Annotated in this window: 57 protein-coding genes (2 of these 57 only partly in view); 24 read left to right on the plus strand and 33 right to left on the minus strand. The window is 58.4% G+C overall.

The window, feature by feature from the left end; all coding sequences use genetic code 11:
• The 5 genes from ACR0FC_RS07010 to ACR0FC_RS07030 all read left to right on the plus strand — a co-directional run.
• Positions 1 to 930 carry the 3' portion of a Gfo/Idh/MocA family protein gene (locus ACR0FC_RS07010; RefSeq protein WP_170339237.1) on the plus strand. Its footprint begins 123 nt before the window's first position, so the window shows 930 of its 1053 coding nt (coding positions 124–1053); the start codon falls outside the window, past its left edge; it ends in the stop codon at positions 928 to 930.
• On the plus strand, positions 927 to 2108 hold the full coding sequence (gene uxuA, locus ACR0FC_RS07015) for a mannonate dehydratase (RefSeq protein ID WP_170339239.1): 1182 nt from the start codon (positions 927 to 929) through the stop codon (positions 2106 to 2108). The genes ACR0FC_RS07010 and uxuA overlap by 4 nt, the downstream gene beginning before the upstream one ends.
• A 224-nt stretch (positions 2109 to 2332) precedes the next feature.
• Positions 2333 to 3223 carry an NAD(P)-dependent oxidoreductase gene (locus ACR0FC_RS07020; RefSeq protein WP_170339241.1) on the plus strand — a complete coding sequence of 297 codons (891 nt, stop codon included), beginning with the start codon at positions 2333 to 2335 and terminating at the stop codon, positions 3221 to 3223.
• Positions 3224 to 3234: 11 nt separating this feature from the next.
• Positions 3235 to 4098, plus strand: a complete 864-nt coding sequence (locus tag ACR0FC_RS07025; RefSeq protein ID WP_170339243.1) for a sugar phosphate isomerase/epimerase family protein — start codon at positions 3235 to 3237, stop codon at positions 4096 to 4098.
• Positions 4099 to 4210: 112 nt separating this feature from the next.
• On the plus strand, positions 4211 to 4630 hold the full coding sequence (locus tag ACR0FC_RS07030; protein WP_058277404.1) for a secondary thiamine-phosphate synthase enzyme YjbQ: 420 nt from the start codon (positions 4211 to 4213) through the stop codon (positions 4628 to 4630).
• Positions 4631 to 4660: 30 nt separating this feature from the next.
• On the opposite strand, the gene ACR0FC_RS07035 is transcribed toward ACR0FC_RS07030, so the two are convergent.
• The 8 genes from ACR0FC_RS07035 to ACR0FC_RS07070 all read right to left on the minus strand — a co-directional run bounded on the left by ACR0FC_RS07035 (position 4661) and on the right by ACR0FC_RS07070 (position 13625).
• A complete protein-coding gene (locus ACR0FC_RS07035) occupies positions 4661 to 5431 on the minus strand; it encodes an SDR family oxidoreductase (RefSeq protein ID WP_170339245.1) in 771 nt (256 codons plus the stop codon).
• A complete protein-coding gene (locus ACR0FC_RS07040) occupies positions 5428 to 6468 on the minus strand; it encodes a zinc-dependent alcohol dehydrogenase (protein ID WP_170339247.1) in 1041 nt (346 codons plus the stop codon). The genes ACR0FC_RS07035 and ACR0FC_RS07040 overlap by 4 nt, the downstream gene beginning before the upstream one ends.
• Positions 6465 to 7565 carry a mandelate racemase/muconate lactonizing enzyme family protein gene (locus ACR0FC_RS07045; protein ID WP_170339249.1) on the minus strand — a complete coding sequence of 367 codons (1101 nt, stop codon included), beginning with the start codon at positions 7563 to 7565 and terminating at the stop codon, positions 6465 to 6467. Before ACR0FC_RS07045 ends, ACR0FC_RS07040 begins: the two co-directional genes overlap by 4 nt.
• Positions 7562 to 8560, minus strand: coding sequence for an ABC transporter permease (locus tag ACR0FC_RS07050; RefSeq protein WP_142634806.1), 999 nt, complete (start codon positions 8558 to 8560; stop codon positions 7562 to 7564). The genes ACR0FC_RS07045 and ACR0FC_RS07050 overlap by 4 nt, the downstream gene beginning before the upstream one ends.
• 3 nt (positions 8561 to 8563) lie before the next feature.
• Positions 8564 to 9541: an ABC transporter permease gene (locus tag ACR0FC_RS07055; protein ID WP_170339251.1), complete on the minus strand. Its 978-nt coding sequence runs from the start codon at positions 9539 to 9541 to the stop codon at positions 8564 to 8566.
• A complete protein-coding gene (locus ACR0FC_RS07060; RefSeq protein ID WP_254437761.1) occupies positions 9526 to 11061 on the minus strand; it encodes a sugar ABC transporter ATP-binding protein in 1536 nt (511 codons plus the stop codon). The genes ACR0FC_RS07055 and ACR0FC_RS07060 overlap by 16 nt, the downstream gene beginning before the upstream one ends.
• A gap of 67 nt (positions 11062 to 11128) precedes the next feature.
• Entirely contained in the window at positions 11129 to 12103 is a 975-nt protein-coding gene (locus tag ACR0FC_RS07065; RefSeq protein WP_093961695.1) for an ABC transporter substrate-binding protein, read from the minus strand.
• Between the two features lie 55 nt (positions 12104 to 12158).
• Positions 12159 to 13625 carry an aldehyde dehydrogenase family protein gene (locus tag ACR0FC_RS07070; RefSeq protein WP_217358571.1) on the minus strand — a complete coding sequence of 489 codons (1467 nt, stop codon included), beginning with the start codon at positions 13623 to 13625 and terminating at the stop codon, positions 12159 to 12161.
• Positions 13626 to 13792: 167 nt separating this feature from the next.
• Between ACR0FC_RS07070 and ACR0FC_RS07075 the strand changes: the two genes are divergently transcribed.
• Positions 13793 to 14893: a LacI family DNA-binding transcriptional regulator gene (locus tag ACR0FC_RS07075; RefSeq protein WP_254437762.1), complete on the plus strand. Its 1101-nt coding sequence runs from the start codon at positions 13793 to 13795 to the stop codon at positions 14891 to 14893.
• A 10-nt stretch (positions 14894 to 14903) separates the two neighbouring features.
• Positions 14904 to 16541, plus strand: coding sequence for a GMC family oxidoreductase (locus ACR0FC_RS07080; protein WP_170339252.1), 1638 nt, complete (start codon positions 14904 to 14906; stop codon positions 16539 to 16541).
• Between the two features lie 148 nt (positions 16542 to 16689).
• Here the strand turns inward: ACR0FC_RS07080 and ACR0FC_RS07085 are convergent, their stop codons facing one another.
• Entirely contained in the window at positions 16690 to 17001 is a 312-nt protein-coding gene (locus ACR0FC_RS07085) for a cupin domain-containing protein (protein WP_170339254.1), read from the minus strand.
• Between the two features lie 35 nt (positions 17002 to 17036).
• Positions 17037 to 17717 (minus strand): GntR family transcriptional regulator, encoded by a 681-nt coding sequence (locus ACR0FC_RS07090; protein WP_170339257.1) that lies wholly within the window; start codon positions 17715 to 17717, stop codon positions 17037 to 17039.
• A 259-nt stretch (positions 17718 to 17976) separates the two neighbouring features.
• Between ACR0FC_RS07090 and ACR0FC_RS07095 the strand changes: the two genes are divergently transcribed.
• The 4 genes from ACR0FC_RS07095 to ACR0FC_RS07110 all read left to right on the plus strand — a co-directional run bounded on the left by ACR0FC_RS07095 (position 17977) and on the right by ACR0FC_RS07110 (position 21693).
• On the plus strand, positions 17977 to 18765 hold the full coding sequence (locus tag ACR0FC_RS07095) for an SDR family NAD(P)-dependent oxidoreductase (RefSeq protein ID WP_170339258.1): 789 nt from the start codon (positions 17977 to 17979) through the stop codon (positions 18763 to 18765).
• A gap of 51 nt (positions 18766 to 18816) precedes the next feature.
• Positions 18817 to 19800, plus strand: a complete 984-nt coding sequence (locus ACR0FC_RS07100) for a TRAP transporter substrate-binding protein (RefSeq protein ID WP_170339260.1) — start codon at positions 18817 to 18819, stop codon at positions 19798 to 19800.
• A gap of 75 nt (positions 19801 to 19875) precedes the next feature.
• Entirely contained in the window at positions 19876 to 20403 is a 528-nt protein-coding gene (locus tag ACR0FC_RS07105; RefSeq protein ID WP_170339262.1) for a TRAP transporter small permease, read from the plus strand.
• 9 nt (positions 20404 to 20412) lie between these two features.
• Positions 20413 to 21693 (plus strand): TRAP transporter large permease, encoded by a 1281-nt coding sequence (locus tag ACR0FC_RS07110; RefSeq protein WP_170339264.1) that lies wholly within the window; start codon positions 20413 to 20415, stop codon positions 21691 to 21693.
• A 181-nt stretch (positions 21694 to 21874) separates the two neighbouring features.
• On the opposite strand, the gene ACR0FC_RS07115 is transcribed toward ACR0FC_RS07110, so the two are convergent.
• On the minus strand, positions 21875 to 23131 hold the full coding sequence (locus ACR0FC_RS07115; protein WP_170339265.1) for an NADH:flavin oxidoreductase/NADH oxidase family protein: 1257 nt from the start codon (positions 23129 to 23131) through the stop codon (positions 21875 to 21877).
• A gap of 66 nt (positions 23132 to 23197) precedes the next feature.
• On the opposite strand from ACR0FC_RS07115, the gene ACR0FC_RS07120 reads away from it, so the two are divergent.
• Positions 23198 to 23560 (plus strand): MerR family transcriptional regulator, encoded by a 363-nt coding sequence (locus ACR0FC_RS07120; protein WP_170339267.1) that lies wholly within the window; start codon positions 23198 to 23200, stop codon positions 23558 to 23560.
• Positions 23561 to 23611: 51 nt separating this feature from the next.
• Here ACR0FC_RS07120 and ACR0FC_RS07125 read toward each other — a convergent pair whose 3' ends face one another.
• The 5 genes from ACR0FC_RS07125 to ACR0FC_RS07145 all read right to left on the minus strand — a co-directional run bounded on the left by ACR0FC_RS07125 (position 23612) and on the right by ACR0FC_RS07145 (position 28629).
• A complete protein-coding gene (locus ACR0FC_RS07125) occupies positions 23612 to 24343 on the minus strand; it encodes a proteasome-type protease (RefSeq protein ID WP_170339269.1) in 732 nt (243 codons plus the stop codon).
• A gap of 11 nt (positions 24344 to 24354) precedes the next feature.
• The gene (locus ACR0FC_RS07130; protein WP_170339271.1) at positions 24355 to 25152 is read right to left on the minus strand and encodes a transglutaminase family protein; all 798 of its coding nucleotides are present in this window, start codon (positions 25150 to 25152) and stop codon (positions 24355 to 24357) included.
• Positions 25153 to 25155: 3 nt separating this feature from the next.
• Positions 25156 to 26097, minus strand: a complete 942-nt coding sequence (locus ACR0FC_RS07135; RefSeq protein ID WP_170339272.1) for an alpha-E domain-containing protein — start codon at positions 26095 to 26097, stop codon at positions 25156 to 25158.
• Between the two features lie 2 nt (positions 26098 to 26099).
• The gene (locus ACR0FC_RS07140) at positions 26100 to 27518 is read right to left on the minus strand and encodes a circularly permuted type 2 ATP-grasp protein (protein ID WP_170339274.1); all 1419 of its coding nucleotides are present in this window, start codon (positions 27516 to 27518) and stop codon (positions 26100 to 26102) included.
• A gap of 238 nt (positions 27519 to 27756) precedes the next feature.
• On the minus strand, positions 27757 to 28629 hold the full coding sequence (locus ACR0FC_RS07145; RefSeq protein ID WP_170339276.1) for a LysR family transcriptional regulator: 873 nt from the start codon (positions 28627 to 28629) through the stop codon (positions 27757 to 27759).
• 120 nt (positions 28630 to 28749) lie between these two features.
• On the opposite strand from ACR0FC_RS07145, the gene ACR0FC_RS07150 reads away from it, so the two are divergent.
• Both ACR0FC_RS07150 and ACR0FC_RS07155 read left to right on the plus strand, forming a co-directional pair.
• Positions 28750 to 29622: a TauD/TfdA dioxygenase family protein gene (locus ACR0FC_RS07150; RefSeq protein ID WP_217358572.1), complete on the plus strand. Its 873-nt coding sequence runs from the start codon at positions 28750 to 28752 to the stop codon at positions 29620 to 29622.
• Between the two features lie 51 nt (positions 29623 to 29673).
• Positions 29674 to 30708: a zinc-binding dehydrogenase gene (locus ACR0FC_RS07155; protein ID WP_170339278.1), complete on the plus strand. Its 1035-nt coding sequence runs from the start codon at positions 29674 to 29676 to the stop codon at positions 30706 to 30708.
• Between the two features lie 201 nt (positions 30709 to 30909).
• Here the strand turns inward: ACR0FC_RS07155 and ACR0FC_RS07160 are convergent, their stop codons facing one another.
• A complete protein-coding gene (locus tag ACR0FC_RS07160; protein ID WP_170339280.1) occupies positions 30910 to 32469 on the minus strand; it encodes a fasciclin domain-containing protein in 1560 nt (519 codons plus the stop codon).
• Positions 32470 to 32682: 213 nt separating this feature from the next.
• Between ACR0FC_RS07160 and ACR0FC_RS07165 the strand changes: the two genes are divergently transcribed.
• Together ACR0FC_RS07165 and ACR0FC_RS07170 are read left to right on the plus strand one after the other, a co-directional pair.
• On the plus strand, positions 32683 to 34422 hold the full coding sequence (locus ACR0FC_RS07165; RefSeq protein WP_170339282.1) for a type I secretion system permease/ATPase: 1740 nt from the start codon (positions 32683 to 32685) through the stop codon (positions 34420 to 34422).
• Positions 34419 to 35744, plus strand: coding sequence for an HlyD family type I secretion periplasmic adaptor subunit (locus ACR0FC_RS07170; protein ID WP_170339489.1), 1326 nt, complete (start codon positions 34419 to 34421; stop codon positions 35742 to 35744). The genes ACR0FC_RS07165 and ACR0FC_RS07170 overlap by 4 nt, the downstream gene beginning before the upstream one ends.
• Positions 35745 to 35937: 193 nt before the next feature.
• On the opposite strand, the gene ACR0FC_RS07175 is transcribed toward ACR0FC_RS07170, so the two are convergent.
• From ACR0FC_RS07175 to ACR0FC_RS07205, 7 genes are all read right to left on the minus strand, one after another.
• On the minus strand, positions 35938 to 36054 hold the full coding sequence (locus tag ACR0FC_RS07175) for an alpha/beta fold hydrolase (protein WP_367646642.1): 117 nt from the start codon (positions 36052 to 36054) through the stop codon (positions 35938 to 35940).
• Between the two features lie 640 nt (positions 36055 to 36694).
• Positions 36695 to 37771 carry a PLP-dependent cysteine synthase family protein gene (locus ACR0FC_RS07180; RefSeq protein WP_170339284.1) on the minus strand — a complete coding sequence of 359 codons (1077 nt, stop codon included), beginning with the start codon at positions 37769 to 37771 and terminating at the stop codon, positions 36695 to 36697.
• 393 nt (positions 37772 to 38164) lie between these two features.
• Complete coding sequence (locus ACR0FC_RS07185) at positions 38165 to 39697, minus strand: phospholipase D family protein (RefSeq protein WP_170339286.1); 1533 nt, start codon at positions 39695 to 39697, stop codon at positions 38165 to 38167.
• Positions 39698 to 40248: 551 nt separating this feature from the next.
• Positions 40249 to 40623 (minus strand): YidH family protein, encoded by a 375-nt coding sequence (locus tag ACR0FC_RS07190; RefSeq protein WP_170339287.1) that lies wholly within the window; start codon positions 40621 to 40623, stop codon positions 40249 to 40251.
• Between the two features lie 124 nt (positions 40624 to 40747).
• Positions 40748 to 41248 carry a Dps family protein gene (locus tag ACR0FC_RS07195; RefSeq protein WP_170339289.1) on the minus strand — a complete coding sequence of 167 codons (501 nt, stop codon included), beginning with the start codon at positions 41246 to 41248 and terminating at the stop codon, positions 40748 to 40750.
• A gap of 70 nt (positions 41249 to 41318) precedes the next feature.
• Positions 41319 to 42944: an acetolactate synthase large subunit gene (locus tag ACR0FC_RS07200; protein ID WP_170339291.1), complete on the minus strand. Its 1626-nt coding sequence runs from the start codon at positions 42942 to 42944 to the stop codon at positions 41319 to 41321.
• Between the two features lie 51 nt (positions 42945 to 42995).
• Positions 42996 to 43157: a DUF1328 domain-containing protein gene (locus tag ACR0FC_RS07205; protein WP_170339293.1), complete on the minus strand. Its 162-nt coding sequence runs from the start codon at positions 43155 to 43157 to the stop codon at positions 42996 to 42998.
• A gap of 123 nt (positions 43158 to 43280) precedes the next feature.
• Between ACR0FC_RS07205 and ACR0FC_RS07210 the strand changes: the two genes are divergently transcribed.
• Complete coding sequence (locus ACR0FC_RS07210; RefSeq protein WP_170339295.1) at positions 43281 to 43565, plus strand: DUF883 family protein; 285 nt, start codon at positions 43281 to 43283, stop codon at positions 43563 to 43565.
• Positions 43566 to 43731: 166 nt separating this feature from the next.
• On the opposite strand, the gene ACR0FC_RS07215 is transcribed toward ACR0FC_RS07210, so the two are convergent.
• Positions 43732 to 44586 carry a formate/nitrite transporter family protein gene (locus tag ACR0FC_RS07215; protein WP_170339297.1) on the minus strand — a complete coding sequence of 285 codons (855 nt, stop codon included), beginning with the start codon at positions 44584 to 44586 and terminating at the stop codon, positions 43732 to 43734.
• Between the two features lie 187 nt (positions 44587 to 44773).
• Here ACR0FC_RS07215 and ACR0FC_RS07220 point away from each other — a divergent pair, with 187 nt between their 5' ends.
• On the plus strand, positions 44774 to 44965 hold the full coding sequence (locus tag ACR0FC_RS07220) for a PLD nuclease N-terminal domain-containing protein (RefSeq protein ID WP_093961670.1): 192 nt from the start codon (positions 44774 to 44776) through the stop codon (positions 44963 to 44965).
• 94 nt (positions 44966 to 45059) lie between these two features.
• Here the strand turns inward: ACR0FC_RS07220 and ACR0FC_RS07225 are convergent, their stop codons facing one another.
• Positions 45060 to 45458: a hypothetical protein gene (locus ACR0FC_RS07225; RefSeq protein ID WP_170339299.1), complete on the minus strand. Its 399-nt coding sequence runs from the start codon at positions 45456 to 45458 to the stop codon at positions 45060 to 45062.
• 120 nt (positions 45459 to 45578) lie between these two features.
• Between ACR0FC_RS07225 and ACR0FC_RS07230 the strand changes: the two genes are divergently transcribed.
• Positions 45579 to 46271, plus strand: coding sequence for a Crp/Fnr family transcriptional regulator (locus ACR0FC_RS07230; protein WP_480656803.1), 693 nt, complete (start codon positions 45579 to 45581; stop codon positions 46269 to 46271).
• A gap of 87 nt (positions 46272 to 46358) precedes the next feature.
• Here ACR0FC_RS07230 and ACR0FC_RS07235 read toward each other — a convergent pair whose 3' ends face one another.
• From ACR0FC_RS07235 to ACR0FC_RS07245, 3 genes are all read right to left on the minus strand, one after another.
• Positions 46359 to 46928 carry a PRC-barrel domain-containing protein gene (locus ACR0FC_RS07235; protein ID WP_170339302.1) on the minus strand — a complete coding sequence of 190 codons (570 nt, stop codon included), beginning with the start codon at positions 46926 to 46928 and terminating at the stop codon, positions 46359 to 46361.
• Positions 46929 to 47082: 154 nt separating this feature from the next.
• The gene (locus ACR0FC_RS07240) at positions 47083 to 47703 is read right to left on the minus strand and encodes a PRC-barrel domain-containing protein (RefSeq protein ID WP_170339304.1); all 621 of its coding nucleotides are present in this window, start codon (positions 47701 to 47703) and stop codon (positions 47083 to 47085) included.
• Positions 47704 to 47798: 95 nt separating this feature from the next.
• Entirely contained in the window at positions 47799 to 47996 is a 198-nt protein-coding gene (locus ACR0FC_RS07245) for a CsbD family protein (protein WP_093961665.1), read from the minus strand.
• A gap of 33 nt (positions 47997 to 48029) precedes the next feature.
• On the opposite strand from ACR0FC_RS07245, the gene ACR0FC_RS07250 reads away from it, so the two are divergent.
• Genes ACR0FC_RS07250 through ACR0FC_RS07265 form a run of 4 tightly spaced genes read left to right on the plus strand, consistent with a single transcriptional unit; the run spans position 48030 to position 50875 of the window.
• The gene (locus ACR0FC_RS07250) at positions 48030 to 48719 is read left to right on the plus strand and encodes a hypothetical protein (RefSeq protein WP_170339306.1); all 690 of its coding nucleotides are present in this window, start codon (positions 48030 to 48032) and stop codon (positions 48717 to 48719) included.
• Positions 48712 to 49110 carry a phage holin family protein gene (locus ACR0FC_RS07255; protein WP_170339308.1) on the plus strand — a complete coding sequence of 133 codons (399 nt, stop codon included), beginning with the start codon at positions 48712 to 48714 and terminating at the stop codon, positions 49108 to 49110. The genes ACR0FC_RS07250 and ACR0FC_RS07255 overlap by 8 nt, the downstream gene beginning before the upstream one ends.
• Positions 49103 to 49864 (plus strand): DUF883 family protein, encoded by a 762-nt coding sequence (locus ACR0FC_RS07260; RefSeq protein WP_170339310.1) that lies wholly within the window; start codon positions 49103 to 49105, stop codon positions 49862 to 49864. The genes ACR0FC_RS07255 and ACR0FC_RS07260 overlap by 8 nt, the downstream gene beginning before the upstream one ends.
• Positions 49865 to 49873: 9 nt before the next feature.
• Positions 49874 to 50875, plus strand: coding sequence for an AI-2E family transporter (locus tag ACR0FC_RS07265; protein WP_170339312.1), 1002 nt, complete (start codon positions 49874 to 49876; stop codon positions 50873 to 50875).
• On the opposite strand, the gene ACR0FC_RS07270 is transcribed toward ACR0FC_RS07265, so the two are convergent.
• From ACR0FC_RS07270 to ACR0FC_RS07285, 4 genes are all read right to left on the minus strand, one after another.
• On the minus strand, positions 50872 to 52368 hold the full coding sequence (locus ACR0FC_RS07270) for a phospholipase D family protein (protein WP_170339314.1): 1497 nt from the start codon (positions 52366 to 52368) through the stop codon (positions 50872 to 50874). The two genes, ACR0FC_RS07265 and ACR0FC_RS07270, sit on opposite strands and share 4 nt — an antisense overlap.
• Positions 52346 to 53749, minus strand: a complete 1404-nt coding sequence (locus ACR0FC_RS07275) for a sensor histidine kinase (RefSeq protein ID WP_170339315.1) — start codon at positions 53747 to 53749, stop codon at positions 52346 to 52348. The genes ACR0FC_RS07270 and ACR0FC_RS07275 overlap by 23 nt, the downstream gene beginning before the upstream one ends.
• Before the next feature lie 363 nt (positions 53750 to 54112).
• Positions 54113 to 54658, minus strand: coding sequence for an RNA polymerase sigma factor (locus ACR0FC_RS07280; RefSeq protein ID WP_005982020.1), 546 nt, complete (start codon positions 54656 to 54658; stop codon positions 54113 to 54115).
• Positions 54651 to 54875 (minus strand): NepR family anti-sigma factor, encoded by a 225-nt coding sequence (locus ACR0FC_RS07285; RefSeq protein ID WP_367646643.1) that lies wholly within the window; start codon positions 54873 to 54875, stop codon positions 54651 to 54653. The genes ACR0FC_RS07280 and ACR0FC_RS07285 overlap by 8 nt, the downstream gene beginning before the upstream one ends.
• Positions 54876 to 54932: 57 nt before the next feature.
• Between ACR0FC_RS07285 and ACR0FC_RS07290 the strand changes: the two genes are divergently transcribed.
• Positions 54933 to 55544, plus strand: partial view of a response regulator gene (locus ACR0FC_RS07290; protein ID WP_093961657.1) — the 5' portion only. It continues 204 nt past the right edge of the window; only the first 612 of its 816 coding nucleotides appear in the window; its start codon is at positions 54933 to 54935; its stop codon lies beyond the right edge, outside the window.

Raw genomic sequence — 55544 nt, forward strand, 5'->3', positions numbered from 1 at the left:
ATACGGCAGAACTCGGGTTTTCGAGCATTGACCAACATTCAGGATGCTCTGGATGATTCGGCGATTGATGTCATCGACATCTGCCTGCCGCCGCATCTGCATGTACCAACCACGCTTGCGGCACTGGCCGCAGGAAAACACGTTGTCTGCGAAAAGCCTCTTGCGACCTCGATGCGGGATGTGGATCGGATCACGGCAGTCGAACGCAACGCGGGCAAGCATGTGTTTCCGGTTTTTCAATACCGGTGGGGCCCATCACTGGCCCAACTGCGCCACCTGCAGCGCGCAGGCCTGACCGGAGCGGTCCAAACTGCAGCGCTTGAAACCCATTGGTCCCGAGGGGCGGACTATTACGCGGTGCCGTGGCGGGGAACTTGGGCCGGCGAACGCGGCGGCGCAGTGCTGGGCCATGCCATCCACAACCATGATCTGCTGACACATATCGCGGGCGATATCGCCTGGGTGTCTGCAATGACCACAACGCGGGTCAACCCGATCGAGACCGAAGACTGTGCCGCAATCTGCTTTGGCATGGCTTCCGGAGCCTTGTGCACAAGCAACATCACCTTGGGCGCTGCCACGGATGAAACCCGCCTGCGGTTCGTCTTTGAAAAATTGACCGCCACCTCTGGCACCGAACCCTATGCCCCGGGTCAAACGCCCTGGTCATTCGTCGCGCGGGACCCGGCGGATCAAGCCGCTATCGACGCGGCTCTCGCCGCTGCCGCTGCCGAGCCAACGGGGTTCGAAGGGTTTTTTGCCGAAGTCGGCAAAGCGCTGCGGTCCGAGGCAAATTCGGCCGTTACGCTGAAAGATGGCGCTGCGTCCATCGGCCTTGTGACGGCGATTTATCACGCGGCGCGCACCGGGCAGCGCGTTGCCCTTCCCATCATGCCCGATCACCCGCTGTATGAAGGATGGCTGCCATGAAACAATGCTGGCGTTGGTTCGGACCCGAGGATCCGATCGCCCTGGCCGATCTCCATCAAGTCGGGGTTCAGGGCATCGTCACCGCGCTGCATCACATCCCGCCGGGACAGCCTTGGGATGAACAGAGCATCGCCGACCGGCAGGCCGTTATGGCCGCGGCCGGGTACAGTTGGGACGTTGTCGAAAGCCTGCCAGTCTCCGAGGCGATCAAGACGCAGTCGGCAGACATGGCCGAGCATCTGCAGGCGTACAAGTCCAGCCTCAGGGCCCTCTCCGTCCGTGGCGTCAAAGTTGTTTGCTACAACTTCATGCCGATCCTGGATTGGACGCGCACCGCCCTTCGTGCCCCACAGCCGCATGGCGGAACGGCCATGCTGTTCGATCTGACCGATTTTGCAGTTTTCGACATACATATTCTCGAACGTCCGGGCGCGTCCGAAGACTATTCCGGCGACGTCCGCCAAGCGGCCAAGGATCGCTTCATGCGCATGTCGGATGTCTCCAAGGCCCAGTTGCAGCACAATGTCACCGCGGGGCTGCCCGGCGCCAACGATCAGTGGAGCGTAGAGGACGTGCGCGGCTTGCTGCAGACATATGCTGAGATAGACCGTGACCGGCTGCGCGCAAACCTCATCGACTTCCTGTCTGAGGTCGCCCCGATAGCCCAAGAATTGGGGGTGCGCTTGTGCTGTCATCCCGATGATCCGCCCTTCTCGTTGCTCGGTCTGCCGCGGATCATGTCCAGTTCCGAGGACTACGGCACCGTACTGGATGCGGTTGATATGCCCGCGAACGGTGCAACCTTGTGTACCGGATCGCTGGGTGTTTCCTCCGAATTCGATGGGCCGGAGTTCGTGCGCCGGCATGGCGACCGGATTCACTTTGTTCACTTGCGAAACACCCGACGCATCGCGGGGTCGGACAGACAGAAGCCGGATTTCTATGAGGCTCCGCATCTGGAGGGCGACACCGACATGGTCGGCACCATTCGCGAGCTGATGAACGAACAACGCCGCCGCAAATCTCAAGGACGTAGAGACTGGCAAATTCCGATGCGACCCGATCACGGACAAGAGCTGCTGAGCGATCTGGGCGGACACAGCACTCCCGGCTATCCGCTGATCGGACGCATGCGCGGGTTGGCGGAACTGCGCGGCATCATGGCGGCGTTTTCCTGACACGTCAGATCAGGCAGTTTCTTTCCGCCAGTAACACTTCTTTGCTTGCCTGTGTGCCGCAATCTTCGTTTACTTACGGTACGTAAACGGGCAGCGGGGTGTCTTCCGGACTCGCCCGACGTCTGTTCAAGACGCGTGAAACTCCCGCGAAAACCGATGCCTTGAGGCATCATTTTTCGAAACGTCTGCCAGACGGCAAAGACGGAAGAACGGGAGGAGTCCAAATGAAAACAGCAGGTGTAATCGGTCTTGGCGACATGGGCAGCGGCCTTGCCAAGAACCTGATCAAGAATGGCTTTGAAACATCCGGTTTCGACCTGAGCGAGACACGCATGACCGCATTTTCCGACATGGGCGGCCTGGTCAAGGACAGCGTGGGACAGGTCGGCCGTCACGCCGCCAGCGTGTTTGTCATGGTGATGAACGGAGATCAGGCCCGCGATGTCATTCTGGGTGAAGACGGACTGGTTGCGAACATGGCCAAAGGCGGAACGGTCATCCTGTCGGCGACCATTACTCCGGCTGAAGCGAGCGCTATCGGACAAGACATGGAGGGTTCGGGCATCCACCTGATCGACACCCCGGTCTCGGGTGGGTTTCCCGGCGCGCAGAACGGCACTTTGACAATGATGGCTGCCGGTGCTGCGGATGTGCTGAACCAAAACGCCGAAGTCATGCAGGCAGTGTCGGCAACCATTCACCGGGTCGGAGAAAACGCCGGTGACGGGCAAACCGTGAAAGCCTGCCTGCAATCCCTGATCGGATCGATCTTTTCCGCCACATTCGAGGCTGCGGCCCTGGCGGCCAAAGCCGGTGTCAGCGGTCAAGCATTGCTTGACGTGTTCTCATCGTCTAGCGCGGGATGTGGTGTTGTGAATACCGCCCTTGAAAACATCATTGATCGCAAGTTCGAGGCTACTGGCAGCCATATCGCAACGATGCACAAGGACCTGACGATCTCTCTGGCACTGGCCGGTGCGTTGGGCGTTCCCATGCACACAGCATCATCCGCTATGCAGATCTTTCACGCCGGAAAAACCAAGTACCCGAATGGCGACAACTGGGTGTGTACTCGCGTCATCGAAGAGATCGTTGGCGCAGAATTGCATCGCTGAGGGGACCGGACATGAAATTAGGTGTAATTTGCGACGGCATTTCCCGCGATCTGCGGCATGCCGTGGACGTAATGGACGAATTCGGTCTGGACTATGCAGAGCTTCAATTCGTTGGCGATTCAGAGGTCGGAGACCATTCCCCGCAGGAAATTGCCGAGATCGACGCGCTTTTGCGCGACCGGGGCAAGCCTGTGTCGTGTCTGTCGCGCCATATCTTTGCGGGGATGACAGCTGCCAACAGGCCCGGCGACGACCTGCACACTCGGCATATGGACGCCTTGAAACGCGTGATCGACATGGCGCATGTCGTGGGGTCTCCGCTGGTTCGGATCATGACCCAACGAAAAGAGCAGATACTCTGGGGAAAAAACGGCGCCGAGAAGTGGAACGTGGCGCATGGGGTATGGGACTCGATGCCGCCGCTGATCGCGCCGGCGGTTGAACTGGCCAGGGCTGAGGGCGTGACGCTTGTCGTGGAAACCGGAAACGGCACGCTGGTCAATTCCAACTATACCGCCCGCAAGCTGATTGACGAGTTGGATGCAAAGGATGCGTTGAAGGTACTTTGGGACCCCGGAAACAACTGCTGGTGCCATGAACTGGCATACCCGGACGGTTACGAAGAACTGCGCGGCGGCTATCTGGGGCACATTCACATCAAGGACGTAAAGGTCGACACGCCGAGGGCAACGCTGGAAGTGCGCCGCATGGGGGAAGGTCAGCTTGCGCCTTTGTTCCAACCCATCGCGGACGCGCTCAGATCCGACGGCTATGATGGCGTCATTTCTTTCGAAAGCGTTTATCAACCCGGCAACGGGAACTTCGAAGATGGTTTTCGTCTGTGTGTGGACCAGTTTAAAAGCCTGTTTGCATGAAAATGCAGTCAATATGCGTTCAAAATCAAAAGTTTGACCCCCATTGCTGAATGCCAAGTGAGATGTAGAAAGCTGGGCGCGTTCGCGTGAAATCAAGGAAAGGGCCTGCTGGATGAAACAACAGTTTTTTGACCTGTCCATTGAAACGCCGGGCAAATCCCTCATCGACATCAGCGGGATCGTTCAGCGTGCGGTGTTCGAACACGAATTTGTCTCGGGCTTGCTGACCCTTTGGTGCGCCCACACCGGTGCCGCGCTGTTGGTGCAGGCCAATGCCGATCCCGAAGTGCTCAAGGATATCGAGACGTTCTTCGAGAAACTCGTACCCAAGTCACCAGGCAAGTATCACCACCGCCCGACCGAGGACGACAACGCTCCATCGCATCTGCGGGCGCTGTTGACGCAAACTCAGGTATCGATCCCGGTCGAACAGGGGCAGCTTCCGCTGGGTCGCGTACAAAGCCTGTACCTGTTCGAACATCGGGAAGCACCCAATGCACGCCGATTGAAGGTGCACTACATCGGGACGTGATGCCTTGGATGACATGGAGCGTTGGCAGTGCTAACGCCCCATCCAGCCCCCGTCGACTACAAGGATTTCACCGTTGACGAAGTCCGACGCTGCAGAAGCCAGAAAGACTACAGGTCCAGCAAAATCACCTGGCGTACCCCAACGGCCCTGGGGTGTTCGTTCCAGGATCGACTTCGACCGAACCGGATCGTCCTGCAGGGCTTGGGTGTTGTCGGTTGCGATGTAGCCGGGGGCGATTGCATTCACGTTCACACCCTGCCCGGCCCACTCATTGGAAAGGGCCTTGGTCAGCTGTCCGATACCACCTTTCGAGGCCGCATATCCGGGAACGGTGATGCCGCCCTGAAACGTCAGCAGCGATGCGGTGAAGATGATCTTGCCCGAGCCGCGCGCCAGCATGTCCTTGCCGATCTCACGGGACAGAACGAACTGCGAGGACAGGTTGACCTCAATCACTTCGTCCCACCAGTCGTCCGGGTGTTCGGCGGCTGGCTTGCGTTTGATCGTACCGGCATTGTTGACAAGGATATCAGGAGTTTGTCCGTCGGCTCTCAACTGATCAATGAACCCGTGCAGCGCGGAGCGGTCCGAGAAGTCGCATTGGTAAGCCCGGAAACTGCGCCCCATCGCCGTGACGGCTTTTTCGACCTCTGACCCGGACAGTTCAAGCGAGGCCGACACTCCGATGATATCAGCTCCGGCCGATGCCAATGCCTCGGCCATGCCGCGCCCGATCCCGCGTTTGCACCCGGTCACAAGGGCCGTTTTTCCCGTCAGGTCGAAACTTTGCAAAACACTCATGAACGCGGTCCTACTTCGATCAGGCTTTTCATTGCGGTTGGGCTGCGATCCAGTGCTTCGAACGCGGCCTGAATGTCTGCCAGAGGGTTGACATCAGTGATCACGACATCCGCGTCCACTCCGCCCGAGGCGACAACTGCGATCGCCTTCTCGTAGTCCTCCGGCTCATAGACCCGAGCACCGATCAGTTGCAGCTCTCGCCAGAAGAATTGGAACAGGTCGATCTGGGGCTTTTGAGCATGAATCGCGACCATCACGATCCGGGCCCGCGTCGCGGCAACGGCGGTCATCGCATCAACACCGGGCTGCGTTCCCGATACCTCGAAAACCACATCCGCCCCTTTGTCGCCCGTGCGCGCGTTGATTGTGGACACCAGATCAGTCTCGGTTGGGTTGATCGTATCAAAGCCAAGTTTTTCTGCGATCGCCAGACGGTTCGGATTCACTTCGGAAATCACGACGTTTCCGCCCGCGTCCCGCGCAACCATGGCAACCAGGATGCCGATCGGGCCACCGCCGATGACGACGACGTCCTCGCCAGGCTGCAGTCCAGACAGCCGCACATCGTGGCAAGCAACGGCGACCGGCTCGATCAGCGCCGCGTGATCCATGCGCAAGTCATCCGGCAGAACGTGCAAGGTGTGGGCCGGAACGGTCCAGATCTCTTGCATGGCACCATCGGTATCGAGGCCGAGAAACTTAAGGTTCTGGCAGATATGCTGATGCCCCCGTTTGCAGGCCGGGCATTCGCCGCAGTGATCAAGCGGTCGGACGACGACCTTCTGGCCGGGTTTTACCGTATCGACGCCCGCGCCCACCGCTTCGACGACACCGGACATCTCGTGCCCGATTACCCGGTTCAGGCCGACACGGGCATCCATGTTGCCGTGGTAGACATGCATATCCGTCCCGCATATCCCGCAATACGCAACGCGAATGGCGGCCTCGCCAGCGCCCGGAGCCGTCGCCTGGGCCTGTTCCACAGCAAAGCTCTTGTTGCCCCGGTAGTACGCCGCAGAGATCGTCTGGGTCGTCATGTATGCATCTCCCTGTGTTCCGCATTCAGTTTGTCCCAGTCGAATTCCACTCCGGTCCCCGGCGTATCCGGGGCCACGGCCAGGTAGTCTTCCACGACAAGCGGACGGGTCGTGTACTGGTCTATCGGGAATGAGTGTACTTCCAGCCAACCCGAATTGGGTTGCGCCGAAACAAGGCTGACGTGCAGCTCCTGCATACCATGGCTACAAACCGGAATGCCGTGCTGGGCGCTTAGCGCGGCCACGCGCAACCAGCCGGTAATGCCGCCACAGTTTGAGGCATCGGGCTGGATGAAACTCAGCTTGGCGTCATCGAAGGCATACTCGAATTCGTGAATCGTGTGCAGGTTTTCACCCATGGCAAGGGGAACGCCCGTGGCTTCGGCAATTCGGCCATAGCCTTTGTAATCGTCTGGAATTGTCGGCTCCTCGAACCACAGGATATCGCAGTCGGCGAACCCTCGGGCTGCTACGATGGCCTGCTCGACGCTCATGGAGTAGTTCGCGTCGACCATGAAGAACCGGTCCGGTCCCAGCATCTCGCGCACTGCCCGGGCACGTGCAAGATCGTCGGCAAGATCCGGTTGCCCAACCTTGATCTTGACCGCGTTGAACCCACGCGCAAGGTAGCCTTCGGTCTGGCGCAGCAGTTTCTCCAACGAGAAATTCAGGTCGATCCCGCCGGCGTAGGCCTTGCACCGTCTGGACGCTCCGCCCGCCATTTGCCACAGCGGTGCATTCTGCGCTCTGCCACGAATGTCCCAAAGGGCAATATCCACGGCGGAGATGGCGAACGAGGCTATCCCACCCCGTGCGACGTAGTGGACATGCCACTGCATGGCATCGTACAGGCTTTCGATCTGTTCGGCGTCTTGTCCAACCAGGAAAGGCGCTAGATCATGCTGGATCATCGCCAAGATGGCATGACCGCCCTTGCCGCCCGTATAGGTATACCCAACCCCCTCAACCCCATCCGACGTTTGGATGGTGACAGTGATCAATTGAAAGAACGTGTGATCCCCATGTTTGGCATCGACCAGGACTTCGGCGAGCGGGACGTTGAACAGCCGCGCTGAAACACTTTCTATGCGATTCACGAACCCAAGACCTTCTGCTGCCTGGCAATAACCCGAGACTGTAAAAGGATGACCACAAAAAGAAAGCCTCCACGTATGACCATCTGCCAATAGGCGCTGAAACTGATGGTCCCCTGACCGTTTTCAAAGTTCAGAACGTTGAAGACCAGCCCCAGCAGCAGCGCGCCGGCCACCGTCGCGGGGATCGACCCCATTCCACCCGTCAACAGAGTGCCGCCCACAACGACGGATGCGATGGCCGACAATTCCCATCCGATGCCCTCAAGGGGTTGTCCGGCTCCAAAGCCCGAGGCCAGAAAGACGCCAGCCAGCCCTGCGCAGCCGCCCGAAAGCAGGTAGACGAAAGCCTTGGCGCGATTCACCTTCAGACCCATGAGGTTCGAGGCATCCTCGCTGCCACCGATCGCCAAGACGGTCCGCCCGATGGTTGTTCTTTCCAGCACCAGCCACAGGACCAGCGTCAGTCCGGCCACTATGACGATTGCCCATGGAAACAGACCAAACGCCTGCCCCATGCCAAGCTTGGTAAAGTTCGACCCCCAATCAACCGAAATTGTCTGGGCGCCCGAAATCACCAATGCGCCGCCTTTTGCGGCAAGCATGGTCGCCAGTGTGGCGATGAAGGGCGGAATCCGAAGGATGATGATGCAAAAGGCGTTGATCGCTCCGAAGCCCACCCCGGCAAGCACGGCCCCCGGCAGCGCAACCTGAATCCCGTATGGGCTGAGATAGGCCGCAACAACCGACGTAAAGGCCGCAACGGATCCAACCGACAGATCAATCCCGCCGGTCATGATCACGAAACACATGCCCAGCGCGATCGCGATGAACATCGCGTTGTAATTCAGGAAAGACGAGAAATTGTAGGCGCTGCCAAAGTTGTCATAGCGCATCAACCCAAACAGGATCAAAGCCAGCAGTGCGATCCACACCGTCACCGAGGCCGAATTGCGCCGCAGGTACTTTCGCAGGTCAAAAGCCGTTTCATCCAACATCGATCAAGCCCTCCGGAACTGCTGGACCCAGACGGCCAGGATAATAATGACCGCTTTGGCGATCAGTGCAACTTCGTCCTCTACCCCGTTGGCCAGCAATGTATATTTGACCAGCTGGATGATCACGGCTCCCAGTATGGCACCAAAGATCGGCGCCCGTCCGCCTTGTAAAAGAGCCCCGCCAACGACAGCGGCCGCGATGGCGTCAAGCTCCATCAGATTGCCGTTGCGCGCGGCGTCCGAGGCCGAGTTGATCGCAACCACGATCAGACCTGCCAAGCCCGCAAGCACCGCGCAGATGACATAGGCCCCGATCTTGACCCGCCGAACGGGACCACCCGCCAGATAGGCCGCGCGTTCATTGCCGCCGATCGCCAGCAGGTAGCGGCCCCAAGTGGTTCTGGTGATAACCCAGAACAGCACACAGGCAATGGCCAGCGCCAGCCAACCCTGGAACGGCAAGCCAAGCACCTTGCCGGTTCCAAGATAACTGAATGAAGGGTTTGAAAATGTCTGCAGGTTGCCATTCGTCAAAACCTGGGCAATACCGCGACCCGAGATAAATAGAATGAGCGTCGCAATAATGGGCTGCACGTTCAACACGGCAACCATCACGCCGTTGAATACCCCGCATAAACCCGCGACGAACAGTGGCAGGACAATGGCCAAAATGACGCCAAGCACCGGATTGGCGGCGCCCAGATCCGACAGAAAGATCAGCGGGGCCAACGCCCCCGCCAGAGCCATGACAGCGCCAACCGACAGATCAATTCCACCCGTGGCGATGACCAGCGTCATACCCATGGCCACGATGGCGATCGTGGCAACCTGGCTGATATTCACGAACAGGGTCTGCAGCTGCAGGAAATTGGGGGTGAAAAACGCGTTGAACACCAGCAGGGCGACCAACGCGGCGATGCCGCCATGAAAGCGGAAGGGCATCGATGCGACCCGTTGCGGCAACTTCATTGCGCGGTCCATGAACCAGTTCCTTCTTCATGATGCGCAAGCGCGCGCACCAGTATGTTCTCGGTAATCCCGGGGTTGGTCAGTTCCTTGACAGAGCGCCCTTCGTGCATGACCACGATGCGGTCGGCGCCTTCCACCAGTTCTTCGAATTCCGAACTGATGAGGACGACGCCAAATCCTTTCTCGACATAAGACCGAATGAACGATTGGATCTCTCGCTTGGCGCCGACATCTACGCCTCGGGTCGGTTCGTCCAGTATCAGGATGTCTGGCTGCGTCGCCAGCCAACGGGCGAGCAGTACCTTTTGCTGGTTGCCGCCGGACAACTCGCGAATGGGTTGGTCCATATGCGCCGCCTTGATGCCCAGATCGTCAATGAAGGCCTGAACGATCTCGCGCTCGCGGGCAAAGTCGATCTGACCACGGCTGGCCAGTTTCGGCAGCAGGGCCAGCGTCATATTCTCGCGCACGGACATGTCAGGAATGATCCCTTCAGCCTTGCGATCTTCGGTCAGAAAGCCAACCCCGTTTGCGATCGCGTCGCCCGGTCCGGACGGTTGCCCGACCGCACCGTGCAGCTCGATTACGCCGCCGCGTGCACTATCCACTCCGAACAACGCGCGCGCAGCCTCTGTCCGGCCAGAGCCCAGAAGCCCGCCCAGCCCAACGATCTCCCCGCGGTGGAGCGTGAGGTCGAAATGCGTCAGTCGCGGGCCTGTCGAAACAGAGTCGGCCCGCAAAACGATATCGCCTTTCTTGGCCTTGGCGCCGGCGAAGTCCGTGAGCCCGTCTGCCGCGATCTCGTCCTTGTTGCGGCCCAGCATGTCCGCGATCATTTCCAGTTTGGTCGTGTCCTGCACGTTGCGCGTGCTGACGGTACGCCCGTCTCGCATCGTTGTGACCCGGTCGCAGATCTGGAACAACTCATCGAGAAAATGCGACACATAGAGAACGGAAACGCCCTGTTTCTTTAACTCGCGCACCACACCGAACAGAACCTCGACCTCGCTGGCATCCAATGACGAGGTGGGTTCGTCCATGATGACCAGCTTTGCGTCCAATGAAACAGCCCGCGCAATCGCAACCAACTGCTGGATCGCGGTCGAGAAATTTCCCAGCGGCTCGGTCACGTCGATATCTATGCCAAAGCGCGCAAGAACCTCGCGTGCGCGCCTGTTGCCTTCGCGCCAGTCGACGAGAAAGCCAAGACGTTTGGGCTCGTACCCCATGATGATGTTCTCGGTCACTGACCGCAGCGGCACCAGGTTGAGCTCTTGATAGATCGTGGCAATTCCGGATTCCTGCGCTTCGCGCGGAGTGGAGATGCGGCTCGGCACACCCGCCAGATGGACGTCTCCGGCATCCCGGTCGTAAACTCCGGTCAGGACCTTGATCATCGTCGATTTGCCGGCACCGTTCTGACCGATCAGCGCATGAACCTCGCCCGGTGCGATCTCCAGGCTGGCCTGGCTGAGTGCCGGTACGCCGGCAAAGGACTTTTCAATTCCCGACATCGAGACGAGCGCATTCATGAGATGTCTTCCTCCGATTGCTTGCAGGCGGCGCCGACCACAGGCCAGCACCACCCACCAGGGAGAATCAATAGGCTTCGTCGATGTGATCGGCCGCGTTGTCCTTGGTAAAGATGCGATCTTCGACTTTCACCCATTCCGGGATCGTCTCGCCAGCCGCGTATTTCTTCATGACTTCACAGGCCAGTGGGCCGAAGAAGGGCGAGCTTTCGACCGTGACGCCCATCTTGCCGTCGATGATGGCCTGAAGCGCATCGCGTGTCCCGTCGATCGACACGATGGTCACGTCCTCGCCGGGCTTGCGGCCGGCCAGTTCCAGAGCCTGGATCGCGCCAATCGCCATCTCGTCATTGTGGGCGTAGACCACGTTCACGTCAGGATGCGCCTGCAGCAGGGTTTCCATCACCTGACGACCCAGGTCGCGTGCAAAGTCCCCGGTCTGAGAGGCCACGATCTCAAAGCGGTCATCCGCTGCGATCGCGTCGTCGAAGCCCTTTTTGCGGTCATTTGCAGGCGAGGACCCTGTCGTGCCTTCCAACTGGACGATGATGCCTTTGTCGCCCTCGAAATTCTCCATCAGCCATTGCGCGGCCCGGTTGCCCTGATCAATGAAGTCCGATCCCAGGAAGGCCACGAAATGTTCGCCCGGCTTGGCGACGGCTGGATCAACCGAGCGGTCCACCAGAAAGGTCGGAATGCCGGCGGCACGGGCCTTCATAACGGCCGGGATCAGCGGCTTTTCTTCCCGCGGTGGCAGGAACAGGACGTCGATGCCTTGGGCGATCATGCTGTCCACATCCGCAACCTGCTTGGCCGCAGATCCCGCCGCATCCGTCGCGATAAGATCCCAGCCGCAGGCCTCGGCCGTGTCATGGAACGATTTCGTCTCGGCAATACGCCAGGGATTGTTCGACTCCATCTGTGCAAAGCCGACCTTGTAGCGATCTTTCTGCTCAAGCGGCGGCAGATCCTGCGCCATCGCCGTGGTGCCCAACAGCGCACCTGCGACAACCGTCGAGATCAAAAGGGTTCTGCGTTTCATGGTTATTCCTCCTCCATTGGTGCGGTCGCCTCCGTTTTGACCGCGAGTTTTCAGGTCATGCCCAATTCATGTAAGTCGTCTGTTTCCTCAGATAGCCATCGAAGCCATAGGCGCCGTCTTCGCCCCCAACCCCGGACAGCCCCCAACCAGTGTGAAACCCCTGCACGGCCTCGCCATTCGAACGGTTCAAGTACAGTTCGCCGAACTTCAAACGGCTCGGGGCCTCCATCAATCTGCGGTGCGATGCCGTAAAGAGATAGGCGGACAGCCCGAATGACGTGTCATTCGCAAAGGCTATCGCCTGATCAAAATCATCGACTCGCATGGCTGTTGCTACGGGGCCAAAGACCTCCTCTTGCATCGCGGCATTGCCGTTGTCGTAGACCTCGAGAACGGTCGGGGACATCCAGTGCCCTTTGCCATGCGCGCCGTCCGTCAAAGGCCCACCTTCGAGATGCACCGTGGCACCCTCTGCGATGCTGCGTTGGATGATTTCGGCGACCTTGGTCACTTCGACCTTGCTGACTTTGGGCCCCAAGTCGCAGTCCTCCATCGGATCCCCGATCGACAAAGCGCGGGCTGCTGACACGAATTTTTCCAAGAATTGGTCTGCAATGCCGCGATGCAGATACATACGCTCGTTGCAGGTGCAGATCTGGCCGCAATTGGCAAACCGGGCGGCAATGGCGGCCGAAACGGCGGCGTCAACATCCGCATCCTCCATCACGATGAACGGAGCCTTGCCCCCAAGCTCGAGCCGGACAACCTTGATTCGGTCGGCCGCTGAGCGAAAAATCTCTTTCCCGGCGCGCGTACTGCCGGTCATCGTGATCAGCGACGTATCGGGGTGTTCGACCAGCCGCTGCCCAACCACCGGCCCTTTCCCCGTAAGAACATTCAGAACACCGGGCGGAAAGCCGACCTTGTCCGCAAGCTCGGCAACCGCAAGACCCGACAGCGGCGTGATTTCATGCCCCAACAAAACAATGGTGTTGCCCGCGACCAGCGCTGGCCCGATTTTCCTGGCGGCCAATGCCAAGGGATAGTTCCAGGCCGTCAGCGCAACGACAACACCATAGGGATGGCGTCGTATCTGGATTTCTTCGGACCTGTTGTCCGAGGCCACTATGTCACCCGAAATCCGCCGGGCCTCTTCAGCTGCATGGCAAAGAAAGGTGACGGCGGCATCCACTTCACCTCGGGCTTGCGAGATCGGCTTGCCCTGCTCGGCTGTGATCAAAGCAGCCAGACGCGCGGCGTCGACCCGAATGGCCTCGGCGAGCTTTCGGACCATTTGCGCCCGCTCGATCGCCGGGCGCGCAGACCACGCGCCAAAAGCCCGGCGGGCCGCCTCGACCGCTGCATCGGCATGCATGGCACCACCATCTGGAACCTGCGCTACGATCTCTTCATTTGCAGGGTTTTCGACATCGACCGCGTCCGCGTCAAAGTCGGCAAAGCGGCCATCGATGAACATCGAATGACGAACGACTTGACCCAACTCCCCCACTACAGACCGCAATTTCGCCTCCCGCACTTGCTCGGCCAGACCACACTGGCGACCGCACCGCCGATCAAAACACTAATAATATTATTTCGTCAACACTAATATTAATTATTACCTACTAATATTAGTTGCGCGCCCTCCGCATAGGCGATAAAAAGGATGCGAACAAAAAAGGTTGAGCGATGAACGATCAAGCGAACGAAGCCGGGCAGCACAAGGGTGTAGGACGAGTCGCGGGCCGGCAGCGCGTAACAATGCACGACATTGCGCGGGTCGCCGGGTGTTCGCAGACGACAGTCTCGCTGGTTCTCAACAAGAATGATTCCGTCAAGATCTCCGAGGATACCAAGCAACGGGTCCTGGATGCCGCCAACACGCTTGGATACGCCATGCCCTCTCAACTCAGGAAACCCCAGGACAGCGCGCGCCGGCCCGCGGCGCTGGACGGAACCATCGCTTTCGTCGTGGATGATCTGGCATCGAGCCCCGAAATGGTGAACGCGTTCAACGGCGTGAAACAGGCCGTTCGGGACACCGGAAATCTTGTGTTGCTGGCCGAGACTCAAAACGACCCCGAGGTCGAGCCCAGAACGCTGAGGTATTTCCTGGACCAACAGGTTGCAGGCATCATCTACGCGACCGTTTTCACGCGGCGGGTGGTCGTGCCGGAGATCCTCAGGCAGACGGCCACCCCGGTTCTGCTGTTGAACTGCTTCTGCGACGACCTCTCTTTTCCTGCGGTGATCCCCGGCGAAGTCGCTGCCGGACATACGGCGACCAACGCCCTGATCAAGGCCGGGCACAAACGAATTGCCACCATCACCGGCGAGCCGTTCATGGAATGCGCCGCAGGGCGTACGACCGGGTACAGAAACGCCCTGGCTTCCGCCGACATCCCATTTGACGAGGATTTGGTCATCGAGGGCAACTGGCTGCCCAGCGCAGGCTATGCTGCCACACGGGAATTGATGGACCTGCCCTCTCCGCCAACCGCCATTTTCTGCCAGAATGATCGCATGGCCATCGGCTGCTATGAGGCGCTCAAGGAACTTGGCCTGTCCATCCCCGAGGACATTTCAGTCATCGGATTTGACGATGACGAAACCGCGCGACACCTGTCGCCGCCCCTGACGTCGATGATCCTTCCCACCCGGGCGATGGGACGCTGGGTCGTCGAACAGCTGTTCCACGGACCGACGGACGGTCAGCGGCATCCACTCGTGAAGCTTGAATGTGAACTGGTCGAGCGTGACTCGATCAGCGAGCCTAAACGCCGGACCTGAAGGCGAAATCATGACGGAAACCTTCGATCACATCGTCATCGGCGGCGGCTCGGCCGGCGCCGCGGCAGCAGCGCGGCTGGTCAACAAAGGCAAGTGCAGGGTTCTGGTGCTGGAGGCGGGGCATTCGCATCGCCATCCGCTGCTGGACATGCCGCCGGGTATCTTCAAGATGATCAACGGGTCCAAGTTCATGACCTACCACCAGACCGAACCGCAGGACCACCTGGACGGTCGGGTGCATGACATTCCGCAGGCCAACGTGCTGGGCGGCGGGTCGTCCGTGAATGCGCAGGTCTATATGCGTGGCCGGCCTTCCGACTATGATTCGTGGGACGACCTGCTGCGACAGACCAACGACGGGGTCGGCTGGGGATGGGACGATGTGCTGCCTTATTTCCGCAGGATGGAAGGCAACAACAGGCTTCACAACGACCTGCATGGCAGCGACGGTCCGGTGCAGGTCTCGGATCCGGGGCATATCGACGACATGTCCCGTTGGTTCGTTCAGTCGGTGCAGGCCCTTGGCGAACCATTCAACACGGACTTCAACGGCGCAACGCAACGCGGTGTCGGGTTCTACCAGTTCACCAATCGCGCCGGTAAACGCAGTTCGTCAGCCTATGCGTTTCTCGCTCCACTTGAGGCGAACCCGAATTTGACCATCCGGCTTGGCGCAAAGGTCAGCAAAGTCATCATCGAAAGCGACCGGGCCGTCGGCGTGCAGTATCGCGACAAACGCGGGTCCCACACCGTCCGGTGTGATGGTGAGGTTGTGCTTGCGGCTGGCGCCCTGGTCACGCCGAAAATTCTAATGCTGTCGGGTATCGGACCGGATGCACATCTTGCCGAACACGATATTCCCGTCGTCTGCTCATTGCCCGGGGTTGGCCAGAACCTGATCGACCACCCCGAGGTTCCGATCACCGCCTTTGCCAACGGCCCTTACGGATATTTCAAACAAGGTGAGGGCTGGCGGATGCTGCGCAACGGCATTCAGTTCAAGCTGTTCGGCAGCGGCCCGGTGACTTCGGCCGGGGTAGAAGCCGGCGCGTTCGTCAATCCGTCGAACCCTGATGGAGAACCAACCATTCAGGCCTTTTGCGTTCCCATCGTCTATCTGGATCGCGATGCGCTGGACGAGGTGCAGGATGACTTTGGCCTGACCGTCACGACCGTCGTGGTCAAACCGAAATCACGCGGTGAGGTTCGGCTTCGCTCGGCAGACCCCGACGCCATGCCGGTGGTTTCGCCGAACCTTCTTAAGCATGAAGACGACATGCAGGAGATGATCCGGGGGCAGCGTTTCTTTCGCCGGGCATTCACTTCGGGCCCGCTTGCGCAAAGGATCCGCGAAATCGTGATTCCTACAGCGGACGACGACCAGACGCTGCGAGCACACTGCAAACGGTTCGTGAAAACCAACTATCACCCGGCGGGCACCGCCAAAATGGGCCAGGACGGCGACGGTATGGCCGTGCTGGACGCCAGAATGCGCGTGCGTGGGATCGAGAGCTTGCGGGTGTGCGACATGTCCGCCGTGCCGGATATCAACGCCGGCAACACAAACGCACCCGCCATGATGCTGGGCGAACGATGTGCTGACCTGATCCTTGGCATTGGATCAGCACGCGAGGACCGCAATTCCTAGCCCAAGCTGCGGGGCCGCTGTCGGTTGATCCGATTTCCGGCGCAATGATATGCCCCCTGCCCCGCCCGTCTCGCCAAAAAACAGATTAACCAGCCGCAAGGCTTCAAGAAAATCGCAGCCCGAAGCAAGGGCGCTCGCGGAAAGCGCCTTACAGAAAGTCGTCCCGCCTGGGCGTGAAACAATCGATCAACTCTCCGGCCGCCAGGCAAACACAACCATGGCTTACGCCGGACGGAATGATCAGGCTGTCACCGGGCCCCAGCTCTCGCTCCTGATCTCCGATGACGAAATTGAACCGCCCGGACCGCACAAATGTCGACTGCACATGCGGGTGGTCGTGCAGTGCGCCTTCGGCACCTTTCTCAAAGCGGAAGGACACCATCATGAGGTCTTCGTGATCTGCCAAAACCTGGCGCGAGACGCCCGGCGCGGGCGACACAATCGGATAGCTTTTTGTCATGATGCAGTGTCCTCGGTCAGGTGGCGGCGTTCATTTCACTCGAAATACTCGGCATGTTTCGCGTAAACCTCCTCGATGGTCTTGTCGATACGGCCCAGATGACGGCGAATGGTTTCGCTTGCCAGCGCCTCGTCGCGGTCTGCAAGCGCCTTGGCCAGCGCCACATGATCCCGAACCAGAGTCTCGGCCTCGCTCTCGCGCCCTAGGCTCAGAACACACAGGCGGTCGATCTTTCTTTTGCATTCCTGGATCGTGTCGAAGGCCAGCGGGTTGCCGCTCAGCTCGCAAATCAACCGGTGAAAGTCGTAGTCGAGTTGATGGAACTCTTCGGCGTCGCTCCTTGAAACCACGTCTTTCTGCCGCCTGAGATTGTCTTCCAGCAGCTTCGAGTATTCGGGCTTCCAGACCAGGCATGCAGCGCGCACCACCTCCAACTCGACGGCCAGGCGAACAAAGCGTGCATGACCGATCCGTTCCATCGAAAAGCTACGGACCCGGGTGGCTTTCTGAGGCCGGATCAGCAGCAAATCCTGCGCCTCGAGCCTGTTGAAAGCATCGCGGACGGGCTGTCTGGACACCTCAAATTTTTTTGCGATGTCGGCTTCGGACAGTTTCGTCCCCGGCAGGATTTCAAGCGAAACGATCGCCTCGTACAGGCTCTCATAAACGATGTCGGTGGTTGTGCGCCGCTCGATCTTGTCCGTAATACTTTGCATTTCCTGCCTTTTTCTGCGCGTGACCAACTCGGGTGATCTTCTGAGGCTCGAGGCCCCTCTCTCGATACTCCTCAATGTATCTCCAGCCAATTGATTTGGCACGGGCCGGGCGATGCCTTTTGCGATCCCCAAACAAAGTTGTTGACAATACTAGTATCCTAGTCGACTAAAATATGCAACACTGCTTCATGCCTGTTGGGACTCAAAGTTCGGAACGGGCGCGCCAACAGGCTGACCGGGGATCCAAAGGGACAAGAGAATGACCGAATTGAACGCTGAACAGATTGGCCTGAACCGGAACCTTGCAGGAAAGGTTGCGATCGTGACCGGCGGCGGACGGGACATTGGCCGTGCCTGCGTTCTGAAACTGGCCGAGGCCGGAGCGTCGGTCGCAATCAACTATCACAGCTCATCCACGGGTGCAGAGTCGGCGGTCCAGGAGATAACGGCTGCCGGCGGTCAGGCGATCGCCGTACAGGGCGACATGACCTCTGGCGCAGATGTGGACAGGCTGGTCTCAGAAACGATTGCCGCCTTCGGGCCCCGGATCGACATTCTTGTCCACGTGACCGGAGGGTTGGTGGCCCGAAAGACCCTGTCCGAGATGGACATGGACCATTGGCGTTACGTTATGGACCTGAACACCACTTCTTTTGCCCGTGCCGTTCAGTCGGTGTTGCCGCACATGAAAAAAGGTGGTGCGATCGTCGGGTTTGCCAGTCAGGCGGGTCGTGACGGGGGTGGTCCCGGCGCGGTTGCCTATGCGGCCTCGAAGGGGGCGGTCATGACGATGACGCGTGGGCTGGCCAAGGAACTGGGCCCCGACATCCGGGTCAATTCGGTTTGCCCGGGCATGATCGACACAGATTTCCACAATGTCTTCACCAAAACCGAAGTCCGAACCAACGTGGCCAGCGCCACACCGCTGAAACGCGAAGGAACGTCAGAGGATGTGGCAAACCTCGTCGCGTTTCTGGCCTCGGACGCCGCCGCCGCATTCATTTCGGGCGCGAACATCGACATCAACGGAGGCCTGCTCTTTTCATAGCCGGCTTCGACCGATCACCAAAAACATCTGTCTGCTTCTAGGGAGGAAAGCATGAACACCAAACTTACAAAAACACTGATTGGCGCCGCAGCCATGATCGTCATGACCGGCAGCGCATCTTTGGCCGAGGATTGGCGCGGGTGGAACATCCACGCGGACGGCTACCCGAATACTGTCGCGATGGACAAATTCGCCGAACTGGTCACCGAAAAGACCGGCGGTGAAATCAACCTGCAAATGTTCCACGGCGGCACATTGGGCAGCCAGCCCGATGCGGTCGAACAGGTCCGCGCTGGCGCTCTGGAGGTCGGAAATTTCAACCTGGGTCCGATCGGACCGATTGTGGCCGAGGCAAATGTCGTTTCATTGCCCTTCATCTTCAAGGACGTCCCTCACATGTTCCGCGTTCTGGACAGCGAGGGCGGTGCCGCGATCGCGGCCGGTATGGCAGCCAAGGGTTTGACCCCGCTTGCCTGGTATGACGCCGGCGCCCGATCCTTCTACAACGGGACCAAGCCGATCAATACCCCGGCCGATGTCCAGGGCATGAAAGTGCGGGTCATGAACAACGATCTGTTCACCGGCATGATTGCCGAACTTGGCGGCAACCCGTCGCCCATGGCTTTCGCCGAGGTCTATCAGGCCCTGAAGACCGGGGTCGTCGATGGCGCCGAGAACAACTGGCCGTCCTACGAGTCGACCGGCCATTTCGAGGTTGCCGGCTATTACTCGCTGTCCCAGCACCTGATCATCCCTGAATGCGTGTGCGTCAACACCGACAAATTCAACGCCTTGTCGCCTGAACTGCAGGCCGCAGTCAGAGAGGCGGCGCAAGAGTCCGCCGAGTTGCAGCGGCAATTGTGGGCTGAGCGTGAAGCGGCCAGCCGCGCGGCGGTCGAGGCTGCGGGTGTGGTAGTGAACGAAGTGGCCGACAAAGCGCCGTTCCAGGCCGCGATGGCCCCGGTCTACGAGGCCTATTTCGCAACCAACCCTGACCTCCGCCCGTTGGTTGAAACCATCCAGGCGACCGAGTGATCGGACCGTATCGGATCTGATACCGTCCGGCCCTGCCAATGCGGGGCCGGACATCTGATCAAGAGTTTCAGGCTAATGAGCAATACATCTACGCCCCCGTCCTCAGTGCGCACTATGGTCAGGATCCTCGACCGCATCGCCGATGCATGCCGGATCGTGACCGGTGTCGCGCTGGTCGTGGTCACCATCATATTCGGCTGGCTCGTCTTCGGCCGCTACGTCCTGAACGCAACGCCAACGTGGGTCGAGCAGGTCGCCCTGTTGCTGGTCATGACGATCGCGTTCATCGGCGCGGCGGTTGGTGTGCACGACAACACGCATTTGTCCGTGTCCCTCGTGCGCTCGGCCGTTCCGCGGCGAGTCAGGACGGCTCTGGTCGTTTGCACGGATGTGATCATGGCCGGATTCGGTGCTCTGATGCTGGTGTTCGGGGCGCGGCTTACGATGTTCAAATGGGGGTCGCTCATTCCCTTGATCCAGGTTCCCGAAGGCTTGCGGTCATTGCCCCTGACCATTGGCGGGGGCCTTATCCTTGTGTTTTCCGTTGGTCACCTGATCCGCCTCTGCGTCGGTTTTGACGAGCGAAAAGACAGCATCGAATAGAGGCGGATCATGGGAATTCTTCTTTTGCTTGGCGTCTTCGCCCTGTGTGTACTGATCGGAACACCCGTGGCCTTCGCCTTGGGCATTGCCGCCATCTCGGCCTTCTGGTTCGAAGGTTTGCCGCTGATGATCGGGTTCCAGCGGATCATCTCGGGCATCAACGTTTTCTCGTTGATGGCAATCCCGTTTTTCATCTTCGCCGGTGAACTGATGTTCCACGGCGGGATCGCCATGCGTCTGGTGCGGTTCGCGTCAGCCGCGGTCGGCGCCGTTCGTGGGGGCTTGGGCATCGTGAATGTGTTTTCGTCGATGTTGTTTGGTGGGATTTCCGGATCGGCCATTGCTGATATCTCTGCACTGGGTTCCATCCTGGTTCCCGTGATGAAAGAAAAAGGCTACGACGCGGACTATGCGGTCAATGTGACGGTCACGTCGTCGATCGCAGGGATCATCATCCCTCCCAGCCACAACATGATCATCTTCGCCATTGCAGCGGGGGGCGGCATTTCGATCTCGAAACTTTTCCTCGCGGGTGTAGTTCCCGGCGTGCTGATGTGCCTCTGCCTAGCCGTCGCCGCGTATCTTGTTGCGGTGCGCCGAGGGTATCAGGCCGAAACCTTTCCGGGCTGGAAGGCCCTGGTCATCAGCTTTCTCAGCGCGATCCCCGGGCTGCTGACTGCCGTGATCATCGTCGGAGGTGTCCTGTCAGGCATCTTCACGGTCACCGAATCCGGGGCGTTCGGCGCAATCTATGCCTTTGTCGTCACGCTCGTGGTCTACCGGAGTATCACTTGGGACAAGTTCTGCATCGCGGTTGCGTCGGCCGTACGCACGACGGCCATGGTCATGATCCTGATCGCCTGCGCGGGTGCCTTTGCCTATATGCTGACCTTCTACAGAGTGCCGGACAAAACGGTGGATCTGCTGACAGGCCTGACGGAAAACCCGATCCTTATCCTGCTGATGATCAATGCGGTCTTGTTGCTTCTGGGCATGATCATGGACATGGCTGCCCTGATCCTGATCTGCACGCCGATCTTCCTGCCGGTTGCTAACAGCCTTGGCATTGATCCCCTGCAGTTCGGAATGATCTTGCTGGTGAATCTGGGCTTGGGACTGTGCACCCCTCCGGTTGGCTCCTGCCTGTTTGTCGGCTGCGCCGTTGGCAAACTGCCGATGGAAAAGGCGGTTCGGACGATATGGCCCTTTTACCTGGCAATTCTGGTCGCTCTGATGCTGATCACCTTTGTGCCCGCAATCTCGCTGACCCTGCCAGGGTTGCTTGGATAGAAAGGGCGAGCACGCAAAAATTCGGGCGCAACCTGTGTAAGGTTGCGCCCATTTCCAACTCTGGCGGCAACGGCAGAAACACCTGCGGTCGGTGCCGGAAGCCGAGCGTCAAAGGTGCCGCCACATGGTGATTACCCGCACAAACGCCGTTGGATCCCTGCTTTAGGCATCCCTGACCACATTATGCTCGGGCATCGCGCCAGGAACGGTAACGTTTCGTCCATCGCTTCGCCCGCATCTGATTTCGCATCAGCGCGAGAAACGCCGAGTGCGGTACTTTCGGTGGCTTGCCATTTGCCAGTCGTTCAAGCTGGAAATACGCCAGCACCATCGAGGCGAACCCCGCCAGCCTTTTGTTTTTCCAAGACACTTCCGGGATATTGACCGACTCTGATTTGCCATTCCGCCAGTTTTCGACAAGATCAGGTTCAAACGCCATCGCGCGGGCCACCCCAAGAACCGAGACGCCAATCCCGCCCCGGTTGTTGGCCAATGCATCCTCGGCAACAGCCCGAGAGCGAATGCCGCCGGTCACCATGATCGGCATTTTCGCGTCAGCAGCGATCTCCCGCGCGAAGTCTACAAAATAGGCTTCGCGCCGGGCCGTGCTGGAGCCATCCTCCTGCCTGCCCTGCATGGCCGGACTCTCATAGGAACCGCCGGACAATTCGACCAGATCAATAGCCATATCGCCAAGTTGGTTGACCACCCATTTGGCATCATCCTGCCCAAATCCACCTTTCTGAAAATCAGCCGAGTTCAGCTTCACCGAAACGGTAAAACTCCTGGACACGCTGGCCCGGATCGCGCGAACGACCTCAAAAAGGAAGCGCGCCCTATTCTCCAAAGAGCCGCCCCAATGGTCGGTACGGCGATTGGTCAAGGGCGATAGAAACTGGCTGATAAGATAGCCGTGGGCGGCATGTATCTGAACGCCGTCAAATCCTGCTTCTTCGGCCAACGCGGCTGTTCGAGCAAAACGGGGAACCAGGTCTTGAATTTCGGCCTCGGTCAGGGCCCGCGGCGGGTTGAAGTTTTTGGACATGCCGGGGATCTCGACCGGCACGTCGGACGCTGACACCGTTTCTTCGCCCAGGCTCGCCAGGACCTGACGACCGGGATGATTGATCTGCATCCAGATTGCTCCGCCGCGCATCTGCCCTGCCTCGGCCCATTCCCGGAAAGGCGCAAGATCAGTTCCGTCTTCCAGAACCACGCTGGCGGGGCCGGACAGCGCATCAGCCGAGACCATTACATTTCCAGTAATCAACAAGCCCGCGCCGCCCGCGGCCCAGCGGCGATAAAGCCGGTGAATTTTCTCGTCTGGCACCTGCCCGAAAGCCGCCAGGCTTTCTTCCATTGCAGCTTTTGCCAGACGGTTTCTGAGAACCGCCCCATTTGGCAATGTGAGCGGTTCAAACAGCGGTGAAACAGTCATCTTGGGATCCTTTTCTTCTCGATCCCAGGTGATATAAACCTTCGACAATGGTTGAAGGTCAAGGGCATGAAGATCGGAAAATTGGCAGAAGCCACGGGCGTGTCAGCGTCAAGCATTCGGTTCTACGAAAAACACGGCCTGATCCCACCGCCCGAGCGTCTGGAGAACGGTTATCGCGACTATCCCGATGCAATGATTTCCCGCATCAAGACCATCGCAATGAGCAAGTCGCTTGGCTTTTCTCTGTCGGAAATCAAGCGCTTCCTACCGGAAGACCCGGAAATCACTATCCCGCGGCCCGAGGTGATCGCGAACCTAAAAAGCAAGTTGGCCGATGTGGATCAAAAGATCAAAGACCTGCACGGGATTCGCCGCGACTTGGACCAGATGATCGCCTATCTGAGTGACCCTGAGTCAAATGGCTGCTGAGGGTTTGGCAGCCTGAAACCTGCGCCCTGCGGGAGCACAAGATTTCGCTCCTCAGGCTTCGTATGCCGGAAGCTTTGACAGGGCGACCTTCAGCGCATCGCCCCACCCTTCGGATATGGTCCGAAAGTACTGATCGTCAGGCTCGAACCTTGAACGCGTGCCGGCCGTAAGGCTGTCTTCCTCATAAAGCAGCAGATCAAGCGGTGCACCGACGGACAAATTGGCCTTGATCGTTGAATCGAAACTGACCAGCAACAGCTTTACCGTTTCGGAAAAGCTCATGTCCGGATCAAACGCACGTACCAGTATGGGGCGGCCGTACTTCGTCTCACCGATCTGAAAGAACGGGGTATCCTCACCGGCCTCGATGAAATTGCCCTCGGGATAGATCAGAAACAGGCGCGACGGGCCGCCTTTGATCTGCCCCCCCAGGATCAGGGTCGCGTGAAAGGCGCTGTCTGCCTGTTGGCCCGCTCGGGAATGCCCCTCGATGACGTCGTTCAGCGTCGCCGCAACCAATTGGGCGACCTGAAACATCGTCGGCGCTTCAAGGATCGACGGCGACCGGTCTTCCGGTGCTTTTGTACGTTCTTCCAGCAGGCTTATGGTGGCTTGGGTGGTCGCCAAGTTGCCAGCCGTCAACAAGGTGATTGAACGGTCGCCTTCGACGGTCCAATTGAACATCTTGTTGAAGGTGGACACGTTGTCGACACCTGCATTCGTGCGCGTGTCCGACATGAAAACCAGTCCGCGGTTCAGCCGCATGCCCACAGCATAGGTCATCAGGTTCTCCGTTACTGCTGTGCGACCTGCAATTGAACCGTCAACTGCTCGCCCGCTGCCCCAATTCTGTTTCCTATTACCGGGGCCGCCTGGGCATAGTCCAGACCGGTTGCGACACGCACGTATCGATCATCGGGTGAAATCCGGTTGGACACGTCAAATCCAACCCAGCCAAGCCCGTCCAGATGAACTTCGGCCCACGCGTGGGTGGCATCCTGCAATTCGGTTTCGTTCATCATCAGATAACCCGAGACATAGCGGGCCGGCACGCCGATCTTCCGCGCGCAGGTGATGAAAACATGCGCGTGGTCCTGGCAGACGCCGCGCCCGGCCTTGAGGGCGTCTTCTGCGCTCCAGTCCGGGTGCGAGCCTCCCACTTCGTAGGAGACCTGAGCCCGAACTCTTTCGGACAGCGCATGCATCCGCTCAAGCGGCTCACCATCCGGCAACTCGGCGATTACGTCTGCAACACCCTTGCCCGGCGTTGTCAAAGGCGTGCTCCGCTGAAAAAGCCACAACGGCGTCGAGCCCTCGTGACGTCCCAACACACCATGCGTGTCTTCAACCTCGACAACACCTTCAGAGATCAATGAGATGCTTTGGGTATTCGCTTCGAAACTGATCAGCTCCACCGTGTTGCGGTGGTAGTCCTCAAAGCTCAGTTCCTTGCGCCCCCCGGTCACTTCGGTGCTCCAAGAGAGGATATTCTGATTGCGGAAAGATTTGGGCGTCTTTCTCAGCTGCTGCAGGCCAAAGGGAACCGGCGCGTCGAAATCGTATCGTGTCTCATGGCGAATATGCAGTTTCATTGGTCACTCATAGAACCGGTAGTCAACTTCAATCTGGCGGCTCAAGTTCCCAAGATCCTTCAAAAAGTCCTGAATGTACTCGTGCAGCCCAAGGTCAAAGATATCAGAAATCTGCCGGTCGAGGTATTTTTCGGACAGCGCATCGGCTGCCGTAACCGACGGCCCCGCAAAGCCATAGTCTTTGCTGAGATACGAAAGGTTCTCTTGGATTTTCCTGCAGCAGAAATGCAGGCTGCGAGGCATCCGCTGATCGAGGATCAGAAACTGAGCGATTTCCGACGGCCGGGTATTCTGGCCGTGGGTCATGCGATAGCCACCACCTGCACCCACGGACCGCAGAATGCTTTCCCATTGGATGTTGTCCAGTGACGAGCCGACCGAAAAGGCCGTCGGCAGAAGAACATAGTACTTCACGTCCAGGATGCGCCCGGTATTGTCGGCCCGCTCGACAAAGGTGCCGATCCGGGTGAAATCAAAAATATCGTTGCGCAGCATGGTCCCTAGCGTTGCGCCACGAACCAGAGCCGCCTGTTGACGAATAAGCTCCAGCGTCCCCGGCAGGTCTCTCTCGTTCACGCGGCGCTTCATGGCTTGATCAATCTGCATCCACGTGGCGTTCACCGCGCTCCACACATCATGGGTCAATGCGGTTCGAACAAGACGCGCGTTGTCTCGCGCCTGCTTGATGACAGACTTGATCGAGGATGGGTTGTCGGCATCTCGCAACATCCAATCCACGGCATTGTCTTTTGAAATCTCATCATATTTGGCGCTGTAACCACCGAAAACGCCGGCGGTTTTCAGAACCGAGCCCCATTCCGCATCGGAGTTCTTGGTCCGGGTCAGCGCCATCCTCTGGCCTGTTTCAAGCAATCTGGCCGTGTTTTCCGCCCTCTCAAGATACCGGGACATCCAGAATAACCCGCCAGCAGTTTTTCCCAGCATGGTCAGTCCTCCAGAACCCAGGTGTCTTTGGTCCCGCCGCCTTGGCTTGAATTCACGACCAGGGACCCTTTTTTCAGCGCAACGCGCGTCAGGCCGCCGGGGGTGATCTCGATCCCATCCGGGGACACCAGAACAAACGGCCGCAGATCGACATGCCTGGGGGCAAGTCCCGAACGGGCGAAGATCGGTACTGTCGAGAGAGACAATGTGGGCTGAGCGATATAGTTCGACGGCCGCGACTTGAGCTTGTCACGGAAGGCCGCAATCTCTTTCTTGCTGGCGGTCGGACCGATCAGCATCCCATAGCCGCCCGAGCCGTGCACCTCTTTGACGACAAGGTCGGACAGGTTGTCCAATACGTAGGACAGCGACTCGGGGTCGCTGCAGCGCCACGTCGGAACGTTTTTGAGCAGGGGTTTCTCGCCCGTGTAGAACTCAACGATTTCAGGCATGTAGGAATAGATCGCCTTGTCATCGGCAATGCCCGTGCCCGGCGCGTTGGCGATCGTGATGCCCCCGGCCCGATAGACGTCCAGAATGCCAGGAACGCCCAGCGCGCTGTCCGGGTTGAAATTCAGCGGGTCCAGGAAATCGTCGTCAACCCGGCGGTAAAGAACGTCGATTGGTTTGTAACCACGCGTGGTGCGCATGCAGACGCGCCCATCGACAACCCGCAGGTCGTGGCCCTCGACCAGTTCCACGGCCATCTGATCGGCCAGAAACGCATGTTCAAAATAGGCTGAATTGTAGATCCCCGGAGTCAATACCGCGACGGTCGGCTCGCCGTCCGCGCAGGCCGGCGCACTGGCCGCAAGCGAGCGTCTCAGATTGCGGGGGTAATCGGATACATTGCGCACATTCGTGGCGCTGAAAAGCTCGGGGAACATCTTCAGCATCGTTTCCCGGTTTTCGAGCATGTAGCTGACCCCGGACGGCGTGCGGGCGTTGTCTTCCAACACGAAGAACTCATCCGGCCCGGTACGCACCAGATCAACGCCAACCACATGGGTGTAGACCTGCCCCGGCGGTGAGACACCCAGCATCTGCGGCAGGAAGGCTTCGTTGCTGGCAATCATCTCTGCCGGCACGCGACCGGCACGCACGATTTCCTGACGGTGATAGATGTCGTGAAGAAACGCATTGATCGCCCGAACCCGTTGTTCGATACCGCGCTCCAGACGTTGCCATTCGCGCCCTGAAATCACGCGCGGAACGATATCAAATGGGATCAAGCGTTCTTCGGCCTCGGTCTTGCCGTAGACGTTGAAAGTGATCCCCGTCAGCCTGAATACTTCCTCGGCTTCGCGCTGTTTGGCCCTCAGCCGTGAGACATCTTCCGCATTGAACCAACGTCCAATCTCTTCGTAAGGACCTCTGAGAGATCCGTCGCCGTTGAACATCTCATCAAAATACTCGCTCATACGAGAAGTGTGACGATCAATTCAAACTTTGCAAGTTGTACGGGCTTTTCCAGTTGGCGGCCTACCAAGAAATGCACAGTTTTCGAGCGAACAGCAGCCCGGCCGTCGATGACGAAACTTGTTTTGGGTGCAGCAAAAATCATCGCCGCCACTCTACCGGCTTCTGGCTTCAATGACGTGCAGCCACCAAAGCAATCCTCGAAAGCAATCAGGGGCTACGGCTCCGCCTGAGAACCGACTAGGTGCCCACCGCATCCAGCAGCGCGCCCCGGACTGCGTCTACCATTCTGGCACGGGGTGACATTGCCACACTCGCAAGACCGACGATGCGTCGGGGTCCGAACTGCTCCAGAGGAATTTTTCTGAGCCGCAAATGGTCATAAGACGCCAGACGATTGTCAGGTATGATCGAGACTCCGAGTTCAGCGGCGACCATGCTTGATATTGCATCGAGGCCTTCAAGCTCCATGGCGTCTTTGACTTCTATGCCCATCCTTTGCAACCAGGTCTCGATCTGCCTCCCCACAACCGCGTCGCGAGTGAACCGAATAAACGGCAACGCGCCGAGCAGTTCTTCGGGAGAAAGGTCCGGAGTATTTTCCGAGACGAGCAGGACCAGTTTCTCGGTCACGATTTCCGAGAACTCCAGCGACTTCGGCAGGATATCCGGGCGTGAGATGATTGCTGCGTGAACCTGCTTGCGGTCCAGCTGCAACAGCAGTTGATTGGTCAAGCCCGGAACAAGTCTGACACGCACGTCAGGATGTTCTGACTTCAGCCTTGATAACGCAGCAGGCACCAAACCCGTCAAAGTCGTTGGAACTGCACCCAAGATTATCTCGCCGGCAAGTTCCTTGTCTGATCTCACCTTGTCGGTCAGGCCGTCATAGGCGGCGACGACCGCCGCCGCTTCTTCAACAAGCATGAGCCCCGCACTGGTCAGTTTGGGTGTCTTCGCCGACCGGTCAAACAAGTCGAGCCCCCACATGACTTCAAGGTTCCGCATCTGATGGCTTACCGCCGACGGCGTCAGATGCTCGGCCTCCGATGCGGCTCGAAAGCTTCCATGCCGATGTATTGCGATCAGAGTTCGCAACGCTCGAATGCTCATCTCAAAGACCTCGCCACCTTTGTCCGGGTCCACAATAGGTGAGAGATTTTCACCGATGGATCAAATCATTTTCGTTTTTGTTCACATTTTTTGATCTGTACCCTGCGCGAAACATGCTCAATGAAACAGCGCCCCGAGGTCCCCATGGTTGCCCCAAAGTCCAACACCTACACGTCCATCGTTGCCAAGCCTTTCGCCCCGAACCTCGGGGCCGAGATCTATGGGGTCGATTTGAGCCAGCCTGTGCCCGACGAACAGTTCGCCGAAATCCGCGATGCCTTTCACACCTATCAGGTTCTGTTCTTCAAAGAGCAGAAAGAGATACCGCCTGCGCAGCACATCGAGTTTGGGAAACGCTTCGGGCCGCTCCACGCACACCCCGCAGCCCCAACGATGGAAGGGTATCCGGAGATATTCGAGATCCATGCCACCAAAAATTCAAAGGTAGCCAACGGTGAGTTCTGGCACTCGGACGTGTCATGTGATGAGACGCCGCCATTGGGAACAATGCTTCAGATCCACATTGCCCCTCCTTGCGGCGGGGACACCATGTTCAGCGATATGTATGCGGCTTACGATGATCTGTCCGAACCGATCAAAAGCATGCTCGGCGGCCTGTCCGCCCTCCACAGCTCCGAGCACATATACAAGGGCCGGTACAGCGACCGGGGCCAAAAGGACGCCGATATTGATTGCCCCGAAGCAATTCATCCGATCGTCAGAACTCACCCCGAGACAGGACGAAAATCGCTGTTCGTCAACCGAACGTTCACAACGAAGATTATCGGCTTGTCGGACAAGGAAAGTGAGGCGATCCTCAACATGCTTTTCGAGCATGCCGAACAGATCAACTATCAAATCAGGTTCCGGTGGTCGCTCAACGATATGGCGTTTTGGGACAATCGTTGCTGTATGCATCGTGCCATCTGGGACTATTGGCCCGCGGAACGAAAGGGGCGGCGTGTAACCGTGAAAGGCGACCGACCCGTCTAGTTCTGACGGGACGGGATTTCACGGTCGAAGAAACCATTTTGGGAGCGCGAAGTGCGAGCTGCAGTCGTCAGAGAGTTCAACGAGGACCTTTCGATTGAAACGGTCCCGGACCCAACCTGCCCCGACAACGGAGTGGTCTTGGAGGTCGCCGCCTGCGGCGTGTGCCGCTCGGACTACCACGGCTGGTCCGGTGCCCACCCGAAAGTTCAAAACGGCTCCATCCTAGGGCACGAATACTGTGGCACCGTGGTCGAGGCCGGGTCCAATGCGAAACACAAAGTGGGTGATCGCCTCATCGCCCCATTCATCCTAGGGTGCGGCAGTTGCCATGCCTGTCAAACCGGAGTGTCGAATACCTGCGCCAACCAGATCGTTCCCGGATTTGGCGCACCGGGCGCCTATGCGGAATATGTTGCGGTGCCCTTTGACCATAACTTGGTTCACTTGCCAGACACACTCTCCCCTGCCCTCGCCGCCGGCCTGGGCTGCCGCGTCACCACCGCATGGCATGCTTTGACGGACCGAGCAGATGTTGCTGCGGGCGAATGGGTTGCCGTCCATGGAACCGGTGGAATTGGTCTGTCCGTTCTCTTGCTTGCGAAAATGCTGGGATGCCGGGTTGTCGTGGTGGATGTGGTCGATGAGAAACTCGAGCACGCAAAACTCCACGGCGCGGACGCGACGGTCAATGCATCCAAAGAGGATGCGGCGACCGCGATCCTGGATATCACCGGTGGAGGAGCGCAGGTTTCCATCGAAGCTCTGGGCATCGAAACAACGACGAACGCTTCGCTGGAGTGCCTCGCGATCTTGGGCCGTCATGTACAGATTGGGATGCCGTCGGGTGAAGGTTGGATGCGCATGAACATGCGCGCGATATATTCCAAACAGCTCTCGGTTTATGGCACCCGGGGCATGCCGTCCTGGAAGTACCCGCGTCTGCTTGGACTGATCGAGCGGGGTAACGTTGACATACAGCCGATGGTGGCCCGAGAGGTCCGCCTTGAGGATGCCAGCGGTGAGCTTCGCGCGATGCGTGGCCCGACCTCGCCCGGCACCGCCGTAATCACAAGTTTTCGACCTTGATTGGGTGCCTGTGCCTTGCAGGATGCACGCGGACCCAAATAGTTAAAGTATTTAAAAATAATAACTTAAGGCGAGTAACGTCGTTTGCCCGGGCTGTCGCCACACACACGCCAAAACACTGTTCCCGAAAAATATTGTGAAGCCGTTTCAACAAGAAAAGCCCGCCCAAACAGTTTTGGTCGGTCCAGGCGGGCTTGCCTATCAGAGAATGAAATCACCTTCGTCTAGGCTGCTTGCGCGGACGCCGAACAACGAGATTTCCGTGTCTCCCAAATCGATCTTGGTCTTGAAGAAACGGCCGCTGATCGCATCCTCGACTTCCTCGTAACCTGTGAAGCCATAGGCGCTGAGGTCGATCTTGTCGCGACCTGCGCGAAAGCCGAACACAGTGTCATGACCGCCGCCTTGTTCGAAGACGAAGCTGTCAGAGCCCGAGCCGCCGATGAGTTTGTCGTTTCCGGCGCCGCCCGCGATCTCGTCGTTTCCGCGGCCGCCGAAGATGATGTCGTTTCCACCCTCGCCGTTCAGGGTGTCGTCACCCTTACCGCCGAAAACTTTGTCCCGACCGTCACCGGCGAGAACCAGATCGTCACCACTTCCTGCGAAAACGATATCGTTGCCGCCTTTGGCATCGATCAGGTCATTGTCCCGACCTGTGCGGATAACTTCGCGACCGTCGTCTCCGATGACGAAATCGACTGCCCCTGAACCGTCAGATTGCAGTAGATCGGCGGGCAGCAGAACGCCGTTCAACACATGGATCACACCGTTAGACGCCTGAATGTCGGTCGCGATGAGGCTTGGATCCTGAACGTCCGGATCGGCATCGACTAGGGTAAGGGTCTCGGCATCCACACCAATCGTTCCGCCCTGGAGCGTTTCGATTTCCTCAGACGCCAGAACCTGGCTGGCCTGCAGGCTTTCACCCGAGACATGGTATGTCAGCACCGTCGTCAACAGCTCGATGGGATCGTTTCCGCCGTTGAGCAAACGCAGTGCGTCAACAAGGTATGCAAACGCTCCGCCCTCATCGCTGCCTTCGTATCCCAGTGAGTTCGAGAGCGCGATAAACGCGTCATCGGTCGGCGCGAAGGCGGTAAGGTCGGCATTCGGGTCATTAAGGGCGCCCGCCAGATCAGCCGCGATCAGAGCTTCTCGGAGAATGTCGAAATCACCTCCGTTTTCGTCAAAGCCGGATGCGCCGCTTACCGCCAGAACGGTTTCCGTAATCGTCGGGGCGTCATTGCCTGGCAGATCGATCGGCAGCAGAACGCGATCAATCACGTGGACCACGCCATTGTCCGCCAGGATGTCTGTCTGCACCAGCGACGGATTGATGAGGTCCGGCTCCAGATCGCCAAGTGTCGGTAGTTCGGACGCATCGATCACTCCGCCCTGAAGTGAGGTCACCGAACCCGCCGACGCAATCTCGGACGACCCTTGGGTGCCAGCTGCAACATGGTAGGTGACGATCGTCTCAAGCAGCGTTGCGGTTTCCACCGGATCTTCGTTCAGAGAGGTCAGAAATGCGGTTACGGCTGCGGTGTCAGTAACGTCGCCCGCAAAACCCAGATCAGCTGCAAGCTGCCCGAATGCCGCGTTTGTCGGGGCAAAAACCGTGTAGGTCGCAGAAGGGTCACCGGCAGTTCCACTGAGGACACCAAGGTAGTCAGTCCCCTTCTGGTCATCGATAAAACCTATTGCTGCGACAAGAATGCTAAAGCTTGGATTTCCTGCGGCAATTCCTGCAATTGTCGTCATATTTTCCTCCACCTGAGATTTGCAAGCCAATGATTGGCTTACCGCTGGTACGGAGCGCACAGGCCGTTCGGATCAAATATTTCTGAATCACGATATGTCCCCGGCGGTACCGTGTGGATCGTTCCCGCGCCCACTGAGGCCGAAACCAAAAAAGAAATCCAACCGGGTCAGATCAGCGTATCGGTCATCAGTTGAGAACAAAGGTGACGGCCAATGGGAAAACCCAAATTCGTAGTCGAGACGGGGCGTCAGGAACTTCGCGAAGTGCGTCGAGAAAGCTGGCGGCTGTACGTTTTTGTCGGTGTTCTCAGTTGCTTCACCAACCTTCTGATGCTGACCGGGCCATTGTACATGCTGCAGGTGTACGACCGGGTATTGGGCAGCCGATCGGTGGAAACGCTGGTCGCTCTCTCGGTGCTTGTTGCGTTCTTGTACGGCATTCTGGGCCTGCTTGAATATGCTCGGGGAAGGATTTTCGGACGCGTCGCGGCGCGTTTCCAGGCACGCCTTGACCGTCGGGTTTTCGAAGCTGTGCAGCGTAAGGCCTCGGTCGCTCCGGACGATCAAACGGAAACCGGCCTGCGCGATCTTGAGGCTGTTCAGCGGCTTCTGTCATCTCCGGTTCCAATGGCCTTTTTCGACGTATTCTGGACGCCCGTTTTCCTCTTGGGCATCTGGATATTCCACCCGTGGCTTGGCGCTGTTGCTGCGTTGGGTGGTTTGCTCATCTTGGCACTGACGGGTTTGAACCGAGTTTTTTCGGCACGGCCCATGTCGAATGCCAGCCGTGCTGTCGCCTCGTCCGAAGCAATGTCCAACCAGCTGCGGAACGAAGCCGAAATCGTTGAGGCGATGGGTATGCGCGATGCGACCTTCACGCGGTGGAAGACGTTGCGCGACCGGGCGCTGAAGGAGCAGATCCGCTCGGCTGACGTAAGCGGCAGCTTTGCGAACGTAACAAAGACTTTCCGGTTGTTTTTGCAGTCAGCCATCCTTGCCGTTGGTGCATATCTTGTGCTTCAGGGGGAACTGACTGCAGGCGCAATGATTGCCAGCTCAATCCTGCTGGGCCGAGCGCTGGCACCGATGGAGCAGCTTGTGGCGCAATGGCAGTTGGTTCAGACCGCAAAAAGAGGCTGGGACAATCTGGCCGAACTGCTCGGCACCGTACCGCCCGAACGTGTGAATACGCGACTGCCGAAACCCAAAGCCAAGTTGGTTGTTCAAAACCTGACCGTCTTTCCGCCGAACTCACGGCAAGCCGCTCTGAAATCCGTTTCGTTCAGCGTGAACCCAGGCGAAGCAGTTGGCTTGATTGGATCATCCGGCGCGGGGAAGTCCACACTCGCCAGATCCTTGACTGGCGTATGGCGTCCGCACAGCGGCACAATCCGACTGGATGGCGCCGCGCTGGATCAATACGGCTCGACCGAACTTGGCAGCCTTATCGGCTATCTTCCGCAGCGGTTTCAGCTGTTCGACGGCACCATTGCCGAAAACATTGCCCGAATGGCGCCCGAGCCGGACGATGCCGCCGTCGTGGCAGCCGCAAAGAAAGCAGATGCGCATGAGATGATACTGCGGCTCGCTGATGGCTACGACACCTACGTATCGGCGAACGGAGGGCAACTGTCCGGTGGTCAGATGCAACGTATCGGCCTTGCCCGCGCCATGTACGGAGACCCCGTGCTGCTCGTGCTGGACGAACCAAATTCAAACCTCGACGTCGAAGGCAGTGCCGCGGTCAATCGCGCAATTGAAGAGTTCAAGGCAAACGGAAAATCCGTGTTGATCGTGGCCCATCGACCGGCCGCAATCCAGGAATGCGACAAGCTGATAATGCTGGAAAACGGCACCGTCCGGGACTTCGGCGCCAAGAAAGACGTGCTTCGGAAACTCGTTATCAACCACGAACAAATCGCAAAAACCGCCAGACAGGGAGGCCTGAAATGAAACCGGAACGGTCCGACATCAACTCGTCCCTGTCGTGGTCTGCGCGCGGACCAGTACTCGTGGGTCTTGCAGGCCTGATACTGTTGCTTGGGGGCTTTGGATATTGGTCCTTCACGACCAATATTGCCGGGGCAATCGTTGCCAGCGGCCGAATTGAAGTCGATCAAAATCAACAGGTTGTGGAACACCCCGATGGTGGCGTGGTCGCCGAGATACTTGTCGACGAAGGGTCCTTGGTCGAGGCCGGTGACGTCCTGATCAAGCTGGCATCCAATGACCTTGCTACCAAATTGGCGATCGCCGAAAAAGAGCTTTACGAACTCATGGCCCGCCGTGGTCGTCTTGAGGCGGAAAGAGACGGAACCGAAGAAATCCGATTTGATCCCATACTTCAGCAAGCCGCATCTTTGGACAGCGACATCGCGGACTTGGTCTATGGTCAGGAACGTTTGTTTGCGGCGCGCAAGGAATCCATCGCGCAGGAGATTGATCAGCAACTCAAAAGGGTTGGTCAGATCGACAGCCAGATTGTCGGGATTGATGCTCAAAAACTGGCGCTTGCCACTCAGCTGGACCTGATACGAAAGGAACTGACGGATCAGGAGTCCTTGTTTGAACGCGGATTGGCGCCCGCATCCCGCGTCCTGTCATTGCAACGGGAAGAAGCACGCCTGAGCGGCACGATGGGTGATCTGACCGCCCGTATCGCGGAATCCGAAGGGCGAAAGACCGAAATCGAGATTCAAATCCTCAAATTGCAAAGCAAACGTCGCGAAGATGCCATTACCCGCCTCAGGGACCTACGGTATCGGGAACTGGAGTTGCGCGAGGAAACGACGAATATTGCAGAGCGTATCGCAAACCTTGAAATCACGGCACCGGTCTCTGGGGTCGTACACGGATTGAACATCTTCAGCCTTGGTGCGGTCGTGAAACCGGCCGATCCGGTATTGTACCTGGTTCCGCAGGATCGTCCGCTGATCATAAGTGCCCGCGTCGACCCCATTCACGTCGACCAGATGTTCGTGGGACAAGATGTCGTTTTGCGCTTCTCGGCCATGGATCAGCGCAAGACGCCTGAATTGACAGGACGGGTCACCCTGGTTTCTGCGGATGCGTTCGAGGAGGCTTCGACAAACCAGACCTACTACACGGCCGAGATCGCACTGAATGCCGGAGAGCAGAAAAAACTGCCCGCGGAAACACCTCTGGTCCCTGGAATGCCGGTCGAAACCTTCATACGGACGCAGGACAGAACACCGATTGCCTACCTGATCAAACCGTTCAGCGACTATTTTGCGAAAGCGTTTCGTGAGACTTGAGTGTTGGCCCTATGTCGCCGTCAAATCAAGCCACGATCGATTGACTTAGGTTTTTCTGGCCCAGCACGGGAAACCTGTGTGTTGCGACTGGCACGAAGATAATCCCGCTTCGCTCTTGAATAAACGCCAAGGCAACTTCATCAACCTGAGCTCGGCTGTTTCCTGCAGAGCACCCTGCCGCCTGCAGCGCCCATCACTCCAGAAAGTCGGAGACCAGACGCTGGAATAGTTCAGGCTTCTCGGCATGAACCGCATGGGCGCAACCCGGCACGACCGCAAGCGAGGTCTTGGGGATTTCTTGCCAAAGCATATGAGTCTGACTCCACGGATAAGTCCGATCCCGATCGCCCCAAAGCACAAGTGTTTCCTGCCGGAATTGGCTAAGGTTCTGCTCTCCGGACCAGGAGTACATAGCGTCCAGGCCGGCGTTTATTGCAGCCAGTTTACTTTGCGCGGCGACGGCGGCGCAGTGCTCAAACCCTTGTGCGGCTTCACGATCCAGAAACCAAGTTGCAGCGATCCTATGGGCGGTTGCGGCAGGCGATTTCCTGAGAGATCATGACGCCCATCGAGCGCCCCAAAAGGTGGTGCCACGTCAGCCCGAGGTCGTGGAGGCGCTGCATCACCCAATCCGCCGTGCACAAGGGCACCCAAAAGCCGTTCAGTTAAAGGTGCAACTTCTGTACTTCCATCGAAGTAGCACATCATTGGTCAACGACAGGCTTTCTCGATCAACGCAATAGGTCAGTATGCACCCGCACAGGCGATGATACAGGACACTCGGCAGCCATCCGTTGAAGTCGGTTCAACTTCTGCAGCGCGACCCAACCGGAGCGTTTGGTCGAGCAGCCACGCATTGCCATAACCACGTTGTCCGCAGAATTTCAGACGGCATCAACGCTACAGATCGAACGGTCTAATACCCGGATCGATGAGCGACGAGACCTGGCTCAATCAGACGGCATTTGCGCCGTTGGTGTCGACATGGAAATCGCTCGTTCCTCATCCGTCATATCTTCGGCAATCCCGTCAAAGAGCGGTGTCGAAAGATACCGCTCGCCTGTGTCGGGCAGCATCACCAGCATCACCGATCCGTCCGGGGCGCTTTTGGCCACTTCCATTGCGATGGCAAATGTGGATCCCCCTGAGATTCCGGTGAAGATCCCCTCCTCTGCGGCCAGACGCCTGGACCAGGCAATACCATCCGCTCCGGCGACGGGAAGCAGGTCATCATAATAAGCATTGTCCAGAGCTTCCTGAAGCACATACGGGATGAAGTCGGGCGTCCAGCCCTGAATGGGATGCGGCTCGAAGGCCGGATGGCTCTCAGTGGGCTGATGGGCCTCGTTGCGGGTGTTCACGTAGCCAGACCCGACAATCGCAGCGTTTGCAGGTTCGGTAAGGATAATCTTGGTGTCAGGGCGATCGCGCTTGAGAACGCGCGACACGCCCGAAACGGTACCGCCTGTTCCATAACCGGTGATCCAGTAATCAAGCCGCTCTCCTTCGAAATCGCTTAGTATTTCCCTCGCTGTCGTGGCCTCGTGGATGTCGGCATTGGCGCTTGTCTCGAATTGGCTGGCGAGAAACCAGCCATTTGCCTCGGCCAACTCCTTGGCCTTGGAGTACATCCCAAAACCCTTGAGCGCACGAGGCGTGAGCACAACCTTGGCCCCAAGAAACCGCATCAACCGGCGGCGTTCCACCGAGAAGCTGTCAGCCATAGTGACCACAAGCGGATAACCCTTTGCGGCACATACCATCGCAAGACCAATCCCGGTATTTCCCGAGGTAGCCTCGACGACCGTTTGCCCGGGTTTAAGCCGACCTTCCCTTTCACCAGCTTCGATGATGTTCAGCGCAAGGCGGTCCTTGACCGAGCCCGCGGGGTTGAAGGCTTCAAACTTGACGTAGACCGTCACGTTGGCCGGCGCGATTTTGTTGATGCGAATGCACGGCGTGTTGCCGACCGTGTCCAAGACGCTGTCGTATAGACGGCCGCGCCCCGATGTGGTTCGAATTTCCATCTGCCCCTCCTACTTATCCACTTTTCTTCAAATGCGACGAAGACTGCCACAAGCGCGATGCAATTGATAGAACGTCGACAGCACAGCAGAAGAACGGACCTTCTCGAAGCACGAGCAAGTCAGACACGCGTGACCCAATTTCTTGATCGATTAGATTGCCCTAGAGTTGCCGCCATTAGGCTCAATCGTCTGGACCGCCGAGGGCCATTGAAGCGATTTGCCTGGAGATGACTGCCGCCTTCTGCATCGATAAACTTGCCCGTAAACCGGACGCGCTGACCTGGGCGCCTGACCGAACCTTCGAGAACGTGGCTCACTCCAAGCACTCGACCGATTTCCCGGATAGGGGGCGAGGTTGCGCGTCTCCGCTCTCACAGGCCCTCTCCGAAGCCACTAAAGCTGAGAGCCGATTGGCAAAATACTGAAAAATCCAGCTACGATATGATCCCATGCCGAACCGGTTGGTTCTGAGTCATATTCGAGAACTTCTCCGTTCTCGCCCCGGGTTCTCCATTTAAGTTGGCCAGCACTCTCCAGCGTCACATGATATGTATATGCTGGAAGCGCATCGTCCAAAGCACCCATGGTTTGTGCGGTCAGCGCCGGAGAGTCGATGAGAATGCCCATTTCCGTGTTAATGTTGACTGAACGAGGGTCCCAATTGAACGAACCGACAAACAGATATCGGTCATCGACAGCGAACGCTTTGGAATGAAGACCTGACCGAGATTGAGCCCAGTTTATTCCACGACGTTGGACCTGATAAGCGTCAGGCCGCAATTCATAAAGCTCGACCCCACCGCGCAGCAACGCCCGGCGTTTCTTGGCGTAGTGCGCATAGACTGGCGCTACGTCGTTTGAAGCAAGCGAGTTGGTTACGACTTTGACTTCGACACCTCGGTTTTCCAGTTCGGTCATCCACTTCACGCCGTTGTTGCGTGGCACGAAGTAGGCCGAAACGATATTGACCTCCCTGTCAGCACCTTCGAAGTAAGGCAGCAGTTGCGACGCGAGAATTGGATCTGAGTTATCAAGCCCTGCGGCTTTGGAAGGCGGGTCGGCGTAGAGTTTTGCAGGCACCCAATCCAAGGAAAGCGTGCCGTCTGCAAAGCTCTCCCTTGCAGATTTTCTGAGAGCTTCGCCGTACTGGGTCCGCTTTGCCGCCTCCACGAGCTCATTCAGTCTGCTTCGCGCTTGGCCAAGCGAAAATTCTTCAGGTTGCCCGACGACCACGCGGGCCGGAACCGCGAACTCACTGTTCCAATATTCGTCAAAACTTTTGGAAACTTCATTTACGACGGGACCGGCTGCCAGAACATCCAGATCCGCATAGTTCATTTCCTCCCGTGCCAGGAAGTACTCGGCGCCTATATTCCGGCCACCGACAATTGTGAACACATTGTCTGCGGTCATCGACTTATTGTGCATTCTGCGATTGATCCGCTTGAAATCCGTGAGCCCGGCGATAATCAGGCTTTGATTGCGCCAGAAAGGATTGAACAGACGGATTTCAATATTCTCGTGGTAGTCCAATGCGGCTGTCATCGCGTCATATCCGGATGTGTCCATGTCATCCAAAAGCAAGCGAACACGTACGCCTCGGTCCGCCGCCTGCAAAAGACTCGCCGCAAAGAGATGACCTGTCGGGTCGTTATGCAAAAGGTAGTATTGAGCGTCGATCGATTGTTCAGCTGCTGCAGCGAGTAGAAGCCGTGACACCAAGGCTTGTTCACCGTCGCTGATCAATTTGACACCGGACCGGCCGTCTTTTGGGTCCCCAAGCCGGGTCGCCGCCTGCCCAAGTGCGTTGTTTGTCCTAGCCGAAAATGAAACCGAATTAACCTTCTCATATGTACGAACTTTCGGGGTACAAGCGACAAGAGCGAATGTGCAGAACGCACAAAACATGATTGTCCAAGGCTTCATCGACTTCCTCCGCTCGTCGCTCATAGGTGACTACGCCAAGAGGCACGATTGCAAGTATGTTCCGAGAAAGGTGGGGAGGTTTCTTGGAGTCGTGTCGTTCCAGAGGAATTGCGGCTCAAAGCCAGTCAGCCTGTCATACTAAAAAATTTGATCGCCTGACGAAGCACCCTGTCCAAAATCGCAAGGCAAACCGCAACCTCAGAAGCTCTGAATTTGGAATGTGCACAGAAGACAAGATATACGGGCGCGAAGTCAGGGTTCGTTCTATCGACGCGTTCTAAATAGCCCGAGCTATTGGGCAAACGGCCGATAGCTCCAATGAGCGGTCACAAAGCAATTCCGCGAAGGGCCGCTTCGAGCCCAAAATTTCGATGCTGCAAAACAAACAAACAAAAATTAGTGCACTGCTCCCTGGCATTGGACCGCCGAAAGCTGGATTTTTCCTGGACCAGTGCAGGCAGAGCAACTGAGGATCAGGCAAGCGGGAAATTAGGGTTGGCTTTCTTTGGCCGCACCGTAAACGAAGTCAAACAACGACGGCACAAGGGCGTCTAAACCAACCACAACACAAGGCAACATGCGACGGAACCTAGGGACAGGCTTCCGACAACCAGTTGCAAGTGGAAGCGAGATGCCGGTTGGGCGCTGTGCGCTTCCAATCGGGAATACACGCGGCGGGCGTTCATCCACGCTCCCCAATAGATCAGCAGCGAGATCAACACAAAAAGAGTGGCTGCGGCTTTCGCCAGCCACTCGGGCTCGACGGCGGAAAATACGGCCTTGAGGCCAAGGGCGATGGCCACGCATGCCATTCCGGTTCTCATCCATCCCGCAAATGTGCGCTCATTTGCCAAAATGGTGCGATCTTCGGCCCAGTCGGTCCGCTCCTCGGCCAAGTTTTGGCTTTTCGTGTTTTTTTCAGACATTGCCGCCCTTTGGACTAGTCACCAGATCGGAATGTGCAGGCTTGCCGGTTTTTCGGCTAGCCTGCACAAGACCTTAAACGCGCACAGTTGGGTCGCAAAACGACACACGCGCCCGGTCACCGCGTCAGCTTGATTTCGAGATCGCCCGCAGCATCCAAGCTGCCTGCTCATGAAATGCCGAACGTTCGGTCGCCAGATCTTCCGTCACGACGTCTTTGCGCCTTCCTGCAAGCTCGGTCAGGGCGTGCAGGCGGTGCGCCGCCCGCTCGTGATCAGCAGCCAGATCTTCGATCATTTCGGCGGCGGACAGGTCCCCTTCGCGATCCTTGATGGCCGAGAAATCCAGGATGTCGGACATCCGCGAGGGCGCCAGATGGCCCAGCGCGCGAATGCGTTCCGCGATCTCATCAGCGGCGGCGAACATGTTTTCGTACTGTTCTTCCGTCAGCTTGTGGATCGAATAGAACAGCGGGCCCTCCGCGTTCCAGTGATACGCATGAGTCTTGAAAGTCAGCCGGTAGGTGTCGGCCAGAACATCAGCCAGACCCTTGGCCAAGGGCGCGGTGTCGCGCACGCCAGTCGAAACGGGGTTTTCGTTCGGGACAACGTTCAATGCGTCGGTCATGACAACTCCTTTTTTCTACTGGGGAAGAAACGGCCAAAGGCGGATTTGGTTCCACTTTCGACGAAAATAATCAGGTGACAGTGGGCATCCCGCCATCAGCCGAATAGTCGACCGACACCCGCAGCAATGTCGGAACGGCGACGTCGGCAGCCGCCTGCAGAGCAGGAGCAAGTTTGCTGTGGCTTTCGATGTCGTGGTAGACCCAGCCAAAGGATCGGGCAAGTGACTCCCAATCGGGGTTGCCGAAGGAAAACTCGCGCGCACCTGGCTGTTTTTCGTCGATCAGACCATAGCCGTTGTCTTCCCAGACCAGAACAGTCACGGGCACGCACAACCGGGCCGCCGTCTCCATCTCCTGAACGTTCATCAGGAAGTCCCCATCACCGCAAACGGCGATCACCCGACCCTCGTCCAACAGGCGGGCAGCCTCGATCGCTCCGGGCAGCGCAAGGCCCATACCGGCCAGGCCGTTCGGAATGATGATTTGACCCGCTCGGCGTGCTTGAACCTTGCTGGCGACCCAAAGTTTGTGCAGGCCCACGCCAGACAACAGAACGTCGCTTTCGCGAAGCGTCTCGGAAATCGCCTGACAAATGTCCGACGGCGCGACGCAGGCGGCATCTGTAGCTGTTGGTCCACCCTCCAGCGAGGCGTCAATCCTCCGCTGGAGACCTTTGAACCAGCTTTGCGTGGGACGTTCGGCGGTGGCCTTGGCCAGAACGTCGATGCAGTGCGGAAGATCCCCAGTCAGAGCGGCCTTTACCGGCCAGTCCACATCAACAGTCGAGGCCACGTCCGTGATCTCGAGTACCGGCTTCTTACCGCCCATCGAGATGTTCGAGGGTGGATATTCAACCGGGTCAAACCCGATGGCAATGATCAGGTCGCACAGGTCGAAGGCTTCTGATGCCAACTCCTTGCCCGGCTGACCGATCGAATGCAGCGAGAGCGGGTGCCCCGGAGGCAAAACGCCTTTGGCCATGAATGTCGTGACGACCGGGGCAGACAGGCTTTCCGCAAGTGCCCGAACGTCGCTTGCGGTGCCGGATCGGATCACCCCGTGTCCTGCGAGGATCAAGGGCTTTTTCGCCTCGGCCAGCAGGCGCGCGGAACGGATGACCGCATCGGCCGCCGGTCGCACCTCGGCTGGCGGCGGCGCCACGAAAGGTTCGGCCAGAATCGGAACCTCGGCCAGATCTTCGGGCAGGGAAAGATGGACGGCTCCGGGTTTGTCGAGCTTGCTCAATCGCACGGCCTCGGCCACGACTTGGGGAATTTCATCCGCGACCATCAGCGTTCGGCTCGACTTGGTGACTGGCGCGAAGAGCGCTTCGAGATCAATGATCTGATGGCTTTCGCGGCCCAGCCTGGACCGCGCGCCTTGCCCCGTGAGGGCGATCAGCGGCACATGGTCAAGCGTGGCGTCAGCCACACCGGTGACAAGGTTGGTCGCTCCAGGTCCAAGCGTCGAAAGGCAAGCCGCCGGGTTCCCCGTCAACCGACCGTGAACCGATGCCATGAACGCCGCCGACTGCTCGTGCCGGCACAGGACGAAGTCGATGCTCGACTGGTCGATTGCGGCGATCAGATCGGTTGTTTCCTCACCCGGAACACCGAATGCACAGGTCACGCCGTTGGCCTCGAGGCAGGCAATCAGCAATTCGGCGGCGGTTTGGGTATGGACGGCATCTTTCATGGGGCTTTGAACCTCGGGGTACTGTTTCAGGGAGTGCGGATGCGCCGGAGTTTACCCACGGATCAGCCGCAAGATCAGCGAACCGATGAACAGGACCAGAAAGATCACGAAAAGGACCTGTGCGATACCGGCCGAGGCCGATGCGATGCCGCCAAACCCGAAGATGCCAGCAACGATAGCAAGTGCGAAAAAGATCAGCGCCCAAGACAACATGGGATTTCCTTTCATTTTTGTGACTACTGAGGGGTCAACGCTTGGAACCCCAGATTCGTTCCGGATCATTTTGGTGGAACCTTTGGCGACCGCCCGCGTTGGGTCGATGAAAGGAGATCTGACATGACACAGAAAACGGCGAAGAAGGCCCCTCAGGACACTCACCATGTCGAGATGGCGGCGCGGATCGACGAAGCGGCCAAGGAGGCAAAATCAGCGTTGGAAGATGGCGTAACCGCAACGCGTGACACGTTGAAGACGGCGCGCGACGAGGCGCAAAAGCAGCTGACACAGACATCCGAGAAAAGTGCCGCATTCGTGCGCGAGAACCCGGGCTTGGCAATGGTCGGAGCGTTGGGCGTGGGTGTCCTGCTGGGCCTCGCGTTGCGCAAGGCGGACCGCGGTTAGAACACGCGGTACACCGCGACCGATATGGGCATCGAATACGTATTGCCGGCCATGCTCGGCTTGGGTTTGGCCGGTCTACTGATCTGGTTTTTCATCAGGAATCGCTGACAGCGCTATTCGTCAATGCCACGCCAACCAGCCCGCCATCCCAACGACCCAAAGCGCCTCAGCCGCGCTTTGGGTCTTCTTCTATTTCGGGTTTGATCTGGGCGTAGGCCAGCATCGTGAAGACAGCGGTTCCTCCGATGATGTTGCCGGCGAGAACGGGTAGGAAAAAGCTGAAAACGGCTGCGCCTACTGGCAACTGCCCCTGAAGCATCAGAACCGCCATTTCCACCGATCCGGCAACGACGTGGGTAAAGTCACCGGCCGCAATCATCCAGGTGAAGATTACAATGACCAGCACCTCGTTGTTTTGTGCCGATGGCAGCATCCAAACGATCGCCGCAATCAGGATCCCTGCCGGTATTCCGCGCAGAAAGCCAACCCGGGCGCCCATGCCGGTGGCGTGATGGCTCAGGTCGTTGATGACTGAGACGAGCTGGGGCGACAACACAGGCGTATGGATCAGGAAGGCAGATATCGCAAACGCCCCAAGCACATTGGCACCCAGAACGATTGCCCACAACCTCGCGGTTTTGGTGAAGCAGGCAACAGACGGATTAATCATGGCTGGAACGACGGTCGTTATGGTGTTCTCGGTGAACAACTGCATCCGCCCCAAAATGACCAGAACAAAGCCGAGAGAATAGCCCAGGTTCTCGATCAGGAACCGACCGCTGGTGTCGGGCAGATGTGCCCGCAAGATCGCTTCGCCCAGCACCGAAAAGCTGATCAGCACTCCTGCGGCAATCCCGGACCAGAACAACGCTTTGGTCGGCCGATCCAGTTCCTCCTCGCCGTTTTGGCGGATGGTCTCGAATATCAGGCGCGGAGACAGCCCGGACGCTTCTTCGACCGCTTCGCGCTCGCTTTCTTTCTCGACAAGATCTTTTCGCGGCGCTTCGTGTGTATCGGACATTTTGACCTCATGTATCGACCTTCAATCCCAACGTTCTGCCGGTCGTTTTGGTTCCGTCAGGCGAAGAAATCCTCAAGACTTCTACGAGAACAGGTACCACACCCAGATCTTTGTCGGGAACTTTCAGCCACCTATCGCGTTGTATCCTCGTAGGAACAACGACACGTAATTCGAAAGGAACTTCGGTATGGTGGAAGTATATGGCATTGGCGGTCTGATCGTCCTGGTTTTGTCGATCTGGGCCATTATCTCGATCATCGGTTCGTCTGCGACGACCGGTGCAAAAATCCTGTGGGTCCTTTTCGTTCTGTTGCTTCCGGTCATCGGATTCATCTGCTGGCTGATCTTTGGCCCGAAGGCCGCGCGCAGCGCGATCTGATCAGTTCGGAAATTGTCAGTACAAAACAAAGCGCGGCATCGGCCGCGCTTTTTTCGTTCAAGGATATTGGGGGCACAATGCGCCCTGCGCCGTTTCACCCAGGATCAGAACCGATCTTCAAGCCGTTCCCACTGAAATCAATGGATGCAATCGTGCGGGCAATATCCGCGGCCGTGAAAGGCCGTGTCAGAGCCGCGCATTCAAATTGAGCTTGCACCTCGGGGGACGGGTCCAACAGCAACAGTGCACTGCCGCGTTCAACCAACAGCCGCGCGACGGCGTTGAATGACGTCTCACTTCTGCGATAGCTCAGAACGCCTAAGACCGGGGCGAATTGGGGATCCTGCCAGAAGTGCCCACCCGCGTGCAGCTCGCGTATATGGACAATGCGATCGGGCGAAACTCCGGGGACGGCATCACTGATGTCCGCTGCTTCGATAAAGTTTTCCGTAACAATCAAAACATCTGCTACGCTGCGGGAAGAGACTTTCATCAATACCATCCTGAAATCTGTTCGATGCCACCGTAGGGCAATCCCGCAGCACCGCAATAAACTATGACACAGCAACGGAAAATTTCTCTGATCGCATGTGCGGACTGTCCGCTGAGGCAGATGGACGTCTTCCGGCCGTTCGCGGAAGACGACCTGCGGTTCATGCAGAGTTTCAAAACCGGCGAGATGCAGGCCGAACCCGGAACGCAACTGTTCATCGAGGGCACGAAATCCGCGCATCTGTTCACGGTTCTGAGCGGGATGGGCGTTCGTTACAAAACGCTCGAAAACGGTCGCAGGCAGGTCATCGGTTTTGTGCTTCCCGGCGATCTCGTCGGGCTGCAGGCTGGCGTCATGGGCGAGATGCGGCACTCCGTCGAGGCGACAACCGCGATGCGGCTGTGCTTGTTCAATCGCTCGCGGCTGTTCGAGTTATATCAGAACCAGCCTGATCGGGCCTTTGACCTGACATTCCTGGCAGCCGTCGAAGAGCATTTCCTGGGCGACGCCCTGACAACCGTTGGCCAGCGCGGCGCGATCGAGAAGATCGCGTGGAGCCTGCACCGCTTCTACACACGGTCCCAGGCCGTCGGATTGGCCAAAGGCTTGCGGTGTCCGCTGCCCTACCGGCAGCAGGATCTTGCGGATGCGTTGGGCTTGTCGCTGGTTCACACGAACAAGACCCTGCGCCGGCTGAAGGATCTCGGCCTGGCCGAGTGGGCCAACAATGTGCTGCAGATTAACGATCTTGAGGGTCTAGCCGAGCTTGGCTTGGTCGAAATCACCGAAGCCGTTCCGCGCCCGCTGATCTAAACGTGGCGGATGGACAGGAATAAAAGAACCGCCGACCGAAGAATCGGCCGGCGGCTTGACCACATACTTTGCGACTGAGCAGCCGGTTTACGACCCTTCGTAGGCCGGCATGTCCTTCAGCATCTCCTTGTCCGCGTGAACGAAGGCATAGGTGGTGTCACCATCGACTTCACGCATCAGCGACACGCGCGAGAAATCGATCAGAACATCCTTTTCCCCCAAGCCGAGGAACCCGCCGACGCCGATCACGGCCCCATCGACCGATCCGTCCATGTCGACGACAACCTCTTCGATCTCACCGATCCACTCTTGCGAGACGTCATAGACGCGCATGCCGGTCAGATCTTCGGCCGGGATGGTGCCTTGGGCAACGGGGACATAACCCTCGATGTCGATGGTGGTGGGATCAACTGCATCGGCCATCTGCCCAGCTTTTTCGCTGATGTACTCACCGGTTGCTTCGGCGGCCTGGTCGACGTCTTCCGCCGTGTTCTGCGCAGCGTTCTTGATGTCCTGCGCGGTATTGGACAGTGCATCACCGGCTGCCTCGGCTGCCTCTTCCAGATTCTTGCCGACTTCTTCGACATTCGAGCTTTCTGCATAGGCCGATGCCGACATCACCAGAACGATCGAAGTTGTGGTCAGAAAACGTTTCATAGCTCACTCCTTTGGTCTGTTCTGACCGCATTTCCCGCGGTCTTGTTGAACAAACGAATGACGCCGCGACTTGTTCCCAGAAAAATGCAAAAATATTTGTTTTAAAAAGAAAAAACCGCGCATCTGCGCGGTTCGACAAGTTGTGTCCAGATACTCAGACCGGGTGCAGCGGGTCGGAAGACCTGGATAGAACCATGTAGTGTTCGTCGTCGGGAATATTGCGTAGTTCAGCGAACGGAAAACTCAGGATAGCTGGTCGCCCGTCGATCAGGAGAAACCGCAGAGCCTTGGTGTCTGGGTCGAGCTCAATATCCAAAAATCTGCCCAACTCACCAGTCGAGTCAAACGCAGGGTTGCCCTGCAACTTCGTAAACCATCGGAAGTTGCTACCGGGTGGCGTGGGTTGGGGGCATTGGCGGAGGGCGTCATTCAGGACCGCCCCCATCACAACCGGCGCAATCGCGTTGCCGAACGGCCCTACGACCAGGGGCGGCAGGCCTTCGATGTCCACTGCCAGGGGATCTTCGTCGTCTTTGCGCTGGCGCAGATGATCCACTTGCTGTTGGGAAATCGCGCACGTTACCTCGCTTGCGCCAAGTTCGAGCGTATCGGCCGTGAACGCCACCGGGTCATTCCCTCCGGTGAGGCTCAGATTGACCAAGACGTACTCCAACTCGGTCTGCCCAGCGCGGATGGCGATATCGGAAACGCGACCAATTTCTTGGTCGGTTCCGGCTGGGACAACGGGCGTGTTGATGAGGTCAGACAGCTTCATGGCGGTGGTGATTTCGTATTGGGGTCGATCTTGGGAGCCGGTGGGGCGTCATTGACTTGATGCCGCCCCACGCGATGTGCGTATCCACCTTTGGGCTACATGTCCTTCATCAGGCGATCCACGATTTCCCGCACGTCTTCTTTCGAATCTCCGTATTTCTTCTGGATGATGCCTTCCAGTTGCTCGCGATCGCCCCGGGCTTGTTCGATCTCATCATCAGTCAAATCGCCGAAACGCTCGATCAGCTTGCCTTTGAATTCGGTCCAGCGTCCAAGAATTTGGTCCCAGTTCATCGTAATTTCCTTTCGATTGCTTCGTCGCTGTCAGTGAAACGCGCCAAACGCGAGCTGGTTCCGGGCGCCGGCGATATTTCTGCGTTGGCCCCGGAAAAAAAGGGGGTCGGGCAGTTACCGAACTTTGTCCTCAGTGGCGTTCGAACTGGTCTTGGGAACAATCTCGCCTTCCATGCGTTGGTGGACCGAGACCTCAACACAGGAGATCGAACCATGCCACGTCGAACCGAGACCACGGAGAACGCAAAAGCCCATGCCCAGGACTTGGCCGGCAAGGTCAAAGACACCGTGACCGCCGAGGCATCGGCCCGGGCCGAATCCTTAAAAGACAGCGCAGCGCAGGAGGCAAAGAGCGCCGCTCATGCAGCTGACGCAGCCGCCGATGCATTTCCCGACCAATCTGTGCAGCATCAGGTCCTGTCGAGGATTGCCGACAACATGGAGGCTGTGGCTGGGCAGGTGCGCTCTGCCGACTTGGCCAGTATGAGCCGAAAGGTATCTGATTTCGCTCGCGAAAACCCGCTGTTGTTCGTCGGATCGGCTGCCCTGGCAGGGTTTGCCGCAGCCCGTTTCCTGAGTGCGCGCAATACGGGCGCGGCCCAATCCGCATCTTTTGGTGCAGATCCGTGGGATATTGATCCGTCGCCGTTGCATGGGACCTCGGTCGATACCTCGGGCCACACCAGCGCGTTGGCGCGAATGAATGGTGGCCGCGATGCATAACCCCAACGATCTGCGATCTGCACCGGGGCTTTTGGCACACGCGCTCAAACATCTGTCGAGTTTGCTTCAGGCTGAGGCGAAGCTTGCCAAGGAGGAGTTCTCCCGAAACCTGACGCGAGCGGGCGTAGGGCTGGCCTGCATTGGCATTGCTCTGATCCTGTTGATGATCGCGCTGAACCTCATGGCAACAGCCCTGGTCGCGTATATCGCCGCCAATGGATTGTCGGTGGGTATGGCCTCGTTGCTCGTTGGCGCGGGCTTGGCACTAGTTGCTGCGTGCCTCGCGCTTTTTGGCCGGTCCCGCATGTCCGCCACCGCCTTGGTTCCCGAGCAAGCCATGAAAAACCTGCAGCGCGACATCGAAGCGATGAAGGAGTCCACCCATGTCTGACCTGACACCCCTTGAAACGCAGATTGCATATGAACGCAGCGCCCTTGCGCGCTCGCTGAATGCTCTGTCGGATACGCTGGCGCCGCAGCGCCTGGCCGACGAGGCGAAATCGACACTCGAAGCCTATGGCGGGCAGATCGGTGCGCAACTCTGGTCCGCGGCTCGAAAAAACCCGGCCGCCTTTGCTCTGTTCGGTGCAGGAGCAGCCCTTTTTGTTGCGGGTCCCGGGTCTGGCGCAAAAAGCACCCAATCCCCGCCCCAGGCCGTACCTCCGCAGCAGGCGTTCGACGGGTTTGACCGGCGTGTTGCCGACGCTGACAGCCGCATGAAACAGGAGATGACCGGTATGACTGAACACAGCCAATCTGCCAGCGTGCTGTCTGCAGCCTTGGATCGTGGTCTGGACAAGCTCTCACCCCAGGCCCGTGCCCGTGTGATCGAGGCGCGCAAGGCCGCAATCGGTGCGCAGCAAGCGGTCGAGAAGCGTGCGCAGAAGGCGGCAAAGGCCTCGCAAACCTTCGTTCATGATCAGCCGCTGGCGGCCGGAGCATTGGCGCTGGGCGTAGGTATTCTGGCTGGCGCTCTGCTGCCCAACACCCGCAAAGAGGACGAGTTGCTGGGCCATCGGCGCGATCAGCTGATGCGACACGCCCAAAGGGTTTTGAACGAAGAACTGGACAAGCTGCATGCCGCGGCCAACGCACGGCTGGATGAGGCGGCTGATCGGGCCTCTGACGCTTTGCGCAGTCAGTGAAGCGCGCCCATGCCAACTGCCTTCAGCTCTCCATCGGCCTTGCGTGCAATGTTGGCGATCCTGACCGGGATCGCCATCATCACCGCTTTGTACCTGGCCCGGTCCATCGTCGCTCCGATCACCTTTGCGTTGGTTTTGGGGGTCGTGGTCGCCCCGCTTGCCGACAAGCTTGAGAAGGTCGGTTGCCCACGTGTGATATCCGCTTCGTCACTGCTGTTCGTGACCAGCACCGTCATCGTCGCGGCTTTCCTGCTGCTCGAACCATTGCTGTCCGCGCTGGTCGAACAGTTGCCTGCCATCAAACGCGAGTTGCGCTCTTGGGTCGCTGCGATGTCCGAATTCATTCGGGGTATCGAAACGCTTGGACGCGAGATCGAGGAAACCGTCGGCGCCGATGGGGCAGCGGAAACGGAGTCCGCCCTTCCGTCAGTGATGGATGCCTTGTGGCTGGCGCCCAATTTCGGATCAAAGATCCTGATTTTCATCGGCACGCTGTTCTTCTTCGTTTTGACCCGACCCGAGCTATATGCCGCAGCCGGCCCGTTGACGGAGCGGCTGTATCTGGCCGACCGCGCGGTCTATCGCTATTTCGCTGCCGTGACGTTGGTCAATATCGGCCTCGGGACGGTAACGGCCGTGGCCTTGGGACTGATAGGCATCAATGATGCCGTGATCTGGGGGGTGGCCGCCGGCCTTCTGAACTTTGTGCTGTATCTGGGGCCTCTGATGATCATGACCGGCCTTCTGATTGCCGGTTTGACTCAGTTCGGCGGGGCAGCGGCCCTGTTGCCCCCGCTGGTTTTCCTCGCAATCAATTTGTCCGAGGCGCAATTCGTGACACCCGCCTTCGTCGGCCAACGTCTACAGGTGAACCCGCTGGTCGTGTTCATCGCCATCATCTTCGGACTTTGGCTGTGGGGGCCGGTCGGGGCCATCGTCGCGCTGCCGATCCTGTTGTGGTTCGGCGTGTTGATGAACCCCAAGGTCATGAGTTCGATCGAAAACACCTAGACGATGTTTTCAGTAACCCCCGGCAACGGTTGCCGCATATCACGCGCGACATCGGCGTCATGCGGGACCAAGAAACCACTGCGCGCTTCGGGGCGACGCAGGCCGTTGGCGCGAACCTCTCGCTTCCACCACGCGAACATGGCATCGGGCTCGATCGGTTTGCTCAGATCATCCGAGAACCACCAATGGTCCACCAGGGCCTGCCGCAGAACCGCAACCCGCTGCCGGTCGGTTACCCGAAGGGCGACTTCTGTGTCCCACCGCAAAGACCGTCCGTTCAGGTTGGCGGACCCGACCAAAGCATGATGGTCATCCACCACCAGAACTTTGTTGTGAACGTGAATGATCGGAGACCCGCTCAGAACCTCGGCGCTGGCATCGGCCCCACTGGCTGAAATCGGTTGGACCGGGGTCGACACCGAAACCCGGTCTTGGAACCCCTGCTGGATGATCTCCAGGCATTTGGCTTGCAGGTCCAACCCGAATTGCGCATCCAATCCGTCATGCCCGCCAAAGGCCACTTCCTCGGGCAAGGCTGGCACAACAAGCACCAGTTTCAGATCCTGCTTGGAATGGCCCGCCTCAGCCAAGGCCTCGGCCAGCCGGGTTGACCTGAAATACTGGGTCTCGATGTGCAGAAGTTGCCGCGCGGCCTGAAAGGCGGCGATGTGCTCGTCCTCGATCTCATGCGCGATGGTCTTTGGCGACAGCCGCCAGAACGCAAACCGGCGTGGGCTGGACAGGGTGCGGCGCAGATGGGTCGTCTGGGGGTCCGGTTGTCCGGTTGCGATTTCATGTTCGAACCGGTCGATATGGCGCGCGGCCTCGGCGGCCTCGGGTCCGCGGACCAGCAATTGAACGTCTGACCATGTGTTTCTGGCCAGACGGTCGTGATCCGGTGTGTCAAAGCGCCTTTCGTTCAAGTCCAATCCGCCGAGGTAGCAGACCTCATTGTCGATTACGGCGACTTTCTGATGGTGCGACACGGTGTGAAGCCGGGGCAACATGTCCGACCCCAGCCGTACCGCCTGCCGTTCGCGTCGTTCGCGGGACAGTTCCTGCATCCGCTGCGCCTTTTTTCGCAAAACCGCGGGTAACAGCGTGGCCCAAGGCAATGCGCCGGCCTGCGCGGGATGCATGGACACGCGAACGCTCAAGCTCGAAGCCAGTTCGGGACCCAGGATTTCCGCAAGCGCAACTGCCTGCCGTTTGGTGCGCCAGCTCAGCTCGTGCAACTCGGTCGCAAAGATCGGGTCGAAATCGCTGATGACCAAATGAAACGAGACACCCTTGCGGATGACATGCTCGATCAGGTCAAACCAGGTATCGCCGATCTGGCGCGCCTCATCGCTGCGCAGCCGCGTCATGAAATCGAATACCCGAAAACTTGCCTTGATTTGGTGCCGGGCCTCCAGAACCGCTTTTTCCAAAGCGGGCCAGGCTTGCTCGGCCGTGATCAGGACCTCAAAGTCATTCTGCTGCGGCACGGGCATCACCGCCTCTCTCATCCGCAATGGTCTTTTGTTCGCTATCCCCTTCTACTTCGGCGATATCGAACGTCACCTCATACACATAATGCGAGGACGTCTCGGTTATGGTTTCGGAACCGTCCAATTGGCGGAGGAAGGCCTGCATCAGCCGCTGACCGATCCCGCCACTGTGGAACAGATCCGCACCGTCGTCCGTCTGCCCGCGCGTGTTGGAGATTTTCAGATGCAGGGTGTTCTCCTCGGGTCGGGTCAATTCCACCGAAATTGTCGGCGGTCCGTCCTGCGGAACGCCTACGTATTTAACCGCGTTCGTCAGTGCCTCGGCCACCAGCATCGACAGCGTGACGGCCTGGTCCTGCCCCAGTTCGACCGGAGCGATCCGACAGTCGACCTCGACCACCTGACCCAGAATTGGCGGTCGATGCGCCAGTTCGGCCACCAAATGCCCGATGAGCGCCTCGGTGTTGATCGTCGTCATCTGCGAGTTCTGGTTCAAGGTTTGGTGCACCATGGCCAGGCCGCGAACCCGGCGCTGCAACTGTTCCAGCAAGCGCCGGGCCTCGGGGGTTTCGGCCTTGCGCAAATGCATGTTCATGATCGAAGCGATCAGTTGCAGGTTGTTTTTGACGCGATGATGCACCTCGCGCAACAACAGCGTTTTTTCCACAAGATCGCGTTCGTGCTGCGCCTCAGCCTCGCGGATCAACAAGACCATGCGGTTGAATGCTGTCTGGATTTGCTGAAACTCCTGCGGCGCGCCTTCCAGGCTTTCAATCGGATCGCGCTCACCCAACGCAAAACGACGCACGGCCGAACGCAAGCTGTCGAGGTGCCGGATCACCAATCGATGCAGGCCCCACAGCGCCACCCCCAGCCCCGTTACCCACATAAGGATCGGGAAGGCAATGGTCAGGGCGGTACTGCCGGCGCCGACCGAAGCCAAGGCCACGTCTCGTGGCCAACTACCAATCACGGCGACTTCACCCGGAATGATCGTCGCAACCGCGAAGATACGCTCCTCTCCGAGGGGTGTACGGTCAGAGAACGTCTTTCCCGAGTTGGAAAGCACCAAACGCTTGTCCGGCGCGGGAGGCAAATAGCCGCTCACTTCGTCGAGACCGACATTCGACAAGAGCACCTCACCGCTCGCATCGAACAGGGCAATGACGACGTCGCTTTTTTGGTCCTCGACATCCAAAGGAATACTGGCGAGGGCATGGGGGATGGATATGGATACGAACCCCAGCAGCTGTGCCCGATCCATGACCGGTCGGGTGACGATAATCACGGATTGCCCTGAAACAGCGCCGGATCGGTTGACGGAAAAAGTCAGCTGCGGGTTTTCGATAATTTTGGAGAATCCCGGAGCGTCGGACAGGTCCATGACTTCGTCCGCTGTCGAACACGCCATGATACCGTCGGGTCGGATGAACCCGGCAAATACAAATTCCGGCGCACTTTTCAGGAACCGATGCATAAGGGCGGAACAGGCGACCCCATCTTCTCGCACCTCCGCCAGCGCCGCCGCCAAACCGGCGCCGGCGCCCACGGCCTTTTGCAACAGCTCTTGTTCCCGGCTGGCCGCCTCGATTGTTCGGGCCAAAACCGAGGAGCGCGAGTTGTCGTCGGCTTCTGCGATGACCGCACGGGTCTGGAGGACGGCAATCAGACCCAACGGCAGAAGCGCCAGAGTGACCAGCGCGGCAAGATAGACGGTCAGGCTGCGCGGCTTCGCATCCATCGATCGTCAGGCCGCCGGTTGCGTCTGAACGATTGCCGCCGTTACCGCATCGGTCAATTCGATGGGTTCGTCATCTTCCAAATCCATCAGTTCGGCCAATTGCGCGCGGGCCCGGTTCACCCGGCTTTTGATCGTTCCAAGGGCGACGCCACACATCTCGGCCGCTTCCTCATAGGAAAACCCTTGTGCACCGACCAACACCAAAGCTTCGCGCTGCTCATCCGTCAACTGATCAAAAGCAACCGCAAAATCCTTCAAGGCCAAACGTCCGTCATGGTCGGGCTTCTGCGACAGGCTCTCGGCCATGGCACCATCGACATCCTCGACCTCGCGCTTGCGTTTGCGGTGCAGGGAAAAATAGGTGTTCCGGACTATGGTGAACAGCCAGGCCCGCATGTTGGTGCCTTCCTGGAACGAGTCGATATTACTCCATGCCTTGATCAATGCGTCCTGCACGATGTCATCGGCCGTGGCCCCGTTTCGGCACAGGCTGATCGCAAAGGCACGCATCGCGCCAATATGTTCGACCAGCTCTTCTCGGGGATCAACCATCCGAGCCTCCCGTGTCACCGCTCTTGGGAACACTGGTCTGATTGCGCAGTTTTTCAAGAAGAGCGACGAACCGATCCGGAACCGGTTCGCTGGCAACCTCATCGAAAGCCCGCTTGAGGTTCTCGTCGATCCTTTGTTCTATTTCTTGCCGATGTTCTCGGCTGGGCTGTGGTTTTGTCATGGCATCATCAAAAATTTTTACTTTTGCTGGAACCATAACGCCCCAGTATGCGTTTGGTTCCCGAGTTTAGAGAAAAAAATGAGGAAAACATAGATGACTGAGCTGACCGGAGTTTCCGTCGCAGATCAAATTGGCCCGCTGCTGCCGTTTCTGCGCCGTTATGCCCGTGCCCTCACCGGCTCACAGGACAGTGGCGACGCCTACGCCGCAGCATCGCTTGAAGCGATCCTTGCAGATCCCGCGCAGTTCGATGCCGATCTCACGCCGCGGGTCGCGTTGTTTCGTGTTTTTCACGGTATCTGGTCAACGTCGGGAATGCCCGTTGACGCCGATGGCGGCAGTTCTGACATTCAATCGCGCGCTCACGCCCAGTTGGCACGCCTGACGCCGAACACGCGCGAGGCCTTGCTGCTGCGCACGGTCGAAGAGTTCTCGGTCAGCGATATCGCCGCGATCATGCAGATAGAACCCGCCGAGGCTCAGAAGCTGATCGATATCGCCTACGAGGAAATGGCCCGCCACACCTCTGGGCGCATTTTGATCATCGAAGACGAAGCAATCATCGCGATGGATCTTGAGACGATGGTGACCGACCTGGGCCACCGGGTCACCGGGGTCGCTCGCACCGAGACCGCCGCCATCGACCTGGCCGAGCGCGAGCCGTTCGACTTGATCCTGTCAGACATCCAACTGGCGGACAAATCC

This window comes from Ruegeria sp. BB9, from assembly GCF_056539345.1.

What these genes read in the sequence shown, in the direction of transcription:
- uxuA (WP_170339239.1), top strand. Translation starts at nt 927, where the DNA reads ATGAAACAATGCTGGCGTTGGTTCGGACCCGAGGATCCGATCGCCCTG.
- ACR0FC_RS07020 (WP_170339241.1), top strand. Translation starts at nt 2,333, where the DNA reads ATGAAAACAGCAGGTGTAATCGGTCTTGGCGACATGGGCAGCGGCCTT.
- ACR0FC_RS07025 (WP_170339243.1), top strand. Translation starts at nt 3,235, where the DNA reads ATGAAATTAGGTGTAATTTGCGACGGCATTTCCCGCGATCTGCGGCAT.
- ACR0FC_RS07030 (WP_058277404.1), top strand. Translation starts at nt 4,211, where the DNA reads ATGAAACAACAGTTTTTTGACCTGTCCATTGAAACGCCGGGCAAATCC.
- ACR0FC_RS07035 (WP_170339245.1), bottom strand. Translation starts at nt 5,431, where the DNA reads ATGAGTGTTTTGCAAAGTTTCGACCTGACGGGAAAAACGGCCCTTGTG.
- ACR0FC_RS07040 (WP_170339247.1), bottom strand. Translation starts at nt 6,468, where the DNA reads ATGACGACCCAGACGATCTCTGCGGCGTACTACCGGGGCAACAAGAGC.
- ACR0FC_RS07050 (WP_142634806.1), bottom strand. Translation starts at nt 8,560, where the DNA reads ATGTTGGATGAAACGGCTTTTGACCTGCGAAAGTACCTGCGGCGCAAT.
- ACR0FC_RS07055 (WP_170339251.1), bottom strand. Translation starts at nt 9,541, where the DNA reads ATGGACCGCGCAATGAAGTTGCCGCAACGGGTCGCATCGATGCCCTTC.
- ACR0FC_RS07060 (WP_254437761.1), bottom strand. Translation starts at nt 11,061, where the DNA reads ATGAATGCGCTCGTCTCGATGTCGGGAATTGAAAAGTCCTTTGCCGGC.
- ACR0FC_RS07065 (WP_093961695.1), bottom strand. Translation starts at nt 12,103, where the DNA reads ATGAAACGCAGAACCCTTTTGATCTCGACGGTTGTCGCAGGTGCGCTG.
- ACR0FC_RS07075 (WP_254437762.1), top strand. Translation starts at nt 13,793, where the DNA reads ATGAACGATCAAGCGAACGAAGCCGGGCAGCACAAGGGTGTAGGACGA.
- ACR0FC_RS07080 (WP_170339252.1), top strand. Translation starts at nt 14,904, where the DNA reads ATGACGGAAACCTTCGATCACATCGTCATCGGCGGCGGCTCGGCCGGC.
- ACR0FC_RS07085 (WP_170339254.1), bottom strand. Translation starts at nt 17,001, where the DNA reads ATGACAAAAAGCTATCCGATTGTGTCGCCCGCGCCGGGCGTCTCGCGC.
- ACR0FC_RS07090 (WP_170339257.1), bottom strand. Translation starts at nt 17,717, where the DNA reads ATGCAAAGTATTACGGACAAGATCGAGCGGCGCACAACCACCGACATC.
- ACR0FC_RS07095 (WP_170339258.1), top strand. Translation starts at nt 17,977, where the DNA reads ATGACCGAATTGAACGCTGAACAGATTGGCCTGAACCGGAACCTTGCA.
- ACR0FC_RS07100 (WP_170339260.1), top strand. Translation starts at nt 18,817, where the DNA reads ATGAACACCAAACTTACAAAAACACTGATTGGCGCCGCAGCCATGATC.
- ACR0FC_RS07105 (WP_170339262.1), top strand. Translation starts at nt 19,876, where the DNA reads ATGAGCAATACATCTACGCCCCCGTCCTCAGTGCGCACTATGGTCAGG.
- ACR0FC_RS07110 (WP_170339264.1), top strand. Translation starts at nt 20,413, where the DNA reads ATGGGAATTCTTCTTTTGCTTGGCGTCTTCGCCCTGTGTGTACTGATC.
- ACR0FC_RS07115 (WP_170339265.1), bottom strand. Translation starts at nt 23,131, where the DNA reads ATGACTGTTTCACCGCTGTTTGAACCGCTCACATTGCCAAATGGGGCG.
- ACR0FC_RS07120 (WP_170339267.1), top strand. Translation starts at nt 23,198, where the DNA reads ATGAAGATCGGAAAATTGGCAGAAGCCACGGGCGTGTCAGCGTCAAGC.
- ACR0FC_RS07125 (WP_170339269.1), bottom strand. Translation starts at nt 24,343, where the DNA reads ATGACCTATGCTGTGGGCATGCGGCTGAACCGCGGACTGGTTTTCATG.
- ACR0FC_RS07130 (WP_170339271.1), bottom strand. Translation starts at nt 25,152, where the DNA reads ATGAAACTGCATATTCGCCATGAGACACGATACGATTTCGACGCGCCG.
- ACR0FC_RS07135 (WP_170339272.1), bottom strand. Translation starts at nt 26,097, where the DNA reads ATGCTGGGAAAAACTGCTGGCGGGTTATTCTGGATGTCCCGGTATCTT.
- ACR0FC_RS07140 (WP_170339274.1), bottom strand. Translation starts at nt 27,518, where the DNA reads ATGAGCGAGTATTTTGATGAGATGTTCAACGGCGACGGATCTCTCAGA.
- ACR0FC_RS07145 (WP_170339276.1), bottom strand. Translation starts at nt 28,629, where the DNA reads ATGAGCATTCGAGCGTTGCGAACTCTGATCGCAATACATCGGCATGGA.
- ACR0FC_RS07150 (WP_217358572.1), top strand. Translation starts at nt 28,750, where the DNA reads ATGAAACAGCGCCCCGAGGTCCCCATGGTTGCCCCAAAGTCCAACACC.
- ACR0FC_RS07160 (WP_170339280.1), bottom strand. Translation starts at nt 32,469, where the DNA reads ATGACGACAATTGCAGGAATTGCCGCAGGAAATCCAAGCTTTAGCATT.
- ACR0FC_RS07165 (WP_170339282.1), top strand. Translation starts at nt 32,683, where the DNA reads ATGGGAAAACCCAAATTCGTAGTCGAGACGGGGCGTCAGGAACTTCGC.
- ACR0FC_RS07170 (WP_170339489.1), top strand. Translation starts at nt 34,419, where the DNA reads ATGAAACCGGAACGGTCCGACATCAACTCGTCCCTGTCGTGGTCTGCG.
- ACR0FC_RS07175 (WP_367646642.1), bottom strand. Translation starts at nt 36,054, where the DNA reads ATGCTTTGGCAAGAAATCCCCAAGACCTCGCTTGCGGTCGTGCCGGGT.
- ACR0FC_RS07180 (WP_170339284.1), bottom strand. Translation starts at nt 37,771, where the DNA reads ATGGAAATTCGAACCACATCGGGGCGCGGCCGTCTATACGACAGCGTC.
- ACR0FC_RS07185 (WP_170339286.1), bottom strand. Translation starts at nt 39,697, where the DNA reads ATGAAGCCTTGGACAATCATGTTTTGTGCGTTCTGCACATTCGCTCTT.
- ACR0FC_RS07190 (WP_170339287.1), bottom strand. Translation starts at nt 40,623, where the DNA reads ATGTCTGAAAAAAACACGAAAAGCCAAAACTTGGCCGAGGAGCGGACC.
- ACR0FC_RS07195 (WP_170339289.1), bottom strand. Translation starts at nt 41,248, where the DNA reads ATGACCGACGCATTGAACGTTGTCCCGAACGAAAACCCCGTTTCGACT.
- ACR0FC_RS07200 (WP_170339291.1), bottom strand. Translation starts at nt 42,944, where the DNA reads ATGAAAGATGCCGTCCATACCCAAACCGCCGCCGAATTGCTGATTGCC.
- ACR0FC_RS07205 (WP_170339293.1), bottom strand. Translation starts at nt 43,157, where the DNA reads ATGTTGTCTTGGGCGCTGATCTTTTTCGCACTTGCTATCGTTGCTGGC.
- ACR0FC_RS07210 (WP_170339295.1), top strand. Translation starts at nt 43,281, where the DNA reads ATGACACAGAAAACGGCGAAGAAGGCCCCTCAGGACACTCACCATGTC.
- ACR0FC_RS07215 (WP_170339297.1), bottom strand. Translation starts at nt 44,586, where the DNA reads ATGTCCGATACACACGAAGCGCCGCGAAAAGATCTTGTCGAGAAAGAA.
- ACR0FC_RS07220 (WP_093961670.1), top strand. Translation starts at nt 44,774, where the DNA reads ATGGTGGAAGTATATGGCATTGGCGGTCTGATCGTCCTGGTTTTGTCG.
- ACR0FC_RS07225 (WP_170339299.1), bottom strand. Translation starts at nt 45,458, where the DNA reads ATGAAAGTCTCTTCCCGCAGCGTAGCAGATGTTTTGATTGTTACGGAA.
- ACR0FC_RS07230 (WP_480656803.1), top strand. Translation starts at nt 45,579, where the DNA reads ATGGACGTCTTCCGGCCGTTCGCGGAAGACGACCTGCGGTTCATGCAG.
- ACR0FC_RS07235 (WP_170339302.1), bottom strand. Translation starts at nt 46,928, where the DNA reads ATGAAACGTTTTCTGACCACAACTTCGATCGTTCTGGTGATGTCGGCA.
- ACR0FC_RS07240 (WP_170339304.1), bottom strand. Translation starts at nt 47,703, where the DNA reads ATGAAGCTGTCTGACCTCATCAACACGCCCGTTGTCCCAGCCGGAACC.
- ACR0FC_RS07245 (WP_093961665.1), bottom strand. Translation starts at nt 47,996, where the DNA reads ATGAACTGGGACCAAATTCTTGGACGCTGGACCGAATTCAAAGGCAAG.
- ACR0FC_RS07255 (WP_170339308.1), top strand. Translation starts at nt 48,712, where the DNA reads ATGCATAACCCCAACGATCTGCGATCTGCACCGGGGCTTTTGGCACAC.
- ACR0FC_RS07260 (WP_170339310.1), top strand. Translation starts at nt 49,103, where the DNA reads ATGTCTGACCTGACACCCCTTGAAACGCAGATTGCATATGAACGCAGC.
- ACR0FC_RS07265 (WP_170339312.1), top strand. Translation starts at nt 49,874, where the DNA reads ATGCCAACTGCCTTCAGCTCTCCATCGGCCTTGCGTGCAATGTTGGCG.
- ACR0FC_RS07270 (WP_170339314.1), bottom strand. Translation starts at nt 52,368, where the DNA reads ATGCCCGTGCCGCAGCAGAATGACTTTGAGGTCCTGATCACGGCCGAG.
- ACR0FC_RS07275 (WP_170339315.1), bottom strand. Translation starts at nt 53,749, where the DNA reads ATGGACCTGTCCGACGCTCCGGGATTCTCCAAAATTATCGAAAACCCG.
- ACR0FC_RS07280 (WP_005982020.1), bottom strand. Translation starts at nt 54,658, where the DNA reads ATGGTTGATCCCCGAGAAGAGCTGGTCGAACATATTGGCGCGATGCGT.
- ACR0FC_RS07285 (WP_367646643.1), bottom strand. Translation starts at nt 54,875, where the DNA reads ATGGTTCCAGCAAAAGTAAAAATTTTTGATGATGCCATGACAAAACCA.